This is a genomic window from Sodalis sp. RH15 (genome assembly GCF_047324255.1).
Classification (GTDB): domain Bacteria; phylum Pseudomonadota; class Gammaproteobacteria; order Enterobacterales; family Enterobacteriaceae; genus Acerihabitans; species Acerihabitans ligni.
In genome coordinates, this window is record NZ_CP178738.1 from 2759627 (window position 1) to 2817297 (window position 57671).

The following is a 57671-nucleotide window of genomic DNA, read 5'->3' on the forward strand; positions in this document are numbered from 1 at the left end:
CTGGGGGCCGGCTTTATGATCCTGGTGGACGATGCGGCGCGAACCCTGAGCCAGGCTGAAATCCCCCTGGGCATCATCACCGCCCTTATCGGCGCGCCGCTGTTTGCCTGCCTGCTGGTACGGGATAATCGCCGGAGGCATCAATGACGGAGATTACCCTTGCTACCCGGCAACTGCTGTACGGCCACGGCGAGGCGCTGTGTGATCCGCTTGATTTCGCCTGCGCCGCCGGTGAGGTTTGCGCGGTGCTGGGGGCGAACGGCCGGGGGAAAACTTCTTTGCTACAGACCCTTATCGGCACGCTGCCGGCCCTGAGCGGAACGGTGCATTGCACCGGCGGCATCGGCTTTGTGCCGCAGGAGTTCACCTCGGCCTTCGCCTACCGGGTATTTGATATCGTGCTGATGGGGCGGGCGGCCCAGGTGGGGTTGTTGAGAATGCCGGACCGGCGGGACGATAGCATCGTCCGTGAGGCGCTGGAAGCCCTCCATATCGCTCCCCTGGCCGATCGGCCGTTTCACTCCCTTTCCGGCGGCCAGCGGCAACTGGTGCTGATGGCCCGGGCGCTGGCGACCCAAGGCCGCCTGCTGGTGCTGGATGAACCCGCTTCGGCCCTGGATCTTTTCAATCAGCAGGCGGTGCTGCAACTGATTCGCCGCCTCGCCAGGGAGCAGGGAATAAGCGTTCTGTTCACCACCCATGACCCGTCCCATGCCGCCCTGGCGGCGGATAACACCCTGCTGCTGCTGCCGCAAAGGCAATGGCTGTTCGGCGCCACCGGCGAGGTGCTCGGCGAGGAGAATCTGCAGCAAGCCTACGGCGTGACGGTAAAACAGATCAACGTCACCCACCAGGGCCGGGATTATTCCCTTCTGGCGCCGTTGTTTGATGTGCCCAAGCGGTAGCGGCGTTAACCTCGGGATTCAACTCTGGGATAACAGGCATAAAACCCGCCGCCAGCAGCTGCTTTTGTCCCGCCGGAGAAAGGATATATGCCGCCAGCGGTTCGGCGGCGGCGGTACCCACCCCCAGGGAGTAAAGCGCCCGCACGTTGAATTGCGCCGGGATCTCCACCACCCGCAGCAACGGATCTTGCCCAAGCAGCCGGGCGTAGTGGGCGTAACCGATAAAGATATCCGCTTTGCCTTGATGAATCAGCCAGCCGGCGGCAATGGCGCCGGCCGGCAGCGGGGGAGAATCGGCGCCGCCCACCAGTTGCCTGGCCCGCGCTTTAAGCACCCCGGCGCAGGGCGGCAGCAGCGGGGCGATATTATCGAACAGTTGCCAGGCATAATCTCCCGACGGATCGCAGCCGGGGGTGGACATGCCGATAATCAGAATGGGATTGCCCAGCAGCGCCAGCCAGTCCGCCCCCAGTGTCGCCGGCGTATTGCGCACCGTCAGACACAGCCGATTGGCGATAAAGGGCTGCACCCGCAATATCCGGCCCGCCGCCAGCAGCCGCTGCGGATGGGCGGTATTGGCGGAAGCGAAGAGATCGCAGGGCGCTCCCGCCTCGATGCGCTGGCGCAGCAGGCCGGCGGGGCCGTATTCCGCCTGTACCCGCTGCCCGGTTAAACGGGTATATTCCGCCAGTAAAGGCGTTAGCGCCGTGCGCAGACTGCCGGCGGCCAAAACGGTTAAACAGGTCAAGACGCGCTCCGGTAACGTTCCTCGAGGGTTAACAAAATAGTATCAAATCCGCGCATGCAAGAAAGGCTTCCGGTGACGATCCGCTATTGGAAACGGGTAATTTCTTATAGCCGGACACATTCTTATTCAGACTATGCCTTGCTTCAAAGTTTGACTTTACGCACAGTTTATACTGTTCGGGCGCAACATCGTTACATTCCTGTACAAGTTCTGATAAGCCACAAGGAATCCTACAATGGATGAACAACTCAAACAGAGTGCTTTAGATTTTCATCAATTCCCACAACCAGGGAAAATACGGATTACCCCGACTAAACCGTTGGCTACCCAACGCGATCTGGCGCTGGCCTATTCACCGGGCGTTGCCGCCCCTTGCCTTGAAATCGCCGCCGATCCCCTTGCCTCCTATAAATACACCGCCCGGGGCAACCTAGTAGCGGTGATTTCCAACGGCACCGCGGTGCTGGGACTGGGCAACATCGGCGCGCTGGCCGGCAAACCGGTGATGGAAGGCAAAGGCGTCTTGTTTAAAAAATTTTCCGGCATTGATGTGTTCGATATCGAGGTGGATGAATCAGAACCCGATAAACTCATCGATATCATTGCCGCGCTGGAGCCCACCTTCGGCGGTATCAACCTTGAAGATATCAAAGCGCCCGAATGTTTTTACATTGAGAAGAAACTTCGTGAACGCATGAAAATCCCGGTATTCCACGACGATCAGCACGGTACGGCCATTATCTGTACCGCCGCGGTGATGAACGGTTTACGGGTGGTGGAAAAATCCATCAGCGACGTGCGCCTGGTGGTTTCCGGCGCCGGCGCCGCCTCCATTGCCTGTCTCAACCTGCTGGTGGCGCTGGGCCTGAAGCTGCACAATATCATCGTCTGCGATTCCCGCGGCGTGATCTATAAGGGCCGGGAAACGGACATGGCGGAAACCAAAGCCGCCTATGCCATCGAAGACAACGGCATGCGCACCCTGGCGGACGCCATTCACGGCGCCGATATTTTCCTCGGCTGTTCCGGTCCCGGCGTGTTGACCCAGGACATGGTGAAAACCATGGGCACCAAACCCCTGATCCTGGCTCTGGCCAATCCGGAACCGGAAATATTGCCGCCGCTGGCCAAAGCGGTGCGGCCTGATGCCATTATCTGTACCGGCCGCTCCGACTATCCCAACCAGGTCAATAACGTCCTGTGCTTCCCGTTTATCTTCCGCGGCGCGCTGGATGTGGGCGCCACCACCATTAACGAAGAGATGAAGCTCGCCTGCGTGCACGCCATTGCCGACCTGGCGATGGCCGAACAAAGCGACGTGGTGGCCTCGGCCTATGCCGATCAGGATTTGACCTTCGGCCCGGAATACCTTATTCCTACGCCCTTCGATCCCCGGCTGATTATAAAAATCGCCCCGGCGGTAGCGAGGGCGGCGATGGATTCCGGCGTAGCCACCCGGCCCATTGAAGATTTCGATGCCTATGTGGAGAAACTCACGGAGTTTGTCTACAAAACCAACCTGTTTATGCGGCCTATCTTCTCCCAGGCGCGCAAACAGCCGAAACGGGTCGTGATGGCCGAGGGCGAAGACGAACGCGTCCTGCATGCCACGCAGGAACTGGTCACCCTGGGACTGGCCACACCTATTCTTATCGGCCGTCCGAGCGTTATCGAGATGCGGCTGAAAAAACTGGGGCTGCATATTACCGCCGGTAAAGATTTCACCGTGGTCAATAACGAGTCCGATCCTCGCTTCAAAGAGTACTGGGGCGAATATTACCAGATCATGAAACGGCGGGGCGTTTCTCCTGAACAGGCGCAGCGCGCGTTAATCGGCAACCCGTCCCTTATCGCCGCCATCATGGTGAAACGCGGCGAAGCGGATGCCATGATTTGCGGTACCGTCGGCAGCTATCATGAACATTACAACGTGGTGGAATCGGTGTTCGGCTTCCGCGAGGGCGTCCACGTCGCCGCGGCGATGAACGCCTTGCTGCTGCCCAGCGGCAATACCTTCCTCACCGATACCTATGTGAATGACGATCCGACGCCGGAGCAACTGGCGGAAATCACCCTGATGGCGGCGGAAACGGTGAGGCGTTTCGGTATTGAACCCAAGGTCGCGCTGTTATCCCATTCCAGCTTCGGCAGCTCCAATGCCCCCGCGGCATGCAAGATGCGTAAAACCCTTGAGCTGGTGCGGGAAAGAGCGCCGGAGCTGGAAATAGACGGGGAAATGCACGGCGACGCGGCGCTGGTGGAAAGCATTCGCCATGAGCTGATGCCCGACAGTCCGCTGAAAGGCTCGGCGAATCTCCTCATCATGCCGAATATGGAAGCCGCGCGCATCAGCTACAATCTGCTGCGCGTCTCCTCCTCGGAAGGCGTGACGGTGGGGCCGGTCCTGATGGGCGTGGCAAAACCGGTGCATATCCTTACGCCGGTGGCTTCGGTGCGGCGCATCGTGAATATGGTGGCGCTGGCGGTGGTGGAAGCCCAGACCGAGCTGCTGTAAACCGGCGTCGCCACCGGCGGTTCGGGCGCGTTACCTGCCCGGACCGTCCGGTGCCCGCGCGGGGCTCGCGGGTAAAGGCGCTCCGATGAGTTTGTCCTATCTCAAATGCTGTAGTGATAAGCCATCACTGCAGCGCACTTTAATGACAATCCCAATGACCCCACCGCCGACGCCGGTTTTAGCGCCGCTTTAAACCCTGCTATGACTGGCATCGTTATTTCCAAAACATAGACATACGCTAATATAAATAAATGGGTCGCAATAGCATGGTCCTTGATTATCGAATCCAGGCCGAATAGCCAAGCCATATTACTATATATTGAAATTAAATTATTAAAAATGACTAAACTATTATGGTATTGGTTTGAGAATAAAAGCGCAGCGTTGCTTATATTATAATATATTCTTACGCATTGTTTTTAAAAGTTTATTAACGTTGAGACGTGACGGCATCTTGCTCTTTCATATATTGCGTACCAGATCGCAAATATGGAATATGGCTAAAGCCGCATATAAAACAATGTGACATAATTCCTCAGACAATAGCGTATTTATTTCCCAGCCGGCCCACCGTCCCGATATAGATATCCTTAAGGATCAACCATGAGCTTAAATAGAAATAGCCACTCTAGCGGGTTGTCCGCCGTTTCGGCATATTGCGGCAATAGAATAAAAGGCCCTTGGTTAATCCTGCTGGGGATACTCTGTTTCTTTTCATATATCGCCTTGGCGGATGAAGGCGATTTCATCATGCCCGGGGAAGCCACGCCGCCGCCGGTCAATCACGAGGTGACCTTATTTCAGAATGTCCGCATCTTTGACGGTAAGAATGCCGACCTTTCCGACCCTTCATACGTGCTGGTGAAGGATGGCGTCATCACGCGCATCTCCACCGACCCCATTGACGCGGACGGCGCCGACAATGCCCGGATTATTGCCGGCGACGGACGCGTGCTGATGCCGGGCCTTATCGATGCGCACTGGCATGCGTTCATGGCGGCGACGCCGCAGATGATGCTGATGACCGCCAGTCCGGACTACCTGCAGCTGCGGGCGGCGCGGGAGGCGAGCGATACCTTGATGCGCGGGTTTACCACGGTGCGCGATCTCGGCGGCCCGGTATTCGGCCTCAAGCGCGCCATTGATGAAGGGATGATTGACGGCCCGCGCATCTACCCGTCCGGAGCCTTTATTTCACAAACGTCCGGCCATGGCGACTTTCGGTTCGCGTTTGAATTGCCGCGCCAGCCGGGCGGCCCGCTGAGTTTTTCAGAGCGTGAAGGCATCGCCGCCATTGCCGACAGCGCGGACGAAGTGCGCCTGCGGGCCAGGGAGCAACTGCGGCAGGGCGCCAGCCAGATCAAGCTGATGGGCGGCGGGGGCGTGGCCTCGCAGTATAATCCCCTTGAATCGGTACAATTCTCCGTGCCGGAAATCCGCGCGGCGGTGGAAGCCGCCAACGGCTGGGGCACCTATGTGACGGTACACGCCTATACGCCGGCGGCCATTCGCCAGGCGGTGGAAGCCGGCGCCAAATGCATCGAGCACGGTCAGTTGATGGACGACGCCACCGCCAAAATGCTGGCGGATAAAGGCATCTGGCTGAGCACCCAGCCGCTGCTCGATGACGAGGACGCCTCACCGCTGCCAACCGCCCTGTCCCGGCAAAAGGCCCAGCAGGTCTTTGCCGGCACTGACAACGCCTATATGCTGGCCATCAAATACCATATCAAGACGGCTTTCGGCACCGATTCGCTGTTCGACCCGCGGGTGGCCGGCCGCCAAGGGGCGATACTGGCTAAATTGGTACGCTGGTATACCCCGGCGGGGGTATTGAAGATGGCCACCGGCGACAACGGCGAACTCATGGCATTATCGGGAAATATCAACCCCTATCCCGGCCGGCTCGGCACGGTAGAGCAAGGCTCGCTGGCGGACCTGCTGCTGGTGGACGGCAATCCTCTGGATAATATCAAGCTTATCGAAGACCCCGGCAAAAACTTTGTCGTCATTATGAAGAACGGCCATATCTATAAAGATACGTTGCCGAAATAACAATGCAGGGTTCACCCGCCGGCGTCGCAGCGACAAATCTGCCGGAAGCAGATTTGAACGCCGCTGGCAGCGGCCCCGAAGGGGCGAGGCTCATGGATGAGCCGAGTATTACCAACGCACCGGCAACTTGAAGTATGGCGGGCATATTTATTCGCGGAAATCCCCATGCCCCAGCAGGCGGGAAATATGCTTATAGAGATGCAGCACCGAATAATCCCGCCGGGGGCTGACCCACACCGATGAATTGGCGGCCACGATGCCCAGGATCCCCGGCAGATTCTGCAAATCCAGCACCTTGGCGATGGCGCGGGCATAACCGGCAATGGTCAAAATCAACACGAAATGGGTGTTATGCTCCACGCCCAGCACCATGGAAGACAAAGGGTTCTCGATGGCCGGCCTGGCCTGGTGGCGCTGGTCGAGGGTATACACCTTGATGCCCTTGGCGTTGCGTACCTTGGTTACCCCCAGGCTTTTCAGTAAACGCGATACGCTGGATTGCCCGATACGGGTGTAGCCGGCCCGGATCATCTCACGGCGGATTTCATCTTGGGACGCGTAGTTATTACTGCTGATCAATTGATGGCAGAGGTCAAGTTTTCGCTGTTCTTTCGCAGCTGAATCGGTGGATTTTTTTATCATGGATAGCCAGCCTGCACTGGAGGTTGAATGAGAAATCCATTGTTTAATCAATCTGCTGGGTAAGCAAATCAGCGAACCGATTTGCCTACCGGCTTAACATTTACGTCACGGTTCGGCGCGTCAGGAAACCAGCTGGATTTGCCCCTGGGCAATCATGACCAGGGTGAGGATCGCCAACAGCACCAGCAGCACCGCAATGACGATTTCAAACGGTTTAAACAGCAGCGGCGCGCCAAGGCTGCTTTTATGCCAGGCATACACCGCGATGCCCGGTACGAACAGCAGCGAGGAAAGCATCATTTGGCCACCGGCGGCATAACACAGCCAGATGCCGTAAAGCGTACCGATCAAGGCCAGGATGATATCGCCGCCGCGGGGTTCCCCGTCCTGGTAGCGCTCTCCCCGCCAGGCCAGCTTCAGTCCATAAGCGGCGCTGAATACATAAGGCGGCAGGATGGCGGCGGTGGCGATGGAAAACAGGGCCTGATAGCCGGCGCTGTAAAACAGGGTCAGCAGCAAAAACAGCTGGATCAGTGCGTTGGTGACCCACAATGCCGTTTCCGGCGAGTTATGGACGCCGGTTTTGCCGAAGAACCGCGGGAACATACCGTCTTTGGCGGCGACGTAGGGCAGTTCAGCGGCAAACAGCGTCCAGGCCAGCAGGGCGCCAGCCACCGACAAAATGACCCCCGCGGCGACAAACTTCGCCCCCCAGGCGCCGACAATATGCTCCAGCACGCCGGCCATGGACGGATTTTTCAGTTGTCCCAGCGCGGCCTGTTCCAGCACCCCCATCGACAGCAGGCTCACCAGCAGATAAATGGCCAGGCAACCCAATAGCCCCAATACCGTTGCCTTGCCGATATCGTTACGCCGCGCCGCGCGGGTGGACACCACGGTGGCCCCTTCGATGCCGATAAATACCCAGGTGGTCACCAGCATGGTGCTTTTCACCTGTTCGAACAGCGCCGGGTGCTGATTGTCCACCTGGATAAGCCGACCCCAGAAATCGCTGCTGAACACATCGAGGCGGAAGGCCACTACCGCTGCGCAGATAAAGACCATCAGCACCAGGACTTTCACCACCGTCAGGATAGTATTGATCAGCGCGGCTTCCTGTACGCCTTTCAGCACCAGGGTATGCACCAGCCACAACATAGCCGAGGCGCCCAGGATGGATTGCCAGTTATTGCCCAGCCCGAACACCGGGAAAAAGAAGCTTAGCGCGCTGAACATCAATACCGCATAGGAGACATTGCCGAGCCAGGCGGAAAACCAGTATCCCCACGCGGCCTGAAATCCGATGAAATCGCCGAAACCGGCGCGGGCGTAGCTGTATATACCGCCCTCCAGATCGGGCCGGCGGCGGTTCAGTAATTGAAAAATAAGCGCCAGGCAAATCATGCCCACCGCCGTAACGCCCCAGCCGATAAGCAGGGCGCCGGTGGAGGCGGAGTAGGCCATATTCTGCGGCAGGCTGAATACCCCGCCGCCGATCATGGAGCCGATAACCAGCGCCACCAGCGCGCTCAGGCCGAGCTTTTTCTCAGATATATTTTCAGATGCGCTCAGGCCGTGTTTGTTATCAGAAGTATGTTCAGACATATAAACCTCCCGGGACGCCCAAGGTGGCCACCATCACCGCCTTGATGGTGTGCATGCGATTTTCCGCCTCATCGAACACAATGGAATGGCGGGATTCAAACACTTCATCGGAAACTTCCAGCCCTTTGAGCCCGTAGGTCTGCTCAATTTCGCGGCCGATAACCGTCTGCTCGTCATGGAAGGCCGGCAGGCAGTGCATAAATTTCACCTGCGGATTGCCGGTAGCGGCGACAACCGCCATATTCACCTGATAAGGCGTCATCAACGCCACCCGTTCGGCCCAGGTGTTTTTGGGTTCGCCCATGGAAACCCAAACGTCGGTATAGAGAAAATCCACCCCGGCCACGCCCTCGTCGATATGTTCGGTCAGCGTGATGGCCGCACCGGTATCCTTGGCGACGGCGCGGCACTGCGCCACCAGCGCTTCCCGCGGCTGGAAGCTTTTGGGCGATACCAGGCGGATATCCATGCCCATCTTCGCCGCGCCCACCATCAGGGAATTGCCCATGTTGTTGCGGGCATCGCCCAAATAGGCGAATTTGATCTGGTTCAGCGCCTTGCCGCCGGCGTGCTCCTGCATGGTCATCAGGTCCGCCAGGATTTGCGTCGGATGGAACTCATCCGTCAGCCCGTTCCACACCGGTACGCCGGCGTAGCGCGCCAGCTCTTCCACAATCTGCTGTCCGTAGCCGCGGTATTCTATGGCGTCATACATCTTTCCCAGGACCCGTGCGGTGTCTTTCATCGATTCCTTGATGCCGATTTGCGAACCGGTGGGCCCGAGATAGGTGACCTGCGCGCCCTGATCGAAGGCCGCCACTTCAAAGGCGCAGCGGGTACGGGTGGAGGTTTTTTCGAAAATCAGCGCAATGTTTTTGCCCTGGAGATGCCGTGGTTCGTCGCCGGCGTATTTGGCTTTTTTAAGGTTCGCCGCCAGGGCGAGCAGATACCGGATCTCCTCCGGGCTGTAGTCCAGCAGTTTGAGAAAATGCCGATGATATAAATTGACGCACATATTTTTCTTCCTTAAATAAATATCAGGCGGCGCAGCGGCCGCCGGTGGGGATTAATGCAAGGTAATCAGCGTGCCGGTTTCGCCGCGCATAATGGCGACGCCCTGTTCCATGGCGCCGATGCCGGCCGTGCCGCCGGTAGCGGTGACAAACTCGCAAACCGCCTGGATCTTCGGCCCCATGGAGCCCGCGGCAAAATGCATGGCCGACAGCTCCAGGGGCGTGCTGTGGCGCAGCGCGGTCTGGCGTGGCGTGCCCCAGTCGCGGTAAACGGCGTCGGCGTCGGTGAGGATCAGCAGCGCGTCGGCGTTGATCTGGCGCGCTAGCAGCGCCGCCGACAGATCTTTATCAATCACCGCTTCGATGCCCCGCATGCCTTCAGCGCTGCGTACCACCGGAATGCCGCCGCCGCCGTTGCATATCACCAGATGCCCCTTGGCCGTCAGGGCGTGAATCGCCTCGCGCTCGATAATCTGTACCGGCCGGGGCGAGGGCACCACGCGGCGCAGGGCATTGCCGTCCGCTTTCATGGTCCAGCCGCGCGCGGCCTGCAGCGCGCCGGCCTGCGAAGCGGTATAAACCGGGCCGATGAACTTGCTGGGATTGAGGAAGGCGGCATCTTGCGGGTCTACCTCCACTTGGGTCAGCAGGGCGCTGATGGGCATATCCGGCAGGGCGTTTTTCAGCGCTTGCAGCAGCATGTAGCCGATCATGCCCTGGGACTCGGCGCCCAGTATGTCCAAGGGGTAGGGTGTCACCTCGGTAAAGGCGCTGTTTTGCAGCGCCAGTAGTCCCACCTGGGGGCCGTTGCCGTGAACCAGGATCACCTGCCACTCCCCGGTCAGGGCGGCGAGGGTTTCGGCGGCGGCGGCCACGTTGCGTCGCTGAGTTTGTGCTTCCAGCGGCTCGCCGCGTCTCAACAAGGCATTGCCCCCCAGCGCCACCACCAGGGTCGGTTTAGTCATCTTCATCTGTTTTGTCCTTAGGCGATCAAAGTCCGTCACGCTGCAGCGGGCAGCTCATGCAGCGGGCTCCGCCCCGGCCGCGGCCCAGCTCGTCGCCGGGAATGGTCAGCACGGTAATGCCGGCTTTGTCATATTTCTCGTTGGTATAGGTGTTGCGTTCATAACCGATGACCACGCCGGGCCGCACCGTCAATACGTTGTTGGCATCGTTCCACTGCTCGCGCTCCGCTTCGAACGCATCGCCGCCGGTGGTGATAAGCTCGATAGGGTCCACCTGCAGCACCTGTTCCAAGGCCCGTAAAAATAGCGGCTCTTCGGTCATCTTCAATCCGCCCCGGCCGTCGGGGATAAGGTTCCAATAGCCCTGTTCGGCCTTGATGACTTCGGGATAAACCGAGAATTTATTCATATCCAGGTGAGTCATAACCGTATCCAGGTGCATACATGAGCGGTGTTTGGGTAATTGCAGCGCCATAACCCGGTCGGCCTGATGATGTTTAAATAAGGAACGGGCCAGCAGTTCGACGCCCTGTGGCGTGGTGCGTTCGGATAAACCGATTAATACCGCTCCCCGACCAATGACCAATACATCACCGCCTTCAAGAGTGGCATTATCATAATTAATCCTTTCGTCATCGAAATATCTATAAAAGGATTGCCGGGCAAATAAAGGATGCCAGCGATAAATGGCGCGCAAATTATTACTTTCCCGTCTCCGGGCCTCTTTAGCCATAGGGTTGATTGAGACGCCGTTATATATCCAGCAGGATGTGTCTCGTGTAAATAAATGATTCGGTAATGGCTTGATAATAAAATCAGTCGGGCTATGGCTATTTACCACCATATTGGTAAAGCCGGTGGGCACCTCCTGGTAGCTCAATCCGCCGGTAAGAATCCGCGCCAGTTCCCGGTCGGGCAGGGTACGCAGCCAATGCTGTATTTCCAGGGCAAACGACGGTCCCAGGCGGAAATCCGACACCTGAGTGGTCAATAGCCACTCTTTGGCTTCGTCGATAGCCAGCGTCTGAGCCAGCATATCGGTTAATAATAATACCTCCACGTCTTCCTTTCGCAGGATGTCGGAAAAAATATCATGCTCTTTTCCCGCGCGCTCAACAGACAGGACATCGTCAAATAATAATTCCTGGCAGTTGGATGGGGTTAAATGTTTCAGGCTTAAATTTGGTCGGTGCAGCAGAACACGACGGAGTCGTCCTATTTCAGAACCCACATAATGACTTTGCATGGTTAGTACCGCCTCTCACAGAATTAACAGGGGCAAAAAGAGCGTAGGGTATCCCGCTCTCAAATAATCAATATTTGAAAGGGGAAATAATTAAGTACCGCCTACTTCATTGCGATGGCGGCCATATTAACCAGGCGGCTTAATTCGAAAGTGATCCGGATCACGCTTAATTTATTATTTGCCGTGCTGTGTTAGTTAATTGATGGCAATCATTATTTAGGTATTTGGTATTATTCATGAACTGAATTTTTATGTGGTTTTATTGACTGGAGTTCCTTCATCGGCGGATTTGATATCCATGACAGTCATGGCTTATTTTTTATAATACATTGAATGTTATGCATTTATTTGTTTTTCACGCAGGAACATTAACATTTTATGCGTCGCGGTGGTTTTTATATTTTACCGGGGGGAACGTCAGGCTGGAAAACTATGCTGAATGGGGAGATTTTAACCGTGATGATGAATTGTGAACCTAAGCGCAGTTAAATTAATATCCATACATTAACAAGACATTAGGCGAACCTAAAGGTAACTGTAGTTGCTGTTTTGGCGTTTTGGGTGCATAAAAATCCAGCCAGGATCGTAACGCTCCGGCAATAACCGGAATAATTAATCACGGGCCGGCAAAGGGTGGCTACGAAGGGGTGTGGCGTCGGTATAGCCGGCGCGGATGGCCGATTTTGCCGTAGCGCATTTCAACGCTGAGGAAATCAATTTCCACGCAGTATTCCAGATAGCGGCGGGCGGTGGTTTTACTCAGCCCGGTCTGGCTGACGATATCGTCAACGGAATGCAGGCTGTCTTGACCGGCGATAAAAATTTGCCGGATCAGATTGAGGGTATTTTCTTCTATGCCCTTGCTGCCGGTATCCTGGCTGAATGTTTTGGATTGCAGCTGATAAAGGATATCGACGTTTTGCTGGTCTACCACTTTGAAGGCCCGCTGGGTCCGGGCAAACTGAATAAACCGTTCCAGCGAATGGCTCAGCCGCTTCCAGGAGATGGGTTTAAGAATATAGTCGAACGCACCGCAGCGGATAGCCTGGCTACAGGTATTCATATCGCTGGCGGCGGTAATGAAAATCACCGAACATTCCAGTCCGCGCATAAGTTCGCTGTCGATTAATGAGATCCCCTCACCGTCCGGCAGGTAATTATCCAGCAGGATCAGCCGGGGCCGCTTTTGACGGAGCTGTTCCCGCGCGTCCTTCAAGGTGCGCGCAACGCCCACCAGACGAAGCTGTGCATGGCCGTCGATAAAATCAGCGTGCATTTGCGCCAGTTGGTTTTCATCTTCCACCACCAGCACGTCAAAAATTTCAGGCTGTATCATCAGATTCATCCGGATTAATGAGGTCGGGTAACATTGCACGACTTTCCATCGGAATAAAAATGGAAAAAACCGTACCGTAAGGTTGATTGGCGGACACCTCAATGGTTCCGCCGCAATGATTCACATAATTTGCCACCAGGTGCAGGCCAAGCCCATGATCGCCGCTGGGTTTGGTGGTGATGCCCACGTCGAAAATCCGTTCCCGCATCCCCTGGGGGATACCGATGCCCTGATCGGCTATTTCGATCACCACATCACGGGCGCTACCGACAATATAGGCCTCTATGGGATAGCGCTCCCCCTTACGCAACAGGGTTGCCTCAACGGCGTTATCCAGCAGGTTGCCGATAATCGACATCAGCTCGGTTTCGCGCAGGCCGGATGGCAGTTGCGCCAGGCCGCAGGCCGGATCAAATAACAACTTCACGTTTTTTTCACGCGCCCCGGCATACTTGCCCAGCAATAAGCCGCACAATGCCGGCGAGCAAAAACGCGCCGAGACGAAATCAAGTATTTCCTGGGCGCTTTCCGATTGCGCTTCAATATACCGTATTGCTTCATCATAGCGTTTCATATGCAATAACCCGGCCAGGGCGGCGGTCCAGTTCAACTGCTCATGACGCAAAATACGTAAATTATCCGCATAGCGCTTCACCTGGCTTAATTGAACATTGAGACTGTTTATTTCATGCTGATCGCGAAAACTGATTACCCAGCCCTGCAACTTATCCTCCAGCAAAATCCGCACGCGGCTGGCGATGACCGTAACCTGATTGAAAAGGCAGATTTCGTCATGGGTATCGCTGGCCAGCATGGTTTTTTCCTGCAGGAAAGGGATGGGTTTAATCACCGATGACAGGCGTTTGCCGCGCAGTTCTCTTGAGGATGCATGCAGGGAGAGTATCGATTTGGCCGCTTGATTGATCTCGGCAACGCGGTATTCTTTATCGATGGCAATCACGCCTTCAAAAATGGATTCCAACAGCGCTTTTTGCTGGCGGACCAATAGGCCTATTTCTCTTGGCTCCAGTGAAAACATCTGTTTCTTCATCGTATTGGCAAACCACCAGGAAAACACAAATAATGCCACCAGCAACATTAACGCCATCACGAGAATATTAATTAATTTCCCGGTGCTGAGCATATCGATACGAGTTTTCAAATAGCCGATAGAAACAATGCCAATAATATGATGTTGCCCATCGAATATGGGCGCCTTACTGCGCAAGGAGATACCTAAACCGCCGCGCCGCACGGAAATGCTGTCTTTACCTTGCAATACCTCTGTATTGTCTCCACCGATCATCGACTTGCCAATGCTGCCGGGATAACCCGAATGATATAAATGCATACCGTGCTCATCGCCGATAACGATATAACTGGCATCGCTGCGCTTTGCCAATTTTCCCACCAGGGCGGCAATGGCGTCGGTATCCTTGATTTCAACCGCATCAATCAGTGTGGGGATCATGGCGATTTCCCGCGATTGGACCTGAGCGCGAGCGCCGAGTTCAGCATAAAGCTGCTTATCCAAGTCGTAGTAATAATATATGCCTATCAGCAATAGCAATAATGAAAAGAAAAGGATCAGGCTGATAAATAACTTAATATGGAAAGAAACTTTTATACACATAATAAATCATAGCCATTAGGCAAACGCGGTAATCTTATCATGATTAAAATCAGGTGTAAGGGCGCTAAATCTAAAGTGTGATCTCAACCACAACCGTTGGGGGATATTACCGCTAAATGTCGGCCGAGTGTTAAAAACTCAGTCTACATATCTCCCACCTTTCATTAACAAGCTATTTTTTTTGAGGAATAAAAACCATTAAAACCATAAAAACCATTGAAATCATATAACCCATAAAAATTCTATTAAGATAAATTGCGCCGCTGCCATGACCATGAAATAATAAAATCCATTAAAATCTTTAAGACCTTTAAAATAGCGGTTTAAATTTGAATTCAATCACATAAATAACGTCAGCCGTTTTTTAGTATTCCAGCACTTATTTTACTTACCCTAAATAATTCGAGCTGCAGGAAAACCAACGCATCTGCAGCTTGGAGTATGGCGGGTATAAGGGGGCTGATTATGAGCACGACAGAAGACAGTTATATTGCTACAGCTGAACCGGCAACGGTGAAAGAAATTTCTGTCAAGGAAAAATGGTGGCATATCCTTGATAGCTGGAAAATCGGTATTATTCCACTGCCGCTATTTTTATTGGCCGGCATTCTCATCGGTATTGATTGCCTGAGCGGGAAATTACCCAACGATATCGTGGTGATGGTAGCGACCCTGGCGTTTTTTGGCTTCGCCTGTGGTGAAATCGGCAAGCGCCTGCCGGTGGTGGGTAAAATGGGCGCGGCGGCTATTTGCGCCACATTTATTCCTTCAGCAATGGTGCATTACGGTTTGTTACCCGAGGTGGTGGTGACGGCCACCACCAGTTTTTATAAATCGACGAACATTCTATATCTCTATATCTGCTGCATTATCGTCGGCAGCATCATGAGCATGGACCGGCGCACCCTGATTCAAGGTTTTTTGCGCATCTTTTTCCCGATGCTGTGCGGCGAGGCGGCCGGCATGCTGGTGGGTATGGCCGTTGGACTGGCCCTTGGCCTGCCGCCGTTTCAGATCTTCTTCTTTCTTATTTTGCCGATTATGGCCGGCGGCGTGGGTGAGGGCGCAATACCGCTCTCCATCGGTTACGCCGCATTGCTGCATATGGAACAGGGCGTGGTGCTGGGACGGATATTGCCGGTGGTGATGCTCGGCGGATTAACCGCCATTATCATTGCCGGCTGCCTGAACCGGCTGGGTAAACGCTATCCCCATTTGACCGGCGAAGGCAAGCTGATGCCGGCCAATCAGTCGGGCCAGGACCAGCCGGCCGCTGCCCTTACCGGCACGTTTAGCGGTAAAACCGATGTGACCGCTATTGCCGCCGGGGCGCTGCTGGCGGTGCTGCTCTATATGCTGGGCATGCTGGGGTATAAATTGATCGGCCTGCCGGCCCCGGTGGGCATGCTGTTTATCGCGGTGTTGATCAAACTGGCCCACGGCGTTTCTCCCCGCATGCTGGAAGGCTCCCAGGTGGTGTATAAATTTTTCCAGACCTCGGTGACCTACCCGATTCTGTTTGCCGTCGGCGTCGCCATTACCCCCTGGCAGGAGCTGGTGAATGCATTCACCCTCTCCAATTTGCTGGTGATCGTCAGCACCGTCTGCACCCTGGTGGGTACCGGCTATCTGGTGGGTAAAAAAATCGGTATGCATCCCATCGACGTGGCCATCGTGTCCTGTTGCCAAAGCGGCCAGGGCGGCACCGGCGACGTGGCTATCCTCACCGCCGGCAACCGGATGGAGCTTATGCCGTTTGCCCAAATCGCGACCCGCATCGGCGGGGCGATAAACGTCTCGGTCGCCTTGCTGGTCTTGGGCAACTTCTTACTTTGATATCCGGCCACGCTGCGACCCGGCTGTGCATGCCGGACGAGGGTGATTTACCGGCTAATACCGGCCGGGCCATCGGGTTGAGAAGAATGTTAATTCAGGAAAATGTATGAAACTCGCAAGTTATGTTTATCAGCGCGGCAAGAGCTACGGCATCGTGGCCGCAGACGGCCTGATTGACTTAGGCCGCCGTCTTGGCCCGCGCTATCCGGATCTTAAAACCCTGCTGGCCGGCAATGCCTTATCCGAGGCGCAGGATCTGTGCCATCAGCCGCCGGATATAGCGGTTGACCAGGTAACATTCCTGCCGGTAATTGAAAATCCGGGCAAAATCTTATGCGTCGGCATGAACTATGCCGAAAAGCGTAAAGAGTTCAATGAGGTGAACCCGGCGCCGACGCTTTTTATTCGCTTCGCCGATTCCCAAACCGGTCACGGTATGCCGATTGTCAAACCTGGTCTTTCGGCGGAATTTGATTACGAAGGCGAACTGGCGGTGATTATCGGCCGGGAGGGGGAGGGTATTCCCGCTTCGCAGGCGTTGTCACATGTCGCCGGGTATAGCTGCTATATGGATGGTTCGGCGCGGGACTGGCAACATAATTGGTTCACGGCGGGCAAGAATTGGCGGCAAACCGGCGCGTTCGGCCCTTATCTCACCACTGCCGATGAAGTCCCCAATCCCCATGACCTGAACATCCGTACCTGGTTAAACGGCCGTCTGGTACAAAACGACAATACCGGCAGCATGATTCACGGTATTGCCGCGCTGATTGAATACATCAGTACCTTCACCCGGCTGCACGCCGGCGACGTGATTATCACCGGTTCGCCGGGGGGCGTCGGCAAGAAGCGTACCCCGCCGCTGTTCATGAAAAGCGGCGATTGCATCGAAGTGGAAATCGAAAAAATCGGCCATTTGAGAAATCAGATTGTTGATGCGGTTGATTATTCCATGCCCGGGTCGTCTCATGCCGCCGCGTAGTTTAAAAACCGCCGGGCTCATCGCCGAGGCCCGGGATTCGAGCCATAGGGTAAGCGCTATGTATGATTTGGACGCGTTGGAATTTGCCGTGCTGCCGGTCCGATGCACCGCTAACGGCCTGAACGAAGGGCGCGCCCTGCCGGAACGCGGCGGGTTGGCCGAGGTGCGCGCCCTGCTGGACACCAGCGGCCTGGGCATGGATGAGGATATCGATTGTTTCGTGGTGGCCCATGATGGCCGGCAGTTGGCGGGGTGCGCCGGCATTGCCGGCAATACCATCAAATGCGTCGCGGTGGCGGCGGATTACCGCGGGGATAACTTGAGCGCCCGCCTGGTGGGAGAGGTGGAAAATCTGGCGATACGGCAAGGGCATTTTCACCTGTTTCTTTATACGCGTCCGTCCAATATCGCCCTGTTCAAGGGCTGCGGCTTTTATCCCCTGGCGCAATGGGACCAGGTGGCGGTTCTGATGGAAAACACGCCGGTGGGCATTACGCGCTATTGCCGCGCGCTGGCCCTGCAGCGTCATCCCGGCGCCCGAATCGGCGGGATCGTCATGAATGCCAATCCCTTCACCCTGGGGCACGCCTACCTGGCGGAGCAGGCCGCCGCTGTTTGCGACTGGGTGCATATCTTCGTGGTGCGGGAAGATGTGTCGCTCTTTTCCTATGCCGAGCGTCTTGAAATGGTGCGTCAAGGCGTGGCGCATCTCAGCCATGTCACGGTGCATCCCGGCTCGGATTATCTCATTTCGCGGGCGACGTTCCCCGGCTATTTTTTACGGGATACGCAGCTTATAGGCCAGACCTACAGCGCCATCGATCTGCTGATTTTTCGCCGTTATATCGCGCCGGCCCTCGGTATTACCCATCGTTTTGTCGGCACCGAGCCCTATTGTCCGGTGACTGAACAATACAATCGCGATATGCGGGTGTGGTTGGAAGAGCCCGGGCGTTCAGCTTCACCGCCGGTGTCGGTGGTGGAGATTCCCCGCAAATGCCAATCCTCCGGCTGGGCGATTTCAGCCTCGGAAGTGCGGGCATTGCTAAAGGATCGGCAGATGTCGCACATCCGGGAAATCGTGCCGCCCTGTACGTTTGCCTTTTTAACGTCACATCACCGGTCGGAATGTGCGTAACCGAATTTTTTTTGTCAGGACAGTCATTATGAAGATAGTTAAAGAATCCTTGGCCGGTACGTTTGAATCCAGCGATCTGCTGGTGAAAATCGCCCCGGCCGACGGCGAGTTGAACATTGTCGTGAACAGCGAGGTGATAAAACAGTTCGGCATACAAATCCGTCAGGTCATTGATCAAACGCTGGCTGCCATGGGCGTTACGGAAGGGTTGATCATTATCGACGATAAAGGGGCGCTGGATTGCGTAATCCGCGCCCGCATTCAGACCGCGGTATTACGGGCCGCCGGCGCGGAAGATATTGTATGGGACAGCATGTCATGAAAAAGCTTCGCCGCAGTATGTTGTTTATTCCCGGCGCCAATGCCGCCATGTTGTCCACCGCGTTTATCTACCGTCCCGATTCGATCATGTTCGATTTGGAAGATGCCGTTTCGCTGCGGGAAAAAGACAGCGCCCGGATCTTGGTGTTCCATGCGCTGCAGCACCCCATGTACCGGGACATTGAAACCGTAGTGCGCATTAACCCGCTCAATACGCCGTTCGGCCTGAAGGATCTGGAGGCGGTGGTGCGGGCCGGGGCGGATGTGGTGCGGTTGCCGAAAACCGACAGCCCGGAGGATATACATGAGCTGGAAACCCATATTGAACGCATCGAGCGGGCCTGCGGCCGGGAAGTGGGTTCCACCCGAACCATGGCGGCCATTGAATCGGCCATCGGCGTGATTAACGCGGTGGCCATAGCCCGCTGTTCTCCACGGCTTATCGGCATTGCCCTGGCGGCCTTTGATTATGTCATGGATATGCAAACCGAACGGGGCGACGGCACCGAACTTTTCTACGCCCGCTGCGCGGTGCTGCACGCGGCCCGCGCCGCCGGCATCGACGCTTTCGATGTGGTCTATGCCGATATCAACGACGAGGCCGGTTTCCTGCGGGAAGTGGAGCTGGTACGCAAAATGGGTTTCAACGGTAAATCATTGATTAACCCGCGCCAGATTGAACTGCTGCATAACGCCTATGCGCCGACCCAGGAAGCGGTGGACTACGCCCGGCGGGTGATTGCCGCCGCCGAGGACGGAGAGCGTAAAGGCCTGGGGGTTATATCGTTGAACGGGAAAATGATTGACGGCCCGATTATCAACCATGCCCAGGTGGTACTGGACCGTGCCAGGGCTTCCGGCGTGCGCCGGTAGCGGTTTAGGCGAATAAATACAGGAATACCTAATGAGTGATTTTTTAGACAATCTACAGACGCAATATCGGCATCTCGGGCAACTGGCGCAGTTCAGCCATGCGTGCAGTACCACGCCCTGGCTGGCGGATAATCTGGCCAAACACCAGCGCAAGCTTTGCGACAGCCTGGAACAGGCCATTGAACGCAGCGGACTGCGTGACGGTATGACCATCTCGTTCCATCATGCCTTTCGGGAAGGGGATATGGTCATTAATCGGGTGGTGGAAACCCTTGCCCGCTTAGGGTTTAAAAACCTGACGCTGGCGTCCAGTTCGCTGATGACCTGCAATGATGCCTTGATAGAACCCATCCGGGCGGGCGTGATTAGCCGCATCTATACGTCGGGCATGCGCGGCAAGCTGGCGGACGCTATTTCCCATGGCCTGATGGAAGAACCGGTACAAATCCATTCCCATGGCGGAAGGGTAAAACTGCTGCAGGATGGCGAGCTCAAGATCGACGTGGCGTTTCTCGGCGTGCCGTGCAGCGATGAGTTCGGTAATGCCAACGGCAGCCACGGTCAATCCTGCTGCGGTTCCCTGGGCTATGCCATGGTGGATGCGCGTTTTGCCCGCAAGGTAGTATTGCTCACCGAAGCCTTGCTGCCTTTTCCCAATCTGCCCGCCAGTCTGGTTCAGGATCAGGTTGACTATATCGTCAAGGTGGATCAGGTGGGGGACCCGGCTAAAATCAGCGTGGGCGCGGCGCGGGTCACCAGTAATCCACGGGAGCTGATGATCGCCCGCAGCGCCGCCGAGGTCATTGAGCATTCCGGCTATTTTGTCGACGGGTTCTCCCTGCAAACCGGCTCGGGGGCGTCAAGCACCGCCTGTACCCGTTTTATGGCGGAAAAGATGGAGCGGCGCCATATCAAGGCCCGCTTTGCGCTGGGGGGTATCACCGGCAGCATTGTCGATCTGCATGAGAAAGGCCTGATCGATATCCTGCTCGATACCCAGTCCTTTGACAGTCAGTCGGCGGAGTCGCTGCAACATAACCCGCGCCATATCGAAATTTCCACCAATGTCTATGCCAACCCCGCCGCCAAGGCGGCCTGCTGCGATCAATTGGATATCGTCATTCTCAGCGCGCTGGAAATCGACGTGAATTTCAACGTTAACGTTATTACCGGTTCCGACGGCGTGATGCGCGGCGCTTCGGGTGGTCATTGCGATGTGGCTGCCGCGGCCAATCTGACCATTGTGGTGGCGCCCCTGACGCGCAGCCGTATCCCTACCGTGGTCCGCCAGGTGACGACGCGGGTAACGCCTGGTGAAAGCGTCGACGTTCTGGTGACCGATCAAGGCATCGCCGTCAATCCGGCGCGGCCGGAGGTGCGCCGGCGGCTGGAAGAAGCCGGTCTCGAAGTGCTGGATATCGAACAGCTCTATCAGCGGGCGGTGGCGCTGACCGGTGAACCCAGGCCCATCGAGTTTACTTCGCGGATTGTCGGTGTGGTGCGCTACCGCGATGGCAGCGTGATTGATGTGGTACGCCAGGTAAAAGAGGATGACTAGGTGACTCTGACCGGAGATATCGCCGCGGACGTTACGCTGGATCAACTGCTGGCGGCGAAGGAGCGCCGCGCGGCGCGGCAACGGGAGTGGATCGGCCGTTATGGCCGGCCGCTGATTTCGCTGACGCTGGTAACGCCGGGGCCGGTGAAGGATTCGGCCCCTTATCGGCAATTGATGGCGGAAGCCATCAACGTTTGCGAGGGGATGTTGACCGGCCGCGGCTGGCCGGTGGCGGCGCGACAGGCCTTTTGGCTGCCCACCGGACCGGAGGCGTTTTGGGCGGTGGGGCATGGGGCCGGGGAAATAAAAGCCGCCACGGTGGCGCTGGAGCAGGAGCATCCCCTCGGCCGTCTCTGGGATATGGATGTTATTTCGGTCCACGACGGTATTATCGGCCGCAATTTTCTTAGTCAGGCCGGACGCCGCTGTCTTGTCTGCGACCAACCCGCCCATGCCTGCGGGCGGTCCCGCCGGCATCCGTTGCCTCAGTTGACGGCGAGAATAAAGGATCTGCTGGAGGCGTATTTTGTCCGCGATGAAAGCTGAAGCGCTGCGAAGCGACGCCGGCCCGATAAGCGGTAATCCGCCCATTCCGCTCCATTATCCCGTTGCCGATGCCGAACTTATGGCGGTGGCGCGGTTGGCCGCCGCCGCGCTGCGGGAGGAGGTGTATTTGACGCCCAAACCGGGACTGGTGGATAACTGCAATAACGGTGCGCACCGGGATATGGATTTACCGCTGTTCCTGCGCAGCATCGCGGCCATAGTCCCCTGGTTCAGCCGCTTTACCGCCCTTGGCTATCGTTATGCCGCGCTTCCGGCCGGGGAGGTGCTGGCCCGCATACGTCCGCTGGGGCTGGCCTGCGAGCAGGGGATGTTTGCCGCTACCGGCGGCGTCAATACCCACAAAGGCGGGGTTTTCTCCCTCGGGTTATTATGCACCGCCGCCGGACGGCTGAAAGGGCGCTTACAGCCGTTAACCCGCGGGGGATTGTGTGACGAAGTGGCGGCAATATGCGCCCGTATGGTGATGACAGAGCTGGCGGATCGCCGGCGGGCGGCTACGGCGGGGGAGCAGCTGTTTCAGCGCTACGGCATGACCGGTGCGCGCGGGGAAGCGGCGAGCGGATTCGCCACCGTGCGCCGGTATGTTTTACCCGACTGGGATCGCCTCAAGGCCGACGGCGCCGGCGAGCCCATGATTATGCTGCACTGTCTGCTACTGCTCATGGCTTATAATCCCGATACCAACCTGGTCTCGCGCGGCGGCCTGCCGGGCCTGCATTTTGTGCAGCGCTACGCCCGGCGCTTATTGCTTTGCGGCTGGGATATCGCCGAGCTACGGCAAATGGATGCCGCGCTGACAGCGCTTTATCTCAGCCCCGGCGGCAGCGCTGATTTGCTGGCGGTGGCTTATGTCCTGGCGCACCTGCCCCTATGAACGGACATGGATCGGCGCGCCTCGGTGGAATTTCCCTCGACGGGGTCTCGTCGCCATGTTCCGACGACCCCTTCGGCGCGCTGACCGTTCTGCTGGTGCCGGGCATTCAGGATAGCGGGCCGGAACATTGGCAAAGCTGCTGGCGGCAACGGCATCCGCACTGGCTGCGCATCACGCAGCGCAACTGGCAGGATCCGGATCTGGACGGCTGGGTGGCGGCGATCCGGCGCGAGCTGGGGGAGCAGCGCTCGCGCTTACTGTTGATAGGCCATAGCTTTGGCGCGCTGTCATCATGGTATTTCGCCAGCCAATTCCCCAGCGTGGTGGCCGGCGTAGTGCTGGTGGCGCCTGCCGAACCGGTGCGTTTCGAGCTTGAAGAGCGTATCCTTGCCACCCCGTTACCGGTGCCAAGCCTGCTATTCGCCAGCCATAACGACCCGCTGCTGGCGTTCAGCCGCGCCCGCTACTGGGCACAGGCCTGGGGCAGTGAGCTGGTGGATGTCGGCGAGGGGGGGCATATCAACGCACAATCGGGTTTCGGCGCCTGGCCCCACGGTTTGCAGCGCATCGGCCAGTTCGCCCGCGAACTGAATCCCGGCCCTGCCCGCGGGCTGTTTTAAAATCTGCTTACAATCCGCCTTGCGCAAATCGGCCATACCGGTATCAATTAATCTTAGGGTTCGCCGCGGGTATGCCATAATCAATGCAGTTTGGGTTATGCGCAGCGCAAGTAACGGAGAAAAATAATGAGTAAAAGCAACGATCATCAGCCGGATCATGATTCGGAACATCCCTACTCGGGCAAAGAGTACGATCAGACCCTGCATTTACTGCAAATCGAGCTGGTCAAGCTGCAGCGGGAAATTATTGCCTCCAACGATCAGATCCTGGTGATTTTTGAAGGGCGCGACGCGGCGGGCAAGGATGGTATCATCAAGACCATTTCCCAGCATCTGAGCCCGCGGGAATTTCGCATTGTCGCCCTGGGCAAGCCGTCAGAGCGGGATCGCGCCGAATGGTACTTTCAGCGTTACGTGGCGGAATTGCCGGCGGCGCAGGAGATGGTGCTGTTTAACCGCAGCTGGTACAACCGCGCCGGCGTTGAGAGGGTGATGGGTTTTTGCAGCGATAAAGAGTACGAACTGTTCATGAATACGGTGACGGATTTTGAACAGCTGCTGGTGGATTCAGGCATTAAAATCATTAAATATTACCTTGATATCAGCAAGCACGAGCAAAAAGAGCGTTTGGAAGCCCGGCTAACCGATCCTCTTAAGCAATGGAAAATCAGCCCCATCGACGAGCAGGCCACCAAACAGTGGAAGCAGTACAGTAATGCACGCAATGAAATGCTGATTCGCTCCCACACCCCCAATACGCCGTGGGTCATCGTGCATACCGACGACAAGCACGAAGCAAGGATCAACATTCTGCGCGACCTGCTGGGACGGCTGAATTATAAGGGAAAGGACAAAAAACTGGCCCTGCCGGATCCCGAAGTGGTCTTCGCCTTTGATACCGTCTGCATTGAAAACGGCCGCCTGGCGCCGTAGATCTCTTCATGAATCACCAAGATTTTCTTAGGAAATCTGACGCTCAGGTGCATACTGAGCGCTTTTCCGCGAGGCGTCACGGGTAACGGACGCTTACCGCCTTCCATTCGGATCCTGCAGTTGAATCTATGAGCACAGAACATAAACAGCCGTTGTCTGTGGCAACACTTGCGGCTATCGGCGTGGTGTACGGCGATATCGGCACCAGTCCCCTCTATACCCTGCGAGAATGCTTTTCCGGCAACTATGGTTTCGATGTTCGTCCGGACCAGGTATTCGGCTTCCTTTCCCTGATTTTCTGGCTGCTGATCCTGATTGTTTCGCTGAAATACCTGATTTATGTCATGCGGGCCGATCATGCCGGCGAGGGCGGCATCATGACGCTGATGTCCCTGGCCGGCCGCAATACCCCGGCGCGCACGGCGACGCTGATTATGGTGCTGGGGCTGATAGGCAGCGGCTTTTTTTATGGCGATGTGGTAATTACTCCGGCCATTTCGGTAATCTCCGCCATTGAGGGGCTGGTGATTGTCGCACCGTCCTATTCCGGCTATATCGTCCCGGCCTCCATTGCCGTCATTACCCTGCTGTTCATGATCCAAAAGCACGGCACCAGCCGCGTCGGCAAGTTTTTCGCGCCGGTGATGCTGGCATGGTTCCTGACCCTGGCGCTGCTGGGCGTACGCAGTATTATGATCTACCCGGCGGTCCTGCAAGCGATAAACCCGGCATGGGCGCTGCATTTTTTCGTTGAATACAAAAAATTGTCCTTCTTTGCCCTCGGAGCGGTGGTGCTGGCCATTACCGGCGTGGAAGCGCTGTATGCCGATATGGGGCATTTCGGCAAACGCCCCATCCAGCTGGCCTGGTTCGTGGTGGTGCTGCCGTCGCTGGTGCTTAACTATTTCGGCCAGGGCGCGTTGCTGTTGCAAGACCCGTCGTCCATCATCAATCCCTTCTTTTTATTGGCCCCCGGCTGGGCGTTGATCCCGCTGCTGATCCTGTCGGCCCTGGCGACGATTATCGCTTCCCAGGCGGTTATTTCCGGCGTCTTTTCCCTGACCCGCCAGGCGGTGCGCCTGGGATATCTGCCGCCGATGCGCATAATCCATACCTCGGCTGAGGAATCCGGGCAAATTTACGTCCCCACCATCAACTGGATGTTGTATGTGGCCGTGGTGCTGGTCATTGCCTTTGCCAAACACTCCAGCAACCTGGCGGCGGCTTACGGTATCGCCGTCACCGGCACCATGCTGTTAACCAGCCTGCTGGTGACCTGGGTGGCGGTAAATACCTGGCGCTGGAACCGGGTCCTGGTAGGGCTGATATTGGCGGCGCTGCTGGTCATTGACGTGCCGATGTTCGCCTCAAATGCCCTTAAACTGTTCTCCGGCGGCTGGTTGCCGCTGCTGCTGGGGCTGGTGATGTTTATCGTCATGACCACCTGGAATACCGAACGTTTCAGTCTGGCGCGCAAGCTGCACTCCCACGGCAACTCCCTGGAGGCGATGATAGCCTCCCTGGAGAAAAATCCGCCGGTGCGCGTCCAGGGTACGGCGGTATTTATGTCCCATATCACCAATGTCATCCCCTTTGCCCTGCTGCATAACCTCAAACATAACAAGATGCTGCATGAGCGGGTGATCCTGCTGACGGTGCGCACGGAGCATGCTCCCTACGTCCATAACGTCCGCCGCGTGGTCATTGAGCAGCTATCCCCCACGTTCTGGCGGGTAGTAGCCCGCTACGGCTGGCTTGAAGCGCCGAATATGCTGGAAATATTCCACCGCTGCGGCCTGGAAGGCTTACCCTGCCAGATCATGGAAACCTCGTTTTTCATGTCGCACGAAGCGTTGATCCTGACCAAGCGGTCCTGGCTCCGGTTCCTGCGGGGCAAGCTGTTTATCACGTTGAGCCGCAATGCCCTGCGGGTGGCGGATGAATATGAAATTCCTCCCAACCGGGTTATCGAACTGGGCACGCAGGTGGAAATCTAGCGGCTGACTTTCTCCACGGGCGGCATGCAAGGCGCCGTCCGGCGTGTTATTGTCATCAAGTATCCGTTGCCCCGGCCGCGTCTGGCGGAGCGTGATTCATCAGCGTATTCAAGAGGATAATTCATGACAGATTCCGTTTACGACATTCCCGTTAAAAAAATCGACGGCACCGCCGCCAGCCTGGCGGACTATCGCGGCAAAGCGCTGCTGGTGGTTAACGTCGCCTCCAAATGCGGCCTGACCCCGCAATACGAAGCATTGGAAAAGCTTTATCAGGACCGGCATTCCCAGGGGCTGGAAGTGCTGGGTTTTCCCGCCAATAACTTCAAGGGCCAGGAACCGGGCAGCGATGCGGAGATCAAGGATTTTTGCACGCTGACCTACGATGTGCATTTCCCGCTGTTTTCGAAAATTTCGGTGCTGGGGGAGGACCGGCATCCGCTGTACGGGAAATTAACGGCGGCGCAGCCGGACGCCATAGGGGAGGGGCCGTTCCGCGAACGGCTGAAAGGCTACGGCGTCGATCCCGTCAATCGCCAGGATGTATTATGGAATTTTGAAAAATTCCTGATTAACCGGCAGGGCGAGGTGGTGGCGCGTTTTGCGCCGGATGTGACCGCCGACGATCCACGGTTGCTGTCGGCCATTGATAAAGCTCTGGCGTAACGCCTGCAGCCCGCCGGCGTCCGGCGGATCTATTCAGCTGCCGGGCGTCCGGCGCAGCCTGTTTGGCGGCAGTGGAAATAGCCGGCTGACGGGCGCTTGGTTCAAAGGCATTCGCCGGCCGCGGAAAGCTTTATAGCGCGAAGTCCGGTATGCTAAAATCAGCAGGATGTTTCCCCCGTGCGTCCGTTGAACAAGGCTTCATAGATGATTACCATGCAGGATGTTGCAAGAAAAGCGGGCGTTTCCAAGTCCACGGTATCCCGTGTCCTGGCGGGTAATAACTATGTCAAGGAGAGCACCCGCCAGCGGGTGTTCAATGCCATCGAAGAGTCCGGCTACCGTCCCAATCTGGTGGCGCGCAGCCTGGCCACGCAAAATTCCCAAAGCATCGGCCTGATTGTCACCAACTCCATATTCAACGGCCCCTATTTTAGCGAGCTGTTATATCAAACCGCCAAGATGACCGAAAACTATGGCCGGCAGTTGATCCTGGTGGACGGTAAATACAGCGCGGAAAGCGAGCTGGAATCCATACAGTTTTTGCTGGATCGCCGCTGCGATGCGGTGATTATCTACCCGCGTTTTCTGGGGGAGAAAGAGCTGATGGCGATTATTCGCCAGCACGAGATTCCTTTTATCGTCATCAACCGCAACCTGCCGCTGGCGCGGCAGCACTGCGTGTTCGCCACCCATCAGGCCGATGCCCGCCAGGCGGTGGGTTATCTCATAGAGCAGGGGCATCGTGACATTGCCTTTATCAGCGGCGCGCAGGGATCTCCCACCGCCGGCGCCCGTGAACAGGGGTATCGGCAGGCGCTGAGGGAAAAGGGCATTTCATTGAATGAGGCGCTGATGGCGCCGGGACACTGGTCCCTCGGCAGCGGTTATGAAGCCTGCGCCGAACTCCTGCGGCGCCCGGCGGGTTTCAGCGCGCTGGTGTGCTCTAACGACGATATGGCCATCGGCGCCGCCAAGGCGCTGCGGGAACATGGCAAAACCATTCCCGGCGACATCTCCCTGGTGAGTTTCGATGACATTCCCGTGGCATCCTATTTCAATCCTCCCCTGACCACCGTCCATGTGCCGGTGGCGGAGATGATCAAAAGCGCGCTCGATCAGGTGGTTCACGTGCTGGACGGCAAGCCGGTGTCGCCGCTAAAACCCTTCAGCGGCGAGCTGGTGATTCGCGATTCGGTGGTGCCCGGCCCTTTCGCCGCCACCTCGCGCCCGAAAAAAACGCCGGTGGGACACCTTTAGCTCCGGCGCATTGCTAATAGCTAATACTCAATATCGGTATCCAGACGCTCCCCGTTGGTAGTAATGACGCGCTGATACCAGTAAAAGCTCTTTTTCGGATAGCGGGCCAAATCCTTTAGGTCGTGCTCATCCCGATTGACATAAATAAATCCGTAGCGTTTGCTGATGCCCTGATGGGTACTGACCAGGTCAATGGCTGACCAGGGGCAGTAGCCAAACAGCTCGACGCCGTCGGTAATCGCCAGCTGCAGCTGCCGGATATGGGCGCTGAGGTAGCGAATACGGTAATCGTCATGAATTTTATTATCCTGCGCCAGCCGGTCAAACGCGCCCAGGCCGTTTTCGGTAATGATTAACGGCAGCCGGTAGCGCTCGTATATTTCCCGGCAGGTCACCCGGAAACCCACCGGGTCGATATACCAGCCGAATTCATTGTGTTCCAGGTTGGGATTATCGGCGCCTATATACACCGATTTATCGATGCCGGGTAGTTGCTGATCCTCCACTTCACGGCGCTCCTGCCCGACGGCGCCGCGGTCTTGTCCGTCGGCAACCGTGGTGGAGGCATAATAATTAAACGCGATAAAGTCGGGACGGCCCCGCTGCAATAGCGCCATCTCCTCTTCGGTTATCTGCGGCAGGTAGCCCTTTTCCCGCATAAAACTCCAGGCCACCGCGTTATACCGCCCGAAACAGGCCAAATCCAGATAGAGCCAGTTGCGAATAGACGAGAAATTATTGGCGGCAATCACATCTTCCGGCCGGGAACTGGCGGGGTAGACGCAGGAAATGTTCGGCGCCGGGCCGATTTTGGCCTCGGGCAGCATCTCATGGCAGGCAATCATTGCCCTGGCCTGCGCCAGCATCATATGGTGGTTTTGCTGATAGAGGGTTTTTTGCGGATTGGCGGTGCCCGGCGGCAGCGTGCCGATGACATCGCCTTTTAGGATCATCATATTCTGTTCATTGATGGTCAGCCAATACTTGACCTGGCCGCCGTAGAGTTCAAAGGCGGTACGGGCGAACCGCTCAAAGGCGTCGACGGTGCGTGGGTTCGACCAGCCGCCTTGCTGTTGCAACGCCCAGGGTAAATCGAAATGGTACAGCGTCACCAGCGGTTCAATGCCGTGGCGGCGGATCTCATCAATCAGGCGGCGGTAGAATGCCACGCCCTGGAAATTCAATTCGCCTTCGCCGGTGGGAAACAGGCGGCTCCAGGCGATGGAAAACCGGTAGGTTTTGAGACCCATCTCAGCAAACAGGGCGATATCGCCGGCAAAATGATGATAGTGATCGCTGGTGACGGTGAAGTCGCTAAGTTCCGGTGGAAACGAGGCCCGGTCGATGACCGACGGGCCTTTGCCTTCTTCGTTCCAGCCGCCTTCCACCTGATAGGCAGACGTGGAGGCGCCCCAAAGAAATCCCTGTGGAAACGGCGCCGGTGTTTGGTAATGCATAATAATTCCCTCTGATTTTCGATACGGTGAGCCCCGGGCTGATTAAACCCGTTTATTTAAAACCGCTTACTCAATTCCGCTTAAACGGAGCGCCCCGAGATCATGGCTTTTGCCCGCAGGCTTCGCCCGGATGCTTTAGGGTGTCGATTTCGCGATACAGGACGATGATTTCTTCAACCAATTCCCGGCACAGCATGGCGTTCATCAGATGATCCTGGGCATGTACCATGATAAGGTTCACCGGAATTTTACCCACGCCCTCGTCGGCGCCTATTAATTGCGTCTGGATACGGTGCGCCTGGCGGGCGGCGTCGGAGGCGGCGGCCAACAGGGCATCGGCCTTCAGCCACTCCCGGTTGCGGGCGGCGCGCAGCGCTTCCATCGATTCGGAACGCGCCTCGCCGGCAAAGATAATCAAAGCCATGACCGTACTTTCCATATCCATCGCCACTGTCTCGCTCATGGTTATGCCTCCTGGGCCTGGGTCTGCGGCAACGGATCTTCCTGCGCCAGCAGTTGCCGTTCGTAGATTTTGAAGAAGGGGTAATAAATCAGCGTGGATACGGCCACCAGGACAACCACCAGGAACGCGGCGCGTATATCCCAGCCGGTGGACCAGGCGGCGCCGATGGGGGCAGGCGTGGTCCAGGGCACCACGGAAATCACCCGGCCCACCATATCGGTACGGGTGGCGATATAGGCCAGAGTACCGTTAACCAGCGGCGCGGTAATAAATGGAATGAAGAGGGTGGGATTCATCACCACCGGAGAGCCGAAAATCACCGGTTCGTTAATGTTGAAAATACAGGGCACCATGCTGAGCTTGCCGATGGAGCGCAAATGGGCGGATCGGCTGCGTAAATACAGCCCCACCAGCCCCATGGTGGAACCGGATCCGCCAATCACGATGAAAAACAGCCAGAACGGTTCGATAAAAATATGGGTTAAGGGTTGTCCGGCGGTGAGTTCCTGCTGGTTGATGCCCAGATTGGTCAGCCAGAAAGCCTGCAACACGCCGCCGACGATGACCGCGCCGTGAATGCCGGCGAACCACAGCAGATGGCAGATCAATACGGAGAGCAAAATGGCCGGCAGGGTATCGGCAGCGGAAACAATCGGCTGGAACAGCGCCATAATGGCCTGGGGCAGCAGCATGCCGAATTGCCATTGGATCAGCAGGCTTAACGGGTAAAGGGTAAAGAATATCGCCAGTACCGGAATCAACAAATCAAAGGACTGTTTTATTTTCGGCGGTACCTGTTCCGGCAGATGGATACCGATATGCCGTACTTCCAGAAAATGTATCAGCTCGGTGGTATAGATTCCCACCAATATCGCGGTGAAAATCCCGGTCCCCCCAAGCGATGATACCGGCAGCATTTTATCCGCGGTTTGCGGAGCCGCCACTACCAGGAATGACATTAATGACAGCAGGGCGGCCATAAAACCGTTCATTTTATAGCTGGTGGCCAGATTATAAGATATCGCCGCGGCGATAAACACCGACATAATACCCATGGTCATGTTATAGGGCATCAGAATAACGTTTTCATACTGCTGCGCCATCCGCAGCCACCATTGGGCGAAGGACCAAGTGCTGGTGGGGGAGAAGGGCGGATGGGCAAATACCAGCATAAAGGAACCGACAATCAGAAACGGCATTGCGGAAATAAATCCGTCCCGGATGGCCATGACATGCCGTTGACTGGATAATCTCCCTGCTATCGGACTAATGGTATTTTCAATGACGCCGAATACCGATTCGCTAATTCCGGACATATTCATCTCCTAGGCATTAAGCAGCGCCAGAGTATCGTTTAATATTTTTTCGCCGTTCATCATGCCGTAATCCATGCTGTTAATGACGGCTATGGGTTTATGCTGCTCATCGGCGATTATTTTAAAATCTTTCAATTTATATTTGATTTGCGGTCCCAGCAGACAACAATCGTAATGGGGGAACTCCGCGGCGAACTCTTCCAGACCCACCGCATTGATTTCCACCTCTATTCCTTTTATTTCGGCGGCTTTTTGCATTTTCCTCACCACCATGCTGGTGGACATCCCGGCGGCACAGCATAAGAGTATTTTTTTCATAAGACGAGCCTTGTGATTATTGGTCTGGCAGCAGTATGACGCGAGAAAAAGAATCTCTGCAACCGGTTTCAGAAACCGGTTGCAGTTTTGTGATGGAGGTCAATTCTTGTTTCAGGATAACTTTTTAGCGGATTTCTGATTAATGGAAATCAAGTCTGTAAGCTGGGTTAAAGAATTCAGGATGAAAGGTGTTCATGATACGGCCAAGCCAATTCATCATCCAACATAGATCTGACTATTTGCCGAGAGGTCAACCGTGTCTCGAACCATTATGCTAATTCCAACCGGTACCCATGTGGGGCTGACCAGCGTCAGTCTCGGCGTGATCCGGGCCATCGAGCGCAAGGGCGTGCGCCTGAGCGTATATAAGCCCATCGCCCAGCAGCGCGACGGCGCGAGTTTGCCTGACCAGACCACCGCCATCATTCGGGCCAATTCAGGGATCCCCGCCGCGCAGCCGCTGGCGATGGACTATGTGGAAACCCTGTTAAGCACCAATCGCCGCGATGTGCTGATGGAGGAGATTGTCGCCCGCTATCATGAAACCCGGCAGGACGCCGAAGTGGTCCTGATTGAGGGGCTGATGCTGACCCGTCGCCATCAGTTCGCCAATGGTCTGAACTACGACATCGCCCGGGCGTTGAACGCTGACATGGTTTTTGTCACCACCCTGGGGGCCGATTCACCGGCGCAGCTGAAGGCGCGGCTGGAGTTGGCCTGCGCCGGGTTCGGCGGCTGCCAAAACAAGAATATCGCCGGGGTTATCATCAATAAATGGCACGCCCCGGTGGATGAACAGGGCCGAACGCGCCCAGACCTGTCCGAACTGTTCGACGCCGCCAACCAGCATGATGACGCCGCCGCGGATACCCGCCCCCTGTTTGCCGACAGTCCGCTAAAGGTCTTGGCCTGTATCCCCTGGAACTATGATCTGATAGCCACCCGCGCCGTGGATATGGCCGGGCATCTTCATGCCCACATCGTGAATGCCGGCGATCTAGAGACGCGCCGGGTGCAGTCCGTGACTTTCTGCGCCCGCGGTTTGGCCAATATGGCGCAGCACTTTCGCGCCGGCGCGCTGCTGGTCACCTGCGCGGACCGCCCCGAGGTGCTGGTGGCGGCCTGCCTGGCCGCCATGAACGGGGTGGCCATCGGCGCGGTCCTGCTTACCGGCGGCTATCCCATTCCCCCGGCCATTGCCACGCTGTGCGAGCGGGCGTTCCAGACCGGTTTGCCGGTGATGATGGTCAATACCAATACCTGGCAGACGTCCCTGAGTTTGCAAAGCTTTAATCTGGAAGTGCCGGCGGACGATCGTTTACGGGTGGAGAAAGTACAGGACTACATGGCCGGCTACATCGATAGCGGGTGGATTGATTCACTGAGCGCTGCCTCGGAGCATTCCCGCCGCCTCTCGCCGCCGGCATTCCGTTATGCCCTGACCGAACGGGCGCGGCGGGCCGGCAAGCGCATCGTGTTGCCGGAGGGGGATGAACCGCGCACCATCCGGGCCGCCGCCCTCTGTGCCGACCGGGGCATTGCTCATTGTGTCCTGCTGGGCAATCCCGACGACATTCGCCGGGTGGCCGCGGCCCAGGGCGTGGTTTTGGGTGACAATGTGGCGCTACAGGATCCGGCGCCGCTGCGCGAGCGCTACCTGGCGCGGCTGGTGGAGCTGCGTAAAAGCAAAGGCATGACCGAAGTGGTGGCGCGGGAGCAATTGGAAGACAACGTGATGCTCGGTACCCTGATGCTGGAGGCAGGGGATGTGGACGGATTGGTTTCCGGCGCGGTACATACCACCGCCAATACCCTTCGTCCGGCGTTGCAGCTGATTAAACCGGCCCCGGGCAGCTCGCTGGTTTCATCGGTATTTTTCATGCTGTTGCCGGAGCAGGTGCTGGTATACGGCGACTGCGCCATCAATCCCGATCCGGATGCCGAACAGCTTTCGGAAATCGCCATTCAGTCCGCCGACTCGGCCGCCGCCTTCGGCATCGAGCCGCGGGTAGCGATGATGTCCTACTCCACCGGCACCTCGGGCACCGGCAGCGATGTGGATAAAGTGCGGGAAGCCACCGCGCTGGCGCGGCGCAAACGCCCGGATCTGGTGATTGACGGCCCGCTGCAATACGATGCCGCCATTATGGCCGACGTGGCGCGCACCAAGGCGCCGGACTCGCCGGTGGCCGGCCGGGCCACGGTCTTTATTTTTCCTGATCTGAATACCGGCAATACCACCTACAAGGCGGTACAGCGTTCCGCCGACCTGGTTTCCATCGGTCCGATGCTGCAAGGCCTGCGCAAACCGGTCAATGACCTGTCCCGCGGCGCCCTGGTGGACGATATTGTTTATACCATAGCCCTTACCGCCATCCAGGCCACGCAATAATCGCCGCCAAAAGAGGCGGCGTTTCATCCCGATGCCGGGCAACAACCCCCGGCATCGGGACGCAAATTAATGGCAATAATGATCATTGCATTGATATGCCTTCACCTCCTTCAGTAAACAAATCCCGCATATGAAAATATTCTGTGAAATATTATTTCCTGGCTATACTTTTAGGGTCAGACTGAATATGTGCTCATCCGGTTATATCGTGAACATTATTTAGTACGATATCACGGGAACAGTTCAAAAATTTACAGGAGCTACACACATGGGCATCGGAACAATTGTACTTATCGTATTAATTTTACTCCTCATCGGCGCGCTGCCCAGCTGGCCGCATAGCCGTAGTTGGGGTTATTTTCCCAGCGGTATTCTTGGCGTTGTTGTGGTTATTCTGATTGTTTTGGTTCTGATGGGAAGGATCTGACCCGAAACAAGCTTAATGATGTAATACATAGAGATCTTTAGTGGAAATATACCCCAATCGGGTTTCATAATATCCACCGATATAGGGTTTCACCAGCCTGGCAGCCACATGGTAAAAAATGGGGATGCCGGGTGCGTCTTTTGCTAAAATATCTTCAGCTTCCTGATAATACTCCATTGCTTTTGAAACAGAGCTTGCGTCGGCCGCCTTTGTCAAGGCGCGATCGAAATCCGCGTTGCTGTATTTGGCATAATTGCCGCTATCCTGAGATCGGAAATTATTCAGAAACGTCGCAGGATTGCTGTAGTCGGCGTACCAACCTGTCCTCGACACTTCAAAATTACCGCTGCGCACGCTGCTGAACAGGGTTTTCCACTCCTGATTGCTTAACGTCGCCTCGACGCCCAGATTTTTCTTCCACATGGAGCTTGCCGCGATGGCGAGCCGCCGGTGGGTCTCGGAGGTATTATACAGTAGAGTGAATTTAAGCGGCCGCGTCTCGCCGAAGCCGGCCTGCGCCAAGAGTTTCTTTCCTTCGGCGATGCGCCGCTCCCGGGGCCAATGGGCATAGGCCGGCGGCGCCGGTTTAAAACCGCCGATGTCGGGCGCGCTGAACATATAGGCCGGCGTTTGCCCTTGCCCCATGATGTCAGCGGCGATAATCTCCCTGTCGAGTCCGAGATTCAGGGCCAGACGAACCCGTACGTCGTCAAAGGGCGGTTTGCCGGTGTTGATATCATAAAAATAGGTGCCGAATTGCGGCGAAATGCGCACCTCATCGCCCAATTTTTTTTTCAGCGCGGCAAACTGGATTTCCGGTACGGTTTTAACAATATCGATTTCATCGCTTCTATAGCGGTTCAGCGCGGAATTTTCCGACACGAGGGACAAGAATGTCACCTTGTCGATTATCGTATGTTCGTTATCCCAATAGCGGCCGTTGCGAACGCCCACGACCTTTTCATTCACCACCCATTCCTGCAGGGTAAAAGGTCCGCTGCCGGCAAATTTCCCCGGCTGGGTCCAGGTATCGCCCCACCGGCGAATAAGTTCGCTGTTCACCGGCGCCAATGCCTGATGGGCCAGCATGTCCATAAAATAAGACAGCGGCTGGTCCAGCCGGATCTCAAGCGTAAGGTCGTCCAATGCCTTGATGCCCAGGGCTTCAGGCGGTTTTTTGCCCGCGACGATATCCGCCGCATTCGCTACCTGCATATTGGCGAGATAGCTGGCATAGGGGGAGGCGGTATCAGGTGAGACCAGGCGCCGCCAGCTCGATACCACATCACGGGCGGTGAGGGCGTCGCCGTTGGACCAGGTGAGATGGGGCCGCAAATGGAATATCCACAGGGTAGGCTGTTTTTGCTCCCAGCTCGCCGCCAGCCGGGGCTCGACGGTGCCGTCATCGTTAACCGCCACCAGCCGTTCGAAAAAATCGTTGATAATGGCGAATTCGTTGTCGCTTTCCGCCTTGTGCGGGTCCAGTGACGCCGGTTCGGCGATATTTTGCCGCACGATTTCCTGCCGGGCGGCCAATTCGGCCCCAGGCGGCACAGCGGCGGCGAAGGCGGGGGCTGCGGGCAGCAGCGCCAGGCCGATGCAAAGGGACAAGACATATTGCCCGCCGGAAAACAAAGAACACGCAGTCATAAGAAGCTCTCCTCGATGAAGGTGGAATAGACGTTTTTGATGTTGTTACCCAGTCTACCCACCTGCTTGTCAACCGGGTGTAAATCCCCTGTGTCGGCTATGATTGACTCATGCGCCGCCGGCGCTTTTGTAAAAAACCATCTGCCGTTTTCGACGCTATAGGAGGAAATCTATGGGGCGTATTATCATATTTATGCTATCGGTGTTGTTTGCCGGACCGTTATGGGCCCAGCCCAACCCGGTGGTGCATACCGGTAGCCTGATGGGAAGGGACGGGAAAAGTCTGGGTAAGATAACCGTTACCGAGGCGCCAAAAGGGGTGATCTTGCGTATCGAGGCGACGGGCATATCCCCCGGCTGGCACGGCGTGCATTTCCATGAAAAGGGATCGTGCAGCGCCAAGGATAAATTCAACGACGCCGGTTCCCATGTGCACAGCGAGATGCCCGTGGTGCACGGCATCCTGAACGGCAACGCCAACGACGCGGGGGATTTGCCCAATGTGTTTGTCGGCGCCGACGGCAAGCTGACCGTGGAACTCTATTCCACTCTGGTGGCGGTGAGTCCCGGCAACGGACGTCCCGCCTTGCTGGATCAGGACGGTTCTTCCTTGATTATCCACGGCAAACCCGATGATTACGAAAGCCAGCCCATCGGCGGCGCAGGCGAACGTATCGCCTGCGCGGTGATCCGGTAAATCAATCCGCCGCCGGTTGTTACCGGCGGCGTCACCCGTCATCGTCGGTAAGCATCCGGCTGCCGGGGCTGAAGAATTTCTGCGGGATAAAGCGGTCAAAACCTTTCTCTTTGCAAAATGCCTGGAATTGGCTGAGGTTATGCACATCGGCTTTTTGATAAATCTGTTGTAATTTATTCTCTATGGTCCGGTGCGAACGGTTGAGTCGTTTGGCGATATTTTTACTGGGCATGGATTGCAGGGCGAAAAAAATCACGTCCAGTTCTCTTTCAGTAAACAGATTTTCCGGCGGGTAGAAGCGAAAGAATCCCGGCTGCTCGCCGTTGAGATGCTTTAGCAGAGAGAAGTTTTCAAATTGCCGGGCATGAAATATTGTGCCGACACATTGAGCCGTGGAATTGTCAAACAAAGGAAATTTATCAAAATAATAAGGCTTTAATATTTGCTCAGGACCATAGCAATGAATTTCCAGCGAACACAGCCGGTCTTGTACCGCCAGGGTATTACGATCGTGCTCTTTGAAAAACCAGGCAAATTTCGCAATGGAGCACGGTAGTTCATCATCATAATATCCTTCAATACTCATTGATGCACGATTAATATTGAGCAGCTCATAATAAGCTTTATTTGCATAAACATACTGCGAATCGATATTTTTAACGCCCCAGGGTTCCCGCGATGTCTCCCATAAAAGAAGAAGCTGCTGCGATATATCGATGGAATACTTTTGAAAGGCTTCAAAGGCTTGACTGATATTGCGATCCATTTATCTATCATCCAATATATTATTATCTGAAATATCAATTGACCTTGCCAGCAGCCAATCGGTGAAAAAACAGACGTAAACGGTCAATAAAATATTTAAAAAATAATTAAATATCAAATGAATGATGTTTATTTTATTATAGTTGACGATAATGCCTTTTGCGTATTTCATCAGCGTGCGTTTCCTTTTTTTTAACAAAAAACTGGCGGTACCACAAATTTTTATGCTTTAATTTGTCTTCTTTTATCAGAATGTTATTTTAACGAAAGAATAATATCATTTTTTATTATTTTTTTTCGTTCCGAGCACGTCTTGATTATTCATGGCGCCCCTGGGCAATACCCGCGGCCGGCTATTTTAAGATCAACCCTATTACCAGTCGGGATCTGTTATGCGCCTATTGGATAAACACGCGATTGAACATATCAGTATCGGCGCCTCGCTTATGGCGAGCGGCGGCGGAGGCGATCCATACATCGGCAAAATCATGGCGCTCAAGGCCATAGAGGAACACGGCCCGCTGGCATTGGTTTCCGTCGGGGAGCTGTCGCCGGATGATTTGCTGCTGTCCATCGGCATGATAGGGTCGCCCACGATCATGATGGAAAAAGTGCCGAACGGTAATGAATCCGTCGCCGCCTGCCGGCTGATGGAAAGGCGGCTGGGCAGGAAAATCGCCGCTATCTATCCCATCGAGGCCGGCGGAATCAACTCCCTGCTGCCGCTGGCCACCGCTTCGCGCCTGGGCCTGCCGGTGGTGGATCTGGACGCCATGGGACGGGCCTTCCCCGAGTTCCAGATGACGACATTTCATCTCGAGGGCGTGGGGGCGTCGCCTTTTGTCGTGGTCAACGAAAAATACGATTCCTGCGTGGTGGAAGCCGACGACAATCATGTGGCGGAGAAGTTTGCCCGTGCGGTTTCGGTGAAGATGGGAGGCGCGGCCATTTTTGCCGCTTATCCCGTTTCCCCGGCGCAGGCGGCGAGATCGGGCATTACGGGATCCCTGAGCTTTATGCAGAACCTCGGCCGGATGGTGGAGCAGGCACGCCGCGATAAATCCGGCATGGTATCCATGCTGACGAAGGCGCTGGGGGGCTATGTCTTGTTCCGCGGTAAGGCCGTCAACGTGGATCAGCGCAGTGAAGGAGGCTTTACCCTGGGGGTGGCGGCGTTCGCCGGCGTGGATGACCAAAAGGGCAGGCAGTTCGAGGTTTATTTTCAAAACGAATATCTGCTGGCCCGATGCGGGGCCGCTCCGGTTTGCATGACCCCCGACCTGATTATCCTGTTGGATGAGGATACCGGCCTGCCGATCCTGAGCGAACGATTACGCTACGGCGTGCGGGTGGCGGCATTGGGCGTCCCGGCCAACGAAAGATGGCGCACGCCGCGCGGCATCGAAGTGGCAGGCCCCCGCTATTTCAATTACGACACTGATTTTATCGCGGTTGAAACCTTGGCCGCCGGAAACGGGGAACATGACCATGACCATGACATATAGAATCGGAATCGACGTCGGCGGAACCAACACCGATGCCGCCTTGCTTAACCGGCATGGCATCGTTGTCGCCCGTACCAAGCGGCCCACCACGGCGGATATCATGTCGGGAATCGACGATGCCATAACCGCCTTGCTCGGCGAGGCCGATATCGATAAGTCCGCCATCAGGCGGGCCATGCTCGGTACGACCCACTGCACCAACGCCATTGTTGAACGCAAGGGCCTGAACCCGCTGGCTCATTTCCGGCTGGGGGCGCCGGCTACCCTTGCCATCCCGCCGTTAAGCGATATTCCCGACGATTTGCGCCGCCTGTTGTCAGACCGGCTGTTTATCGTGGGCGGAGGTTACGAATATAACGGCGACTTGCTGGCGTGCCTTGACGAAGCGCTGATTCGCAGATACCTGCGGGAAGTGAAAGGGCAGGTGGATTCGATTTCCGTCTGCGGCGTCTTTGCGCCGGTGTCGGACGTCCAGGAACGGCGGGTGGCGGTGCTGGCGCGGGAAGAGCTGGGGCCGGAGATTGCTGTTTCCCTGTCAGGAGAAATCGGATCCATCGGTTTACTGGAGCGTGAAAACGCCTGTATTTTAAATGCCGCGCTGCATGGCGCCGTCCGCGATATCACCGAGGGTTTCGATATGGCGCTGCGCCGGCACGACATCCACGCGGAGATTTATTTCGGGCAGAACGACGGCACCCTGATGACGCTGCGGCAGGCGCGGGCCTTCCCAATACATACCGTCGCCTCCGGTCCCACCAACAGCATCCGCGGGGCATCGTACCTGGCGGACGTGCGTGATGCCCTGGTGGTGGATGTCGGCGGTACCACCACCGATATCGGCATATTGTCGAAAGGGTTCCCGCGGGAATCGAGCCATGCCGCGGAAATAGGCGGAGTGCGAACCAACTTTCGCATGCCGGACATTATTTCCATCGGGCTGGGGGGCGGTTCCATTGTCACGGTGGGCGCCGGCAACAGCATCCGTATCGGCCCTGAAAGCGTGGGATATGAATTAACACGGCGCGCCTTGATTTTCGGCGGCGACACCATAACCGTCACCGATATTTCGGTGGCGAAGGGTCTGATGCATCTGGGGGATAGCCGGCGGATCCGGCATTTATCCGCCGAACTGGTGGAGCGGGCTTATGCGCGCTATGTCGGCATGGTGGAGGATGCGATAGACCGGCTGAAAACCCAAGACGATCCCATACCGGTGATTCTGGTGGGGGGCGGGGCCGGGTTGCTGCCCACCCGATTGCGGGGCGCCTCGAAGGTTATCAGGCCGGTGAATGCCGATGTGGCCAATGCCGCCGGGGTGGCCCTCGCCCAGGTCAGCGGCAGCATCGATACCATTGTGTCCCTGAAACATCGCGATCGGGAGAGCTGGCTGGCGGATGCCGCCCTCAAGGCGCGGGCAGCGGCCATCACGGCGGGAGCGATCCCGGGCACCGTCGAAATCATCGATCTTGATACCTTGCCCCTGGCCTATATGCCCGGCAATGCCTTGCGCATACGCGCTAAAGCGGTGGGGAGCCTGAAGTTCTGAAACGACGGAGTCGGGGGGTATTCGTTACTCTATACCCGGATATCTTCGCTTCTTAACATGGAAGAACCTTAACCTGTAATGATGCGCATGTAGTGTGCGGGAGAAGTAGCATGTGTAATTCCGGTTCCTGCTTTTACCAATTCCTGTTCAAAAGCAATCTCGAGTTCAGCCGAAAGTGTGACGGCAGTACGGTGATTTACGGCACCCTGAATTTAACCTCCAGCGGTATTACCCATATACCCCCAAAGCTTGTCGTCATAAATTCAATTATCATAAGATATTCCCAGCTGGAAAGTTTACCCAGCGAGCTGCGGGTCATTGAAGATCTGGACTTGAAAAACTCGCCCATCAAAACATTGCCCGAGGATTTACAGGTGGGCGGCAATGTATTTCTGGAAAATTCCCAAATAAGCGAATTACCGGATAACCTGAGCGTCGAAGGCGGTTTGGATCTGGAAAACACGCCCATTGCTACCTTGCCAAAAAACCTTTTTGTCGGTGATTACCTCAATATCCAGGGGACTAACATCACTGCCTTGCCGGAGGATTTGTATGTCGGCCGGAATCTGCTGCTGGATGCCGATAAAATTGCCCATAACGCCGCTTTTGCACAAATTCTGGCGCAAGGGGTAATCTGGCCGCGCCAAGATTGGGGAGGGGGTAAGCGCGTCACGGCCCGGACTGAGGCCGGGCACAGCGCGGTCTACTGAACAGGCACGGGCAAAGGCGTTCCATCACACCTTGGCGCGCCATCGTTTATGCCGGCAATCGGCGGCGCGTAATGACGCATAAAGCTCTGCCCGCGCAGCTAGTCACTCCTCGTCAAAAAAAGCCATCATTCGAACCATTGAGGGAGAAACCGTGTTGGATTGCGGCTCTGTCATAAATGCTCCTGGAGAAAGTGATAAATAAGATTTCATGCCGCCGGTATTTGGAAATGATCAATTCCAAATTGGCTAAATTTTTAACTGAGCAGGCGTATGGCCTGTTCGGCCGCCGCCAGCATTTCAGGCCGGGCGCGCCCGGCCTTGCCGATCACACGAAACCCCTGCAGCATGCTCAGCAACAGGCATGCGGTGGCCTCCGTATCGATTCCCGCGGGAATGGAGCCATCGGACTGGCCGAGCCGGATCAGGCCGCGCAGTGTTGACTCCACGCGATGCAAGGCGCTTGTCACCAGGTCAGCCATCGCTGAATCAAAGGTAGCGAGCTCGATGGCGCTGGCCGCAACCAGACAGCCGCGCCGACCTTCTTCGCCGTGTGAGGTCTCGGCGTAGAAGATAAGCATGGCTCTTAGCTTGTCGAATCCCATGGTCTCGGTTTCCAGGCGCTTTTGCAGCTGCACATGGCGCGTGCTGGTATAGCGGTGAAAAGCACGGAAAAAAAGCTCGCGCTTGTCGCCGAAAGCTTTATAAATGCTGCCGGCCGACAGCTGCATCGCCGCACTGATATCGGTGATGGAGGCTGAGCTGAAACCGCGTTCGCGGAACAACGGCACTACCGCATCTATGGCTGCGTCAATGTCGAATTCCCGCGGCCGGCCCGCGCTGCGCGGGGACTTTGGTGATATAGGCGATGTAGGCATGGCAGTATAATAGGAAACGATCGTTTCCTATTCAAGGGTATCGTCGCCGGCCGCTCGATAAGCTGAGGGGTTTATGCCCACAGGGGCGATAGACTCCACGTCCAGCTTTTGATACGCCTGCTCCAGCAGGGCGATATCCTGCGGGCGCGCGCTGGCGTGCATGTTGCGCACCGTCGGCACATCAAGGGCTATCGGCCGGCATAAGGTATAATCCCTGACCCGCAGTTCCGGCGGGATAGAGGTAAAGATAGCCGTCGACGGCACGTCAAACCCCGCCGCCGCATGTACCGCAGCCGAATCCGACGAGAGGACGAAGCGGGCATGCTTTATCCAGGACAGGAACTGTGGGGTATCGGTTGCATATCCGGCTATATCAATATAATGGGCAGAGTCCAGCGGACCGAAGCCCAGCACCGGGCAGGCGAAGCGCCGCCATAGGCGCTCCACCAAGGTTTTATGCATCATCACCGGGATACTGCGCAGCGGTGTACTGGCGCTGGGGCAAAACAAGACATACTCATTTTCCCGCCAGGGGGCGGGCGGCGGCGGCAGACAGAGGCGCTGCAGCCAGCGGTTAGCCTTGAGGCCCGTCGGCACGGCGGCGGGATCAACCCCCAATGAGCGGAGAAAAAAGTCAATCATCGGCATGGCGGCAAAGGCCGGCCGGAAAAGATGATTGCCCAGATCGATACGGGGCTCCGGACCGCACACTTCCGTCAGCGTCCGGGGCAGCCAGCGCATCTCCCCGATGATGCCGGCCGCCATGTGATAGAGCGACTCCACATAGGCCGGCGCCCGGCCAGGCCGGTAAAGCACCGCATGCAGGGCGGGATTGAAAAAGCGCAGCGCCTCGACGGCGGTGAGGCCGATTATGGAATCACCGAGGGCCACCCCCATGCCGTTGACGATATGCACGGCGGACAGGCGCGCATAATCAAGAGTAAACGCCGCGGCCGCGGCATTAAAAAAGCCGGCCTGGGAATATAAGCTGCGATAGCAGCCGATCTCCCGCTGCTGCTCGATATCGTAAGAGGCCACCACGTGCCCGTCGCCGGTTAACAGGCTGCCGGGATGAAACAGCGCGTCATCGCCGCTTATGATGTCCGTGGCAATACCCTCCCTGGGTTTAACCCCCTGGGTATCGGCTTCAGCGTAAACATCTGCCGCCGTCCAGGCCGAGGGTCTGGCCGGTGACATAACGGCTTTTAAACAGATAATTCACCAGATCCACAATTTCCATTTCTCCCGGCTCAATCTTCATCAGGGTTTTATTCAGCACATGCCGGCGATATTCCTCATCGTCCTGCTCATTAAACAGAATCAGGGCCGGGGCGATGGCGTTGACTTTGACATCGGGGGCCAATTTGCGCGCAAAGGACCGGGTCATATTGTCCAGGGCGGCCTTGCTGGCCGCATAGGCGATATGTTTTTTGCTGCCTTTTTCAACGGCGAAGTCGGTGATATGAATAATATCCGCCGCCGCATGCCCCTGGTCCCGCAGGCAGGGTTCGAGGGCCAGGTTCAGCAGATAGGGGGTATAAACGTGAATTTGCAGCATCGCGGCCATGGTGTCTTCCGGCGGCGTTTCCGCGCTTTCCGCCACCCATGCGCTGGCATTATGGATAATCGCCCGCAGCTTGCCGCTATAGGCTTTGACCTGTTCCGCGAAGGCGTAAATACCGCGGTTATCCGAAAAATCAGCCTGTATACAGTGGGCGCCCAGGGATGCCAGCGTATCGAGTGCCGGGTAGTACTGGCGGTAACTGACGATGACCGGGATTCCCTGTCGCAGCAGTGATTCCGCCAACGCCAAACCGATACGGCGCGCACCGCCGGTAATCAGTACCGGCGCGGATGGGATTATCTTTGTCAACCACGTCTCCTGAATTCATTGGCTTATACCCGCCATACTTCAGGTTGCAGGTGCTTCGCCTGTCCTGCAACCCGAATTACCGTGGGTATGGTGTCATGGAATTCCGACATTATATCGACAAAAATTTCCCGCGCTCCACTACTCTTTAATCCAGGTCTATAACTCAGGCGGTCAGGCTTTCCCTCACCCTGCTTTTACGGCTGACCAGGGTGCGCAATGCGACATAAAACACCGGGGTCAGGAACAAACCGAACAGGGTGACCCCCAGCATGCCGGCGAATACCGTAATGCCGGTGACGCCGCGCACTTCCGCGCCGGCGCCATGGCCCAGAATCAGCGGCACGGTACCGGCAATGAAGGCGATGGAGGTCATGACAATCGGCCGCAGCCGCAGGCGGCAGGCTTCCAGTGCCGCCTCGACAATGCTTCGGCCCTGCATTTCCAGTTCGCGGGCGAACTCCACAATCAAAATGGCGTTTTTACAGGCCAGACCCATCAATACCACCAGCCCCACCTGGACAAAGACATTATTGTCGCCGCCGGTGAGCCAGACGCCGAACAGCGCGGAGAGCATGGTCATGGGCACAATCAGGATCACCGCCAGCGGCAGCGTCCAGCTCTCATAAAGGGCCGCCAGCACCAGGAACGCCAGCAACACCGCCACCGGGAAGACGATAAGCGCCGTATTGCCCTGGGTGGACTGCTGGTAGCTCAAATCGGTCCATTCGATGTTCATGCCGAAGGGCAGCACATGGCTTGCTATCGCGCTTACTTTTTCCATTGCCTGGGCGGAGGAGAGAATACGCGGATTGGCGTCGCCGATAAGGTCCGCCGCCGGGTAACCGTTATAGCGGATCACCGGATCCGGTCCGTAAGTGGTGCCCAGGGTCACCATGCTGCCGATGGGCACCATTTCCCCTTTATTGTTGCGGGTGCGCAGATTGGCGATATCGCCGGTACTCTGGCGGAAGGGGGCGTCCGCCTGGGCGAACACCTGCCAGGTGCGCCCGAATCGGTTAAAGTCATTGATATAGGTGGAACCCAGATAGGTTTGCAGCGTAGCGAACAGTTCGGTGAGCGGCACTCCCTGCGCCTTGGCCTTATCCCGGTCGACGCGGGCGTCCAGCTGCGGCACATTGGCCTGATAGGCGCTGATGGGGAATTGCATCCCCGGCGTCTGGGCAATGGTGCCGGACATGGCGTTAACCGCGTTTTGCAGCGCGCCGTAGCCCAGGCCGGCGCGGTCCTGGATATACAGTGAATATCCGGAGCCCTGGCCCAGGCCCAGAATGGGCGGCGGCATGATGGAAAATGCAAAGCCTTCCTGAATCTGGCTGATTTTGGCGTTGATCTCGGCGTTGATCTCAAGGGCGGTGCGATGCCGTTCGCTCAGGGGTTTCAGGGCGAAAAATACCGTGCCGGTATTGGGTGTATTGGTGAATTGCAGAGCATTAAGACCCGGAAACGATACCGCGTCGCTGACGCCTTCGGTATTCATGCCCATGGCGCTGATTTTGCGAATGACCGCATCGGTACGGGCCAGGGACGATCCTTCAGGCATTTTCACGCCGGCGATGAGGTAGAGTTTATCCTGGGTAGGGATAAATCCGCCCGGCACCGCTTTAAACATCACCCCCGCGCCCACCAGCAACAGGATATAGACCGCGAATACCGCCCCGCGCCGGTTGAGGGTGCGGGCGACGGCGCGCTGATAGCGATGGGAGCCGGAAGCGAAAAAGCGGTTAAAGGGCCGGAACAGCCAGCCGAGCAAATGGTCTATCAGGCGCGTCGGCACGTCTTTCGGCGCGTCGTGGGACTTCAGCAGCAGGGCCGCCAGGGCCGGCGACAGCGTCAGGGAATTGATGGCCGAAATCACCGTGGAAATGGCGATGGTCACCGCGAACTGCTTGTAGAACTGGCCGGTCACGCCGGACAGAAACGCCATGGGGACAAACACCGCGCACAGCACCAGCGCGATGGCGACAATAGGGCCGGACACCTCGCGCATGGCCTGGTGGGCGGCTTCCACCGGGCTGCGTCCCTCTGAGATATTGCGCTCGACGTTCTCCACCACCACGATGGCGTCGTCCACCACGATGCCGATGGCCAGCACCAAGCCGAACAGGCTGAGCGTATTAAGGGAAAAACCCAGCAAATAGAGGATGGAAAAGGTGCCGATGACGGATATGGGCACCGCCAGCAGCGGGATAATCGACGCGCGCCAGGTCTGCAGGAACAGGATGACCACCAATACCACCAGTATCACCGCCTCAAACAGGGTCTGGATCACGGCGTGAATGGAGTCGCGCACGAAAATGGTCGGGTCGTAAGGGGCTTTCCAGGTCATGCCCTCGGGAAAGCGGGTGGCCAGTTCGGCCATTTTTGCCCGTACCGCGTTGGACAGGTCGATGGCGTTGGCGCCGGGGGACTGAAAGATGCCGATGCCCACCGCTTCCTGGTTGTTTAACTGGGAACGCAAGGCATAGCTGCCGGCGCCCATTTCAATGCGGGCCACATCCCGCAGCCGTACCACTTCGCCGTCATCGCCGCTTTTGAGAATGATATTGCCGAACTCTTCCTCGTTTTCCAGCCGGCCCCGGGCATTGATGGATAATAAGAAGTCGCTGGTGGTGGGCATGGGCTCAGCCCCCAGCTGACCGGCGGAAACCTGCACATTCTGTTCGCGGATAGCGGCCACCACGTCCGAGGCGGTCAGTCCGCGCGACGCTACTTTTTGCGGATCGAGCCACACGCGCATGGCGTACTCGCCGGCGCCGAACACCTGGATTTGACCGACGCCGGGCAGGCGGGCCAGTTCGTCCTTGACGTTGAGGGTGGCGTAATTGCGCAAATATAATGAATCATATTTGCCCGACGGGGAGGTCAGATGTACCACCAGGGTCATGGTGGGGGATTGTTTCTGGGTGGTGACGCCCTGGCGAACCACATCGTCGGGCAGCCGGGCCTGAGCCTGCGCCACCCGGTTTTGCACCTGCACCTGGGCCTGATCCGGGTCCGTACCGGGGCGGAAGGTCACGGTGGTCACCAGGACGCCGTCCGAACCGGCGACGGATTTCATGTACATCATGTTTTCCACGCCGTTGATCGCTTCTTCCAGCGGCGTCGCCACCGTTTCGGCGATTTCCTTGGGATTGGCGCCCGGATATTGCGCCCGCACCTGCACGCTGGGAGGCACCACCTCAGGATATTCGCTGATGGGCAACAGCGGGATGGCAATAATGCCGGTGACAAAAATAATGATCGATAAAACGGCGGCAAAAATCGGCCGATCGATGAAAAACCGGGAAAAGTCCATGGCAGCGGGTTCCTTGACGGCCTAGTTAAGCACGGTGGCGGCTGGAGCCGAGGTCATCGGCACGTTTTTGGCGTTAACCGGCATGCCGGGCATGAATATTTTTTGCACGCCGTCGATGACCACCCTATCGCCGGGCGCCAGGCCTTCCTGTACCACCAGCATGCCGTCGAATTCGCGGCCGGGGGTGATATCGCGCCGTTGCGCCTTGCCCGTGCTGTCCAGCACGTACACGAACTTGCGGTCCTGGTCGGTTACCACGGCTTTGTCGTCAATCAGCATGGCATTGAAACGTTGACTTGCGGGCAATTGCACGCGGGCGAACAGGCCGGGGGTAAAGCGCCGATCGCGGTTGTCCAGCAATGCGCGCATGCGAATGGTGCCGGTGCTGGGGGCTAGCTGATTATCGAGAAAATCGATTTTGCCGGTGTGGGGATAGCCCTCTTCACCCACCAGGGCGATGTGCACTTCCTGCGGGCGATTGCCGCCGTTGCCCCGGGCCAGCCCCTGATAGCGCAGGAAGGTGCTTTCATCCACATCAAAATAGACATATACCGTATCCAGGGAGACCAGGGTCGTGAGCACGCTGGCGCTGTCGCCGGCGGTGACCAGGTTGCCGGCGGTAATCTGCGCGCTGCCTGCGCGGCCGTCGATGGGGGCGGTAACGCGGGTGAAATCCATATTCAGCTGGGCGGTATCCACCGCGGCCTGGGCCGACAGCACATTGGCCTGGGCCTGTTCGGCGGCGGAGCGGCGTTGTTCGCCCTGTTCCGCCGAGACGGCGCTGGTGCTCAGCAGTTTTTCCGTGCGTCCCGATTCGCTGCGGGCCAGCTTCGCCTGGGTAACGGCGCCGGCAAGTTCCGCCTTGGCCTGTTGCAGGGCGGCGCGGTAGGTGCGGTCGTCGATGGTGAAGAGCACATCGCCCTTATGGACTTCCTGCCCTTCCTTGAAATTCACCCGGTCGATATAGCCGGATACCCTGGGCCGTAGCTGTACGCTTTGCACCGCTTCGACGCGGCCGTTAAAGGTATCCAGCGGCTCTATTTGCTTGAGCAAAACCGGGGCGACGCTGACGGAGGGCGGCGGCGGGGCGGTCTGCACCGCGCTGCCGGCGTCACAGCCGGCCAGTTGCAGCGCCAGCAGCACAGCGGGTAAAACCAGGCTGTACCTGGCATGTTCCAAGGGGTAGCGAAAAACGTTAATGTCTGTCATGGAGGAAGCCCTGATGTTAAGAAGATGCGCTGAATCCAACGGCATCCTCGATGATTTAATTGCAACTATTATAAATACACTTAAAGCGCAAATTGTAGGAAGGCAGTTAATAAAATGCAAGTGTTATTGTTGCTTTTTAAGGCGCTAAAAAGAGGGTCTATAACGAGCCGCTCCGGGCATGGCGGGCAGCTTCGGATCTATTATGTCCAGTACGTTATAGTAAAGTGATGAAATCGTTTTGCCCGAAAGGGCGGTATCTGCCCATCGATGAGGGGGGATTAATCCGCAGGGGGAAGATTCGCCGATGCCGGCGCGCCGCCGCCGTCCTGCGCCGAAAGGCGGCGATCCTTTTCGTGCAGTTCCCGCAGGGCATCGGCGACGGTACGCCGTGCCAGTACCTCAAGGCAGGCCTGCTCGGCTTCGCCGGCCAGTGTGTCGAAAAACCAGCCGGTATTGGCCGACACCAGGCAACACTGCGGCACGTCGGGACGCTTGCCCCACAGCGGCTTGTCGTCCATGACGGACAGATAAATATCCTGCAGGGAGATTTGGTCCGCCGGCCGGCCGAGATGGATGGAACCCTGGCGGCCGTGGGTGGACATAATGATTCCGTCCCGGGTCAGCGGCACCATCAGTTTACGGACAAAACTCGGGTTCGCCTGTAAACCGGTGGCAAGAATGGCGCTGGTGGCCCTGGTTCCGTTCTGCTGAGCGTCGGCAACGCTCAACACCATTTGCAGAGCCGTGGGAAAGCGTAGATCAATCATGTATTCATTCTCGCGCTGTCCGGAGAATTAGCTTTATTAAAATCCATTTTTAATAGTTACATATCTGCGACGGAGAATCCAGTCCCGGTTTATGATACTGCGGGAGAAGGTCGCAGCCGGGAAGCGTGCCGGCCCGAACCGGCCGCTCGGCTACGGCCCTCGATCAGAATCCCACCGCCTGCCCGTCCCGGCGGGTGTCGCTGGCGGCCACGTAGCCATGATCGCTGTCGGTTGACAGCCGCCAGATAAACTGGCCGGAACCGAAATCCATATAGGGATCGTCGACGGTATGGAGCCGGTGCCCCTGCTGCTGCAATTGCGCCATCACCGCCGGATCAAAGGTGGATTCCAGATCCAGGGTGAAATCACGGTTGACTTTCCAGCGGGGCGCATCGCAGGCCGCCTGGGGCTGCTGATGAAAATCCAGCATCCGCACCAGCGTCTGTACATGGCCCTGCGGCTGCATATCGCCCCCCATCACGCCGAAACTCATCTGCGCCCGGCCGTCCTTGGTGAGGAACGCCGGGATGATGGTATGGAAAGGCCGCTTGCCCGGCGCCACCACGTTCGCCGAACGCGGATCGCTGGAAAATCCCGCGCCGCGGTTTTGCAGGCTGACGCCGTACTCCGGCACCACCACCCCGGATCCGAAGCCCATATAGTTGGATTGGATAAACGACACCATCATGCCGCTCTCGTCGGCGGTGCTGAGATAGACCGTTCCGCCGGCGGCGGGCCTGCCCGGCTGGGGCAGGGCGGCCTTGCGCGGATCTATCATGGCCGCGCGTTGGTCCAGATACGCATCCGCCAGCATGTCGGCGGGAGTGATTTCCATGGCGGCCGGATCCGCCACGTAGCGGTAAACATCGGCAAAGGCCAGCTTCATGGCCTCGATTTGCAGATGCTGCGCCTGGGCGCTGTCCAGCGGCAGTGACGACAGATCGAACCGCTCCAGAATCCCAAGGGCTATCAAGGCGGCGATGCCCTGGCCGTTGGGGGGGATTTCATGCACTTCGTAGCCGCGATAGGTCCGGCTGATGGGGGTGACCCACTCGGGACGGTAAGCCGCCAGATCTTCCAGGGTCATGCCGCCGCCGGTGCCCTTGGCCCAGGCGACGATGTTTTCGGCGATTTCTCCTTCATAAAAAGCGCGGCCGCCCTGGTCCGCCAGCAGCCGCAGGCTGCGGGCGGCGCCGGGAAAGACAAATTTTTCTCCGATGGACGGCGCCCGTCCGGCGGGCATAAAGGTTTGCGCATAACCGGGCTGCGCCGCCAGTATCGGCACCGCCGCCTGCCATTTGCGGGCGACTATCGGCGCGATGGTGACGCCGCGCTCCGCCACTTCGATAGCGGTTTGCATCAGCTGTTCAAAGGAGAGACGGCCGAAGCGCCGGTGCAATGCCTCCCAGCCCGCCACGGCCCCCGGCACCGTCACCGCGTCCCAGCCCCGTTCCGGCCGCCGCGCCAGCCCGTGGTCGTCTTCGCCGTAGCGTTGGCGGAAATAGTCCAGGTTCCAGGCGGCGGGGGCGGGCCCGGAGGCGTTCAGCCCGTGCAACTGCGTCCCGTCCCACACCAGCGCGAAGGCATCGCTGCCCAATCCGTTGGATATGGGTTCCACCACTGTTAAGGTGGCGGCGGCGGCAATGGCGGCGTCCACGGCGTTACCGCCCTCCAGCAGGGCGCGATTGCCGGCCTGGGCGGCAATGGGATGGGAGGTCGCCACCACGTTGCGGGCGAATAACGGCGCACGGGTGGTGAGATAGGGGTTATGCCAATCAAAACTCATGGGATGCTCCGTTATTGTTGGTTAATGCGCCGCTCGGCTTCCCGTTGCAATGCCCGGCGATCCACTTTATTGGACCCGGCGAGGGGAAAGCTGTCCACCAGCCAGATATGCCGCGGGTGGAGGTAGGCGGCGCCGTGGCGCAAGGTGAACTGTTTCAGTTCCTCCGTCGTCGCGCTATGTCCCGGCCGCAAAATCACCCAGGCCGTGGGTTTGGTTCCCTTGATGTCGTCCGGCACCGGCACCACGCAGGCCTGCTGTACCGACGGGTGCCGCTCGATGATTTGCTCCACTTCGCCGGGGTAGATGTTTTCCCCGCCGCTGACGAACATATCGTCCACGCGGCCGACAAAGGTATAAAACCCGTTTTCGTCACGGCTGAAAACATCGCCGGTAATATAAAAACCGTCATCGGTAAACGGCGGTTTGATATCGGGACGCTGGTGATATCCCTGCATCAGGCCGGGGCTTTTCATTTCCAGTACGCCGGTGTTATCCGTCAGATTGCCCTCGCCGTCCCGCAGGCGGACCTGAACCTCTGGATGGGGATAGCCTGAGGATTGCAGTGGAGTGGGGATACCCTGGGGATGGGGACCGAACACCACCGGACCGCCCTCGGTGGTGCCGAAGGCATTGATGATGCGGGCCGAGGGCAGCAGTTGCCCGATTTGCGCGTAAAGGGTGGCGTTCACCGGGGCCGATCCCATGCGCACCACCCGGACGCTGGACAGGTCGCTGTGCTGCAGCAGGGCTTTTTCCCGTAGCATCATGGCGATCATCGGCGGTACCGCGGTCAGCCAGGTACAGCGATAGCGGGTAATAGCATCGATATAGGCCGCGGCGCTGAACTGGGGCAGCAGCACGGTGGTCACATGGCTGGCCAGGGTCAGCAGCACCAGCGCCAGGGCGTTCATATGGTACAGCGGCGCGGCAATCAGCACCCGCTCGCCGGTGAGTTCCCGGTTGGCCAGCCGGCTGCGCACCACCCACAGATGGCTGGCATGGGTCAGCCGCACCCCTTTGGGCATGCCGGTGGAGCCGGAGGTATAGAGCAGCAGCGCCAGATCTTCCGGTTTGGGGTTAAAGAGGGGCAGCGCGCCGGGGTCTTCAAACGCCTTCAGACCGTCAGCCTGTGAAGAGCGGAATACCACGCGAGGAATGGCGTAGCCGGTGGCGGCCAGGTGATCCGGGTCCCCCATTAGCAGACGCGCGCCGCTGTCGCGTAAAATATTCTCCTGGGTTTCTACCGGGAATTTGAAGTTGACGGGTACCGCCACCAGCCCGGCGCGCAAAATGCCCAGCAGGCTGGCAACATAATCAATGGAGTTGCGGCCGAGAATGGCGATGCGATCGCCGGGGGAAAACCCGCGGGCCAGCAGGGCGCGGCCAATGCCGTCCGCCCGTGCGTCCAGTGCGCGGAAGGTCAGCCGTTCATCGCCGCCGCCGTCCAGCGGAGCGATAAAAGCCAGTTGGCCGCCGTCCAGGGCGGGATCGATCAATGCGCCCAGATTGGTGGTCTTGGGCAGGATTAGCTCTGTCATGGCAAGAACTCGAGTAAGGTCATTAAATCGGGCAGGGCTACCTGCAGCCGTTCTCCCTCCCGGCGCACGGGCATGCCCATGGCCGCCGCATCACGGGCGATGCGCTCGCCGTCGCCGCCGCGCAATCTTATGGCGGCGAACAGGCTGTCCCGCCCGGCGGGCGGCTGGATTAATCCGCCGCAGCGGCGGGCGAATTCGTCGCGATGCATGATAGTCAGCCGGAATCGTTCATCTGTATCGCCCAGCCGGCGGAAATGCTGTTTTTGCTGTTCCGGCTCGTCGGCCACCAGGGTCAGTTCGTCGATGGCGCTGACCCCGTTTTGGTGCGATAGCCATTCGGGGCGCCAGACCCACTCCGGGGTATGGTGTTGACAGAAATAGACCCGTCCGGCGGGGAATTCCCCGGCGGCGAGGCGAACGGTGGTGAAGCGGGCCACTCCCCGCGCGTCTTTGCTCACTACCTCGCGGGAGAAGGATTGCACCGGCTGCAAGGAAAACTCCGCCTGGCTCAGCTGCCGGGCGGTGTGGGCGGCGTCGGGGCTTGCGAACACCAATCCGTCAATTCCGGGCGGGCTTTCCAGCAGTTCACGGCGAATTTTGTCTCCCTGGGTCGGCAGGCCCACCAGTTCCAGATAATGTCCGGGGAACATTATCAGGTAATTTAGCGAACCCAGGGAGTGGACGCCGCGGGGCGTGAGGGTAAACCCCAGTCCGCGGAAGATGTCCGCCGTCTTTTCAACGGCGAAGTGGCTGTTTATCACCAGGTGATCAAGGGAGAGGTTCATGTGGTTTCCTCAGGCGGTGGCGGTGGAGTAGAGTCCCCGTCCGCTGGCCACCAGCGCGCCTTCGCTGTCGTAAATCCGGGCTTCGGCGCTGGAGAATTGTTTGCCTATTTTGATGACCTGGCCGACGGCGGTTAAATTTCCCCGTGCCGGGCGATGGTAGTCCACCCGTAAATCCAGGGTGGGTACGCCTTTGCCGGTATAGGCCACCAGTGACCAGTCGGCGGTGAGATCCACCAGCGCGGCGAGAATGCCGCCGTGGATGTAACCGCCGGCTACGTTCACTATCCACTCGTCGCGAAAGCGGGCCTGGATCTTGATTTCCCCTTTACCCACAGACAGGACTTCGAGGCCCAGCCATTGGTGGTAGGGGCCTTTTAACAGCCGGGCCTGTACGTCGGCGGCGTCGGGAATCTGAATCTCTGCCATATCTTACTCCTCAAGAATGTTGAAATTTGAAGGCGGTGCGCGGGTGCGTTGTCACGTTCGGTGATAGCGGGCCTACCGCGCCATGGGGCGCTCCGGCGGGCGGGAAAACCACGCCCGCTTCGACCCCATCGGCACGGTCTCCCTTTAACAGGCTCGCTGTCACGTCCGGTGATAGCGGGCCTACCGCGCCATGGGGCGCTCCGGCGAGCGGGAAAACCACGCCCGCGTCGACCCCATCGGCACGGTCTCCCTTTAACAGGCTCGCTGTCGCGTCCGGTGTTGGCGGGCCTACCGCGCCACGGGAGTCCGTGGATCCGGTAATTTGTTACGGCGTCACTATGACCTTGCCCAGCACTTCGCGGTCGCGGATCAGCCGCAGCCCTTCCGCCGCCTGTTCCAGCGGCAATACCCGGTCGATCAGCGGGTCGATGGAGCCGTCGGCAATCATGTCCAGCAGGGCGGAAAGGTCTTCTTGGTAAAAGCTGTTTGAGCCCTTGACGGTGAGTTCAAAACTCCATATATAGCGCAGGTCTTCTTTCGGGTCGTAGCCGGCGGTGGCGCCGCACACCAGCAGCAGGCCGCCCCGCTTCAGGCATTTTAGCGAGGGGCGCCAGGTTTCGCCGCCGGTGAAGTTGATCACCACGTCTACGCCGCCTTCATAGCTGCGGCGCTGCGGTTTGCCGTAATGTTCGATGGCCCATTTGGAGAAATCCGTTTCGCGGTAATTCACCACATGATCCGCCCCCAGCGCTTTCAATGCCTGGGCCTTTTCTTCGCTGCCGGCGCAGGCGATCACTTCGGCGCCCAGATGTTTGGCCAGGATGACGCTGGCGGTGCCCACGCCGCCGCTGGCGCCGAGTATCAGTACCCGATCGCCCTTCTTCACGGTGTTATGGGTGACCAGCATGCGATGGGCGGTACCGTAAGCCACCGGCAGGGCCGCGGCCTGGGGAAAGTCTACTCCCGCCGGCAAGCGGATAAGCTGCTTGGCGTCCACCGCCGCATATTCCGCCATGCCGCCGTCGGTCATTTCACCCATAAGGCCCACGCCGGGCTTCAGCGGATTCACCAACACGCGATCGCCGATTTTCCAGTCGCTTACATCCGGCGCCACCTCGGTGACGGTACCGGCCAAATCGAGGCCGATAACCACCGGCAGGGGCACCTTGATGCCCGGCATGCCGCGCACGGTGAAAACGTCGTGGTAGTTGAAGGAAGATGCTCCCACCCGCACCACCACGTGACCGGCGGCGGCCGATGGGCGGGGTTTATCATCAATCACCCGCAGCTCGTCGAGATCGCCGTGCTGGGTCAGGACTAGGGCTTTCATGGTATCGCTCACAACTCACTCCTATTTGATGGATTTGGCGGCCAGGTAGGGACGATTATCGAACAGGTCGTCTTTTAACTCGCCTTTGATGGCGCCGCTTTGCAGAAATACGCTGTGCTGTCGTTTCAGTGTGTCGATATCGGCCGGTTCAAAGGTGAGACGATTCATGCTGTCCCAGCGGCCCATATAAACACGGGCGTCTTTTTCCGGCAGGTTGGCCTGTTTTTGCAAAATGGCCGCCGCCGCGTCGGGATTGGCGTGGCCCCAGGCCAACGTATCTCTAAGGGCGGCAATCACCCGGGCCACGGCGTCGGGATGTTTGTGCAGATAGTCGCCGCGCACCGCGCCGACGCCGATGTAGGGCACGGCGTCGGTGTGGGTGAGTTTTTTCCATTCGTCGGCGAAGCTGCCGATGGGGGTCACCTTAAGCTCGTCGAGCTGATCGATGGTTAACGAGCGCAGGGCGGCGGCATCGATCTGCTTTTGCGCCAGGAACTGGGCCAGGCGGGACTCATTGCCGCCGATCAGGGAAAAACCGTCCGGTTTGATGCCGTAGTTTTCCTGCAGTATCGTGGCGGCGATAACCGCCACCGACGAGCCCGCCGGCGACATGCCGACTTTTTTACCCGCCAGCTGCTTGAGGCTGGTGATGGGGGAGCCGGCCGGTACGACAAACTGTACGTCCGCCGGCTGGGTGGCGGCGAAAATCTTGATGGGCACCCCTTCGGCGGCGGTGCTGAACACGCCCGCCAGGGGCGCGCCGAAGGCCAGGTCGATGGAGCCGGAGGCCAAGGCTTTAATTGGCGCGTTGACGTCGGGGAAATGTACGAACTCGGCGTCGATGCCACGTTTGGCCAGGAAATTCTGGCTTTCCAGCACCGCGCCGTAACCCAGGCTGACGCCGCTGGTCCAGTAACCGATGCGTATTTTATCCGCGGCCTGGGAACCTGCCGCCAACAGCAAACCGGCGGCGAGGGCGGCGGCCAATAATACTTTCTTCATGATAATCAATCCCGTGTGCGCTGTTTCCAGCGGAAAAGGTAACGTTCAAGGGGTTTTAGCAGGCCCCCTTCCAGCAGCAGCATCAACGCCACCAGCAGCAGGGTCCAGGCAAATACCTGATCGGTTTGCACCAGGTCCCCGGCCTGGCGCAGGCGATAGCCGATGCCGTCGGAGGACCCCAGGGTTTCCGCCACCAGCGAGACCCTCCAGCCGAAGCCGAAGGCCAGCCGGGCGCCGGAAAAGAAATAGGGCATGATGGTGGGCAGATAAATCTTCCACAGGGTTTGCAGGCGGCCCATGCGAAAACTGCGCGCCAGCTCCACGTAGTGGGCATCCACGGTTTGCGCACCTTGCCAGACATTGGTGAGGATAAGCGGCATGGCGGTCATGAACACCACGAAAATCGTGGTGGCGTCGGAGATGCCGAACCAGATGATGGCAAAGATGGCCCAAATCGCCGAAGAGACGGTATTGAATACCGCCAGCAGCGGCTCGAAAAACTGCGCCAGGGCGCGATTGGCCCCTAGGGCAAGTCCCAGCAGGGTGCCCACCAGGGTGGCCAGTAAAAAACCGGTCAGGACCCGGGAAAAGGTGATGCCGATATCGTGGAACAGCCGGTGTCCTTGCCACAGCGCCACCAGCGCCTGCCAGGTCTTGTCCGGGCCGGGCAAGACGAATGACGGCATGCGCCGGGAGGCCAGCCACCAGACGGCGGCGAAAATGGCAATCAGCACCAGCCGCTGGACCACCAGGGTGAATAGAGGGGAATTCGATTTCATCCTATACCTCAAGCCTTAGCAACCGAGCCTGTTCGGCCACCTCGGGACTGGTGGGCACGCGGGGGTGGGGCAGGGCGATGCGATGGATATGATGAATATGGCCGGGATTGGGCCGCAGGATCACCACCCGGTCGGCCAGCACCACCGCCTCTTCCACATCGTGGGTCACCATAACCACGGTCATGCCGGTCAGCCGCTGGATCCGCAGCAGTTCGTTATGCATGACGCTGCGGGTTTGCGGATCGAGTTTGGAAAAGGGCTCGTCCATCAACAAAATCTCCGGTTCCGCCACCAGGCTGCGCGCCAGCGCCACCCGGCTGCGCATACCCCCTGACAGCTGGTGCGGCCAGGAATGTTCAAAGTCTTGCAGGTTAACCAGGCGCAGCACCTCCTCGACCCTTTTTTGCCGCTCGTTGCGATCGTAGTTGCCGTTTTCCAGCCCGAAATGGATATT

Annotated in this window: 51 protein-coding genes (2 of these 51 running past the window's edge); 23 read left to right on the plus strand and 28 right to left on the minus strand. The window is 57.6% G+C overall.

Annotated elements, in window-relative coordinates:
- Positions 1-147, plus strand: the final stretch of a protein-coding gene (locus ACL2XO_RS12750; RefSeq protein ID WP_132921983.1) for a FecCD family ABC transporter permease. It extends 861 nt beyond the left edge of the window; 147 of the gene's 1008 nt are visible here — the last part of the coding sequence; its start codon lies beyond the left edge, outside the window; its stop codon occupies positions 145-147.
- The gene (locus ACL2XO_RS12755) at positions 144-905 is read left to right on the plus strand and encodes an ABC transporter ATP-binding protein (RefSeq protein ID WP_413742870.1); all 762 of its coding nucleotides are present in this window, start codon (positions 144-146) and stop codon (positions 903-905) included. The genes ACL2XO_RS12750 and ACL2XO_RS12755 overlap by 4 nt, the downstream gene beginning before the upstream one ends.
- Here ACL2XO_RS12755 and ACL2XO_RS12760 read toward each other — a convergent pair.
- A complete protein-coding gene (locus ACL2XO_RS12760) occupies positions 844-1653 on the minus strand; it encodes a substrate-binding domain-containing protein (RefSeq protein WP_132921981.1) in 810 nt (269 codons plus the stop codon). The genes ACL2XO_RS12755 and ACL2XO_RS12760 overlap by 62 nt on opposite strands.
- Positions 1654-1888: 235 nt before the next feature.
- Here ACL2XO_RS12760 and maeB point away from each other — a divergent pair, with 235 nt between their 5' ends.
- Together maeB and ACL2XO_RS12770 are read left to right on the plus strand one after the other, a co-directional pair.
- Positions 1889-4168, plus strand: a complete 2280-nt coding sequence (gene maeB, locus ACL2XO_RS12765; protein ID WP_132921980.1) for an NADP-dependent oxaloacetate-decarboxylating malate dehydrogenase — start codon at positions 1889-1891, stop codon at positions 4166-4168.
- A 603-nt stretch (positions 4169-4771) separates the two neighbouring features.
- The gene (locus tag ACL2XO_RS12770; protein WP_413742871.1) at positions 4772-6223 is read left to right on the plus strand and encodes an amidohydrolase family protein; all 1452 of its coding nucleotides are present in this window, start codon (positions 4772-4774) and stop codon (positions 6221-6223) included.
- A 147-nt stretch (positions 6224-6370) separates the two neighbouring features.
- On the opposite strand, the gene ACL2XO_RS12775 is transcribed toward ACL2XO_RS12770, so the two are convergent.
- From ACL2XO_RS12775 to ACL2XO_RS12805, 7 genes are all read right to left on the minus strand, one after another.
- Positions 6371-6865 (minus strand): arginine repressor, encoded by a 495-nt coding sequence (locus tag ACL2XO_RS12775; protein WP_413742872.1) that lies wholly within the window; start codon positions 6863-6865, stop codon positions 6371-6373.
- Between the two features lie 120 nt (positions 6866-6985).
- Complete coding sequence (locus ACL2XO_RS12780) at positions 6986-8470, minus strand: basic amino acid/polyamine antiporter (RefSeq protein ID WP_413742873.1); 1485 nt, start codon at positions 8468-8470, stop codon at positions 6986-6988.
- Positions 8463-9485: an ornithine carbamoyltransferase gene (argF, locus tag ACL2XO_RS12785; RefSeq protein WP_132921978.1), complete on the minus strand. Its 1023-nt coding sequence runs from the start codon at positions 9483-9485 to the stop codon at positions 8463-8465. The genes ACL2XO_RS12780 and argF overlap by 8 nt, the downstream gene beginning before the upstream one ends.
- 51 nt (positions 9486-9536) lie before the next feature.
- On the minus strand, positions 9537-10448 hold the full coding sequence (locus ACL2XO_RS12790; RefSeq protein ID WP_243701562.1) for a carbamate kinase: 912 nt from the start codon (positions 10446-10448) through the stop codon (positions 9537-9539).
- A gap of 25 nt (positions 10449-10473) precedes the next feature.
- Entirely contained in the window at positions 10474-11694 is a 1221-nt protein-coding gene (arcA, locus tag ACL2XO_RS12795) for an arginine deiminase (RefSeq protein WP_413724196.1), read from the minus strand.
- Between the two features lie 637 nt (positions 11695-12331).
- A complete protein-coding gene (locus ACL2XO_RS12800; protein WP_413742874.1) occupies positions 12332-13030 on the minus strand; it encodes a response regulator in 699 nt (232 codons plus the stop codon).
- Positions 13017-14663, minus strand: coding sequence for an ATP-binding protein (locus ACL2XO_RS12805; protein WP_413742875.1), 1647 nt, complete (start codon positions 14661-14663; stop codon positions 13017-13019). Before ACL2XO_RS12805 ends, ACL2XO_RS12800 begins: the two co-directional genes overlap by 14 nt.
- Positions 14664-15128: 465 nt before the next feature.
- On the opposite strand from ACL2XO_RS12805, the gene ACL2XO_RS12810 reads away from it, so the two are divergent.
- The 13 genes from ACL2XO_RS12810 (at position 15129) to ACL2XO_RS12870 (ending at position 28285) form a co-directional block, all read left to right on the plus strand.
- Positions 15129-16499 carry a 2-hydroxycarboxylate transporter family protein gene (locus ACL2XO_RS12810; protein ID WP_413724198.1) on the plus strand — a complete coding sequence of 457 codons (1371 nt, stop codon included), beginning with the start codon at positions 15129-15131 and terminating at the stop codon, positions 16497-16499.
- Between the two features lie 106 nt (positions 16500-16605).
- A complete protein-coding gene (locus tag ACL2XO_RS12815; protein WP_413742876.1) occupies positions 16606-17481 on the plus strand; it encodes a fumarylacetoacetate hydrolase family protein in 876 nt (291 codons plus the stop codon).
- 58 nt (positions 17482-17539) lie between these two features.
- On the plus strand, positions 17540-18619 hold the full coding sequence (citC, locus tag ACL2XO_RS12820; RefSeq protein ID WP_413742877.1) for a [citrate (pro-3S)-lyase] ligase: 1080 nt from the start codon (positions 17540-17542) through the stop codon (positions 18617-18619).
- A gap of 28 nt (positions 18620-18647) precedes the next feature.
- Positions 18648-18941, plus strand: a complete 294-nt coding sequence (gene citD / locus ACL2XO_RS12825; protein WP_132921971.1) for a citrate lyase acyl carrier protein — start codon at positions 18648-18650, stop codon at positions 18939-18941.
- Positions 18938-19813: a citrate (pro-3S)-lyase subunit beta gene (gene citE / locus ACL2XO_RS12830; protein ID WP_132927770.1), complete on the plus strand. Its 876-nt coding sequence runs from the start codon at positions 18938-18940 to the stop codon at positions 19811-19813. The genes citD and citE overlap by 4 nt, the downstream gene beginning before the upstream one ends.
- A 31-nt stretch (positions 19814-19844) precedes the next feature.
- Positions 19845-21371 carry a citrate lyase subunit alpha gene (citF, locus tag ACL2XO_RS12835; protein ID WP_203521763.1) on the plus strand — a complete coding sequence of 509 codons (1527 nt, stop codon included), beginning with the start codon at positions 19845-19847 and terminating at the stop codon, positions 21369-21371.
- Positions 21372-21917 carry a citrate lyase holo-[acyl-carrier protein] synthase gene (gene citX / locus ACL2XO_RS12840; RefSeq protein WP_132921969.1) on the plus strand — a complete coding sequence of 182 codons (546 nt, stop codon included), beginning with the start codon at positions 21372-21374 and terminating at the stop codon, positions 21915-21917.
- Positions 21918-21996: 79 nt separating this feature from the next.
- Positions 21997-22812 carry a triphosphoribosyl-dephospho-CoA synthase CitG gene (gene citG, locus ACL2XO_RS12845; protein WP_132927769.1) on the plus strand — a complete coding sequence of 272 codons (816 nt, stop codon included), beginning with the start codon at positions 21997-21999 and terminating at the stop codon, positions 22810-22812.
- Positions 22809-23432, plus strand: coding sequence for an RBBP9/YdeN family alpha/beta hydrolase (locus ACL2XO_RS12850; RefSeq protein ID WP_413742878.1), 624 nt, complete (start codon positions 22809-22811; stop codon positions 23430-23432). The genes citG and ACL2XO_RS12850 overlap by 4 nt, the downstream gene beginning before the upstream one ends.
- A gap of 126 nt (positions 23433-23558) precedes the next feature.
- Entirely contained in the window at positions 23559-24365 is an 807-nt protein-coding gene (gene ppk2, locus ACL2XO_RS12855) for a polyphosphate kinase 2 (protein WP_132921967.1), read from the plus strand.
- A 128-nt stretch (positions 24366-24493) separates the two neighbouring features.
- Positions 24494-26362 (plus strand): low affinity potassium transporter Kup, encoded by a 1869-nt coding sequence (gene kup / locus ACL2XO_RS12860; RefSeq protein ID WP_413742879.1) that lies wholly within the window; start codon positions 24494-24496, stop codon positions 26360-26362.
- Between the two features lie 123 nt (positions 26363-26485).
- Entirely contained in the window at positions 26486-27028 is a 543-nt protein-coding gene (locus ACL2XO_RS12865; RefSeq protein ID WP_132921965.1) for a glutathione peroxidase, read from the plus strand.
- 204 nt (positions 27029-27232) lie between these two features.
- Positions 27233-28285, plus strand: a complete 1053-nt coding sequence (locus ACL2XO_RS12870; RefSeq protein WP_132921964.1) for a LacI family DNA-binding transcriptional regulator — start codon at positions 27233-27235, stop codon at positions 28283-28285.
- Between the two features lie 20 nt (positions 28286-28305).
- Here the strand turns inward: ACL2XO_RS12870 and ACL2XO_RS12875 are convergent, their stop codons facing one another.
- The 4 genes from ACL2XO_RS12875 to ACL2XO_RS12890 form a co-directional block, all read right to left on the minus strand.
- On the minus strand, positions 28306-29742 hold the full coding sequence (locus tag ACL2XO_RS12875; protein ID WP_413742880.1) for a glycoside hydrolase family 1 protein: 1437 nt from the start codon (positions 29740-29742) through the stop codon (positions 28306-28308).
- Positions 29743-29842: 100 nt separating this feature from the next.
- A complete protein-coding gene (locus ACL2XO_RS12880; RefSeq protein WP_132927768.1) occupies positions 29843-30187 on the minus strand; it encodes a PTS lactose/cellobiose transporter subunit IIA in 345 nt (114 codons plus the stop codon).
- Positions 30188-30207: 20 nt separating this feature from the next.
- Entirely contained in the window at positions 30208-31521 is a 1314-nt protein-coding gene (locus ACL2XO_RS12885; RefSeq protein WP_132921962.1) for a PTS sugar transporter subunit IIC, read from the minus strand.
- 9 nt (positions 31522-31530) lie between these two features.
- Positions 31531-31839, minus strand: coding sequence for a PTS sugar transporter subunit IIB (locus tag ACL2XO_RS12890; RefSeq protein ID WP_132921961.1), 309 nt, complete (start codon positions 31837-31839; stop codon positions 31531-31533).
- A 256-nt stretch (positions 31840-32095) separates the two neighbouring features.
- Between ACL2XO_RS12890 and pta the strand changes: the two genes are divergently transcribed.
- On the plus strand, positions 32096-34231 hold the full coding sequence (pta, locus tag ACL2XO_RS12895) for a phosphate acetyltransferase (RefSeq protein ID WP_413742881.1): 2136 nt from the start codon (positions 32096-32098) through the stop codon (positions 34229-34231).
- A gap of 274 nt (positions 34232-34505) precedes the next feature.
- Positions 34506-34658 (plus strand): DUF3309 family protein, encoded by a 153-nt coding sequence (locus ACL2XO_RS12900; RefSeq protein ID WP_203523086.1) that lies wholly within the window; start codon positions 34506-34508, stop codon positions 34656-34658.
- 12 nt (positions 34659-34670) lie between these two features.
- On the opposite strand, the gene ACL2XO_RS12905 is transcribed toward ACL2XO_RS12900, so the two are convergent.
- Positions 34671-36308 (minus strand): ABC transporter substrate-binding protein, encoded by a 1638-nt coding sequence (locus ACL2XO_RS12905; protein WP_413724204.1) that lies wholly within the window; start codon positions 36306-36308, stop codon positions 34671-34673.
- Between the two features lie 172 nt (positions 36309-36480).
- On the opposite strand from ACL2XO_RS12905, the gene sodC reads away from it, so the two are divergent.
- Entirely contained in the window at positions 36481-37005 is a 525-nt protein-coding gene (gene sodC, locus ACL2XO_RS12910; protein WP_413724205.1) for a superoxide dismutase[Cu-Zn], read from the plus strand.
- A gap of 31 nt (positions 37006-37036) precedes the next feature.
- Here sodC and ACL2XO_RS12915 read toward each other — a convergent pair whose 3' ends face one another.
- Positions 37037-37771 carry a helix-turn-helix transcriptional regulator gene (locus ACL2XO_RS12915; protein WP_413724206.1) on the minus strand — a complete coding sequence of 245 codons (735 nt, stop codon included), beginning with the start codon at positions 37769-37771 and terminating at the stop codon, positions 37037-37039.
- Positions 37772-38162: 391 nt separating this feature from the next.
- On the opposite strand from ACL2XO_RS12915, the gene ACL2XO_RS12920 reads away from it, so the two are divergent.
- The 3 genes from ACL2XO_RS12920 to ACL2XO_RS12930 all read left to right on the plus strand — a co-directional run bounded on the left by ACL2XO_RS12920 (position 38163) and on the right by ACL2XO_RS12930 (position 41531).
- Complete coding sequence (locus ACL2XO_RS12920) at positions 38163-39275, plus strand: DUF917 domain-containing protein (protein ID WP_413742882.1); 1113 nt, start codon at positions 38163-38165, stop codon at positions 39273-39275.
- A complete protein-coding gene (locus tag ACL2XO_RS12925) occupies positions 39265-40821 on the plus strand; it encodes a hydantoinase/oxoprolinase N-terminal domain-containing protein (RefSeq protein ID WP_413742883.1) in 1557 nt (518 codons plus the stop codon). The genes ACL2XO_RS12920 and ACL2XO_RS12925 overlap by 11 nt, the downstream gene beginning before the upstream one ends.
- 110 nt (positions 40822-40931) lie before the next feature.
- Positions 40932-41531 carry a hypothetical protein gene (locus ACL2XO_RS12930; protein WP_203521751.1) on the plus strand — a complete coding sequence of 200 codons (600 nt, stop codon included), beginning with the start codon at positions 40932-40934 and terminating at the stop codon, positions 41529-41531.
- A 254-nt stretch (positions 41532-41785) separates the two neighbouring features.
- Here ACL2XO_RS12930 and ACL2XO_RS12935 read toward each other — a convergent pair whose 3' ends face one another.
- From ACL2XO_RS12935 to ACL2XO_RS13000, 14 genes are all read right to left on the minus strand, one after another.
- Positions 41786-42406, minus strand: a complete 621-nt coding sequence (locus tag ACL2XO_RS12935) for a TetR/AcrR family transcriptional regulator (RefSeq protein WP_413742884.1) — start codon at positions 42404-42406, stop codon at positions 41786-41788.
- Between the two features lie 27 nt (positions 42407-42433).
- The gene (locus ACL2XO_RS12940; RefSeq protein ID WP_413742885.1) at positions 42434-43603 is read right to left on the minus strand and encodes a glycosyltransferase family 9 protein; all 1170 of its coding nucleotides are present in this window, start codon (positions 43601-43603) and stop codon (positions 42434-42436) included.
- Positions 43554-44279 carry a dihydromonapterin reductase gene (folM, locus tag ACL2XO_RS12945; RefSeq protein WP_413742886.1) on the minus strand — a complete coding sequence of 242 codons (726 nt, stop codon included), beginning with the start codon at positions 44277-44279 and terminating at the stop codon, positions 43554-43556. The genes ACL2XO_RS12940 and folM overlap by 50 nt, the downstream gene beginning before the upstream one ends.
- A gap of 163 nt (positions 44280-44442) precedes the next feature.
- Entirely contained in the window at positions 44443-47595 is a 3153-nt protein-coding gene (locus tag ACL2XO_RS12950; RefSeq protein ID WP_132921949.1) for an efflux RND transporter permease subunit, read from the minus strand.
- 21 nt (positions 47596-47616) lie between these two features.
- Positions 47617-48804, minus strand: a complete 1188-nt coding sequence (locus ACL2XO_RS12955) for an efflux RND transporter periplasmic adaptor subunit (protein WP_413724212.1) — start codon at positions 48802-48804, stop codon at positions 47617-47619.
- Between the two features lie 278 nt (positions 48805-49082).
- Entirely contained in the window at positions 49083-49571 is a 489-nt protein-coding gene (locus ACL2XO_RS12960) for an RrF2 family transcriptional regulator (protein WP_413724213.1), read from the minus strand.
- 163 nt (positions 49572-49734) lie between these two features.
- The gene (gene ggt / locus ACL2XO_RS12965; RefSeq protein ID WP_413742887.1) at positions 49735-51357 is read right to left on the minus strand and encodes a gamma-glutamyltransferase; all 1623 of its coding nucleotides are present in this window, start codon (positions 51355-51357) and stop codon (positions 49735-49737) included.
- Between the two features lie 11 nt (positions 51358-51368).
- Positions 51369-52895, minus strand: a complete 1527-nt coding sequence (locus ACL2XO_RS12970; protein ID WP_413742888.1) for a class I adenylate-forming enzyme family protein — start codon at positions 52893-52895, stop codon at positions 51369-51371.
- Positions 52892-53680 carry a VOC family protein gene (locus ACL2XO_RS12975; RefSeq protein WP_413742889.1) on the minus strand — a complete coding sequence of 263 codons (789 nt, stop codon included), beginning with the start codon at positions 53678-53680 and terminating at the stop codon, positions 52892-52894. Before ACL2XO_RS12975 ends, ACL2XO_RS12970 begins: the two co-directional genes overlap by 4 nt.
- Before the next feature lie 9 nt (positions 53681-53689).
- Positions 53690-54106, minus strand: a complete 417-nt coding sequence (locus ACL2XO_RS12980) for a PaaI family thioesterase (protein WP_132921943.1) — start codon at positions 54104-54106, stop codon at positions 53690-53692.
- A 325-nt stretch (positions 54107-54431) separates the two neighbouring features.
- Complete coding sequence (locus ACL2XO_RS12985; RefSeq protein ID WP_132921941.1) at positions 54432-55448, minus strand: quinone oxidoreductase family protein; 1017 nt, start codon at positions 55446-55448, stop codon at positions 54432-54434.
- Positions 55449-55457: 9 nt separating this feature from the next.
- Complete coding sequence (locus tag ACL2XO_RS12990; RefSeq protein ID WP_413724215.1) at positions 55458-56438, minus strand: ABC transporter substrate-binding protein; 981 nt, start codon at positions 56436-56438, stop codon at positions 55458-55460.
- A 5-nt stretch (positions 56439-56443) separates the two neighbouring features.
- Positions 56444-57217, minus strand: coding sequence for an ABC transporter permease (locus tag ACL2XO_RS12995; protein WP_413724216.1), 774 nt, complete (start codon positions 57215-57217; stop codon positions 56444-56446).
- 1 nt (position 57218) lies between these two features.
- Positions 57219-57671 carry the 3' portion of an ABC transporter ATP-binding protein gene (locus ACL2XO_RS13000; protein WP_203521737.1) on the minus strand. The gene runs 315 nt beyond the window's last position, so the window shows 453 of its 768 coding nt (coding positions 316-768); its start codon lies beyond the right edge, outside the window; it ends in the stop codon at positions 57219-57221.

Excerpts from the sequence above, each read along its gene's own strand:
- ACL2XO_RS12770 (WP_413742871.1), top strand. The coding sequence starts at position 4,772 with ATGAGCTTAAATAGAAATAGCCACTCTAGCGGGTTGTCCGCCGTTTCG.
- ACL2XO_RS12970 (WP_413742888.1), bottom strand. The coding sequence starts at position 52,895 with ATGACAGAGCTAATCCTGCCCAAGACCACCAATCTGGGCGCATTGATC.
- citF (WP_203521763.1), top strand. The coding sequence starts at position 19,845 with ATGAGTGATTTTTTAGACAATCTACAGACGCAATATCGGCATCTCGGG.
- ACL2XO_RS12950 (WP_132921949.1), bottom strand. The coding sequence starts at position 47,595 with ATGGACTTTTCCCGGTTTTTCATCGATCGGCCGATTTTTGCCGCCGTT.
- ACL2XO_RS12995 (WP_413724216.1), bottom strand. The coding sequence starts at position 57,217 with ATGAAATCGAATTCCCCTCTATTCACCCTGGTGGTCCAGCGGCTGGTG.
- ACL2XO_RS12960 (WP_413724213.1), bottom strand. The coding sequence starts at position 49,571 with ATGATTGATCTACGCTTTCCCACGGCTCTGCAAATGGTGTTGAGCGTT.
- ACL2XO_RS12880 (WP_132927768.1), bottom strand. The coding sequence starts at position 30,187 with ATGGATATGGAAAGTACGGTCATGGCTTTGATTATCTTTGCCGGCGAG.
- ACL2XO_RS12975 (WP_413742889.1), bottom strand. The coding sequence starts at position 53,680 with ATGAACCTCTCCCTTGATCACCTGGTGATAAACAGCCACTTCGCCGTT.
- ACL2XO_RS12980 (WP_132921943.1), bottom strand. The coding sequence starts at position 54,106 with ATGGCAGAGATTCAGATTCCCGACGCCGCCGACGTACAGGCCCGGCTG.
- ACL2XO_RS12865 (WP_132921965.1), top strand. The coding sequence starts at position 26,486 with ATGACAGATTCCGTTTACGACATTCCCGTTAAAAAAATCGACGGCACC.
- ACL2XO_RS12815 (WP_413742876.1), top strand. The coding sequence starts at position 16,606 with ATGAAACTCGCAAGTTATGTTTATCAGCGCGGCAAGAGCTACGGCATC.
- maeB (WP_132921980.1), top strand. The coding sequence starts at position 1,889 with ATGGATGAACAACTCAAACAGAGTGCTTTAGATTTTCATCAATTCCCA.
- argF (WP_132921978.1), bottom strand. The coding sequence starts at position 9,485 with ATGTGCGTCAATTTATATCATCGGCATTTTCTCAAACTGCTGGACTAC.
- ACL2XO_RS12810 (WP_413724198.1), top strand. The coding sequence starts at position 15,129 with ATGAGCACGACAGAAGACAGTTATATTGCTACAGCTGAACCGGCAACG.
- ACL2XO_RS12925 (WP_413742883.1), top strand. The coding sequence starts at position 39,265 with ATGACATATAGAATCGGAATCGACGTCGGCGGAACCAACACCGATGCC.
- ggt (WP_413742887.1), bottom strand. The coding sequence starts at position 51,357 with ATGAGTTTTGATTGGCATAACCCCTATCTCACCACCCGTGCGCCGTTA.
- ACL2XO_RS12915 (WP_413724206.1), bottom strand. The coding sequence starts at position 37,771 with ATGGATCGCAATATCAGTCAAGCCTTTGAAGCCTTTCAAAAGTATTCC.
- ACL2XO_RS12805 (WP_413742875.1), bottom strand. The coding sequence starts at position 14,663 with ATGTGTATAAAAGTTTCTTTCCATATTAAGTTATTTATCAGCCTGATC.
- citD (WP_132921971.1), top strand. The coding sequence starts at position 18,648 with ATGAAGATAGTTAAAGAATCCTTGGCCGGTACGTTTGAATCCAGCGAT.
- arcA (WP_413724196.1), bottom strand. The coding sequence starts at position 11,694 with ATGCAAAGTCATTATGTGGGTTCTGAAATAGGACGACTCCGTCGTGTT.
- ACL2XO_RS12790 (WP_243701562.1), bottom strand. The coding sequence starts at position 10,448 with ATGACTAAACCGACCCTGGTGGTGGCGCTGGGGGGCAATGCCTTGTTG.
- ACL2XO_RS12935 (WP_413742884.1), bottom strand. The coding sequence starts at position 42,406 with ATGCCTACATCGCCTATATCACCAAAGTCCCCGCGCAGCGCGGGCCGG.
- citG (WP_132927769.1), top strand. The coding sequence starts at position 21,997 with ATGGCGGTGGCGCGGTTGGCCGCCGCCGCGCTGCGGGAGGAGGTGTAT.
- ACL2XO_RS12885 (WP_132921962.1), bottom strand. The coding sequence starts at position 31,521 with ATGTCCGGAATTAGCGAATCGGTATTCGGCGTCATTGAAAATACCATT.
- ACL2XO_RS12780 (WP_413742873.1), bottom strand. The coding sequence starts at position 8,470 with ATGTCTGAACATACTTCTGATAACAAACACGGCCTGAGCGCATCTGAA.
- ACL2XO_RS12870 (WP_132921964.1), top strand. The coding sequence starts at position 27,233 with ATGATTACCATGCAGGATGTTGCAAGAAAAGCGGGCGTTTCCAAGTCC.
- ACL2XO_RS12775 (WP_413742872.1), bottom strand. The coding sequence starts at position 6,865 with ATGATAAAAAAATCCACCGATTCAGCTGCGAAAGAACAGCGAAAACTT.
- ACL2XO_RS12920 (WP_413742882.1), top strand. The coding sequence starts at position 38,163 with ATGCGCCTATTGGATAAACACGCGATTGAACATATCAGTATCGGCGCC.
- ppk2 (WP_132921967.1), top strand. The coding sequence starts at position 23,559 with ATGAGTAAAAGCAACGATCATCAGCCGGATCATGATTCGGAACATCCC.
- sodC (WP_413724205.1), top strand. The coding sequence starts at position 36,481 with ATGGGGCGTATTATCATATTTATGCTATCGGTGTTGTTTGCCGGACCG.
- ACL2XO_RS12955 (WP_413724212.1), bottom strand. The coding sequence starts at position 48,804 with ATGACAGACATTAACGTTTTTCGCTACCCCTTGGAACATGCCAGGTAC.
- ACL2XO_RS12800 (WP_413742874.1), bottom strand. The coding sequence starts at position 13,030 with ATGATACAGCCTGAAATTTTTGACGTGCTGGTGGTGGAAGATGAAAAC.
- ACL2XO_RS12905 (WP_413724204.1), bottom strand. The coding sequence starts at position 36,308 with ATGACTGCGTGTTCTTTGTTTTCCGGCGGGCAATATGTCTTGTCCCTT.
- ACL2XO_RS12875 (WP_413742880.1), bottom strand. The coding sequence starts at position 29,742 with ATGCATTACCAAACACCGGCGCCGTTTCCACAGGGATTTCTTTGGGGC.
- ACL2XO_RS12850 (WP_413742878.1), top strand. The coding sequence starts at position 22,809 with ATGAACGGACATGGATCGGCGCGCCTCGGTGGAATTTCCCTCGACGGG.
- citC (WP_413742877.1), top strand. The coding sequence starts at position 17,540 with ATGTATGATTTGGACGCGTTGGAATTTGCCGTGCTGCCGGTCCGATGC.
- ACL2XO_RS12755 (WP_413742870.1), top strand. The coding sequence starts at position 144 with ATGACGGAGATTACCCTTGCTACCCGGCAACTGCTGTACGGCCACGGC.
- ACL2XO_RS12930 (WP_203521751.1), top strand. The coding sequence starts at position 40,932 with ATGTGTAATTCCGGTTCCTGCTTTTACCAATTCCTGTTCAAAAGCAAT.
- ACL2XO_RS12940 (WP_413742885.1), bottom strand. The coding sequence starts at position 43,603 with ATGTCACCGGCCAGACCCTCGGCCTGGACGGCGGCAGATGTTTACGCT.
- ACL2XO_RS12890 (WP_132921961.1), bottom strand. The coding sequence starts at position 31,839 with ATGAAAAAAATACTCTTATGCTGTGCCGCCGGGATGTCCACCAGCATG.
- kup (WP_413742879.1), top strand. The coding sequence starts at position 24,494 with ATGAGCACAGAACATAAACAGCCGTTGTCTGTGGCAACACTTGCGGCT.
- citE (WP_132927770.1), top strand. The coding sequence starts at position 18,938 with ATGAAAAAGCTTCGCCGCAGTATGTTGTTTATTCCCGGCGCCAATGCC.
- ACL2XO_RS12990 (WP_413724215.1), bottom strand. The coding sequence starts at position 56,438 with ATGAAGAAAGTATTATTGGCCGCCGCCCTCGCCGCCGGTTTGCTGTTG.